The organism is Corynebacterium epidermidicanis (genome assembly GCF_001021025.1).
GTDB lineage: Bacteria > Actinomycetota > Actinomycetes > Mycobacteriales > Mycobacteriaceae > Corynebacterium > Corynebacterium epidermidicanis.
On record NZ_CP011541.1, the window covers coordinates 1034939 to 1090920 of the forward strand.

Genomic DNA, 55982 nt, shown 5'->3' on the forward strand with positions numbered 1-55982 from the left:
GCGGTCTTTTATCTGCTGGGCTTTGCAATTTTGAGTGCTATTTACATTTCGATTTACCTGCGAAAATTCGGTGTCGGTCAGGTTGTTCAAGCCTCCGGCTCTGCCGCTGGTTTCTGCGCAGTGGCGCTATGGTCTCTGCGGATTCCTTTTGCGGAAATCCTGCCCCTAGCGATCGCACTATTTTTCTGCACCATCACGGGGGAGCGGATTTCCACCGACCGGATCAGATTTCCGAATGCCAAGGCGTCAAACCAGGTGGTGGCTATGATGCTCATCTTGTTCGGTGGCGCGCTCATAGCAGCTATCCACCCAGACATAGGCGTGCCCCTATTCGGTATTTACCTCATTGTGTGCGCTATCGCCTGCGCAATTTTTGACACCTACCGTAGGGGACTCAGCGCTTCAAAGATGGTGCATTTTCGTTCGATTATGCTGCTCTGCGTCTACTTATGGACAGTAACAGTTGGACTCATCCAACTCGCCTACGGCTATTACCCAACAGGTTATGGCTTGGACGCCTCTTGGGCAGCATTCTTTTTCGGTGCAGTGATGTCGTTTACCATCGGATCCTCAGCTGAGTTCCTAGCGATGGTCTACTGGCGCTATCTGAGCTATCGCAAAGAGATGTGGGTCTTTCCGGTGGCCATCCAGGGGTCTTTGGTGCTCCGGGTAATCGGAGGCGATGCTCGGGAGGTTTTCCAATTGTGGCAGGCCGGATTGATCGCTACGGCGATCTACACATTAGGCTGGTTGTGTTTTGGGCTGTATTGGTCTACACAGTCAGTTTCCAAAGGGTTCCGGAAGGACACCAAGCCGGTGAGTGCTCAAGAATATGCGGCTTCGGAGGGCAGCAATGGCTGATGTCGATGGCCTAATATTCGGTGGCCTCATCAAGAACGAGGACCGATTCTGGAATTCGATCTTCGCTTCTCTGGTGGGGATGTGGCTGATCGTGGCTCTGGTCGCAGGCACCCGCCACACTCTTCGCATTGGCGTGTCTTATTGGGAGTTAACCCACATCGTTTTGGCCGGCGCGGTGGGAACAGCGGTATTGGCTTATTCCACCTACTTTGTACGGGTCATTACTGATGGCAGACTACTGAGCATCCGTATGGTGGCGTGGCGGGTATTTTGCTATCAGTTATCGCTCATCGGCTTTTACTTGGGCCGGGCGGATCGTGCTTGGGGAGTGCTCGCTGATTGCTGCGCCATCTTGACCTGTGGTGTGTTGATGTGGCAGGCGGTGGCGATGACCCGCGCGATTAACGTGAAGATGGCCCCGCTGTTGAAGGCCTCAGTGCCATACTTCGTGTTGGCGTTGTTGTTCTTGTTCTATTCCATGATCTTCCTTTTGATGATGGGACATGGTTTGGGGCGTCGTTCGTTCTTGGTTCAGGCCCATGCTCAAGCAGCTGTGTGGGGCTTTGGATGGTTTGCGGTGATCGGCGCGGCCTTGCCGCTGGTTCCTCGTCTTACTGGCATCGCCGTCAAGGAACGTGTGATCCGGCGCGCGGAAAGAGCGTTGGGAATCCTGGTTTTCTTGCTCCTGATCATGACGACGCTACAAGCGCTGAATCAGACCATCTTGGTTGGTGCGGTCATGGTCGCCTTCGTCGGTGTCTCAATCATTGTTCTTCATCCGCTGTTGTCTGACATGTTAGGTTCGGCGGAGCATTGGCATGGCTCTGCTCTTGGGTTGACTGCGTCGTTGGTCTGGCTAATCGCGCTGCAAGCGACACAATGCGTCATCCTGCTGCTAGGTTTTGATAGTGAATTGTTCTTCTACCTGGTAATTCCGGCGCTTGCCGGGGCCGGTTACTTGCAGTTTGTATTGTCTGCGCTGCACCATTTGCTGCCGTTTTCTTGGGGACAATCGGCTACTGCCGATCCGAGTGCCTTCACCGAGTTAGTTCTGATTAACTTGGGGGCGGTGCTCACCCTATTCGGCTTCAGTGGAAATGCGATGATGATCGGCCTGGTGCTGATTGCGATTGGCGTGGCATCAAAGTTTTCCATCCTCATTCGTTACGGAATTAGTGTCTTAGTATCGGAGAAATCGTGACTGATTCACCCAAAAACACTCCTTCATGGTTTGATCCGGTTTCGAACAAGAACGACGCCGGTTTGTGGGCAGCCTGGGTGCTGCTGGGCCTAGCGATCACGGCCGTTATCACATTGGTTGTCATCGCGCTGACCCCGATTCAAGATTCTGGCGAACGTAAAAGTCTTGCCTCGGAAGCATCGCAAGGCAGCCGCGTGGTGCGCCAAGAAATCGTCGTGAAAAGCTCTGCAATTCAGCCGAGGATCATTACGGTTTCCGCAGGGAGCAGACTGCTTCTTTCGGTGAAGAATGACACTTCCGAAACCATTGAGCTGCAACTTGCAAAGAAGACCAGCGACCCTATCGAGCCCGCCGGCACCGCGCTTTTCGACGCCGGGGTGATCAACACCAATCAGTCTGGGTGGCTAAATGTTGACGGTGCCTCGGATCAAATGCGGTCGTTTAGCGTGCGGGTAGAAGGTAGCTCCACCGAAAGCAGTAGTGAAAAAGATGATTTGCCTCTTGATCGCTCAGATCGACTTCGTGATCCGGGACCGGGTTTTCAAGCGAAAAGCGCCACTTTTGAGGGGGCGGGAGCGGAGAACACTCATCGCGAGCGTTTGGTAATCAGTAAGGAAGCTGCGGAGGTCTTCCCCGGGCTGAAGCAACAGCGAATTCTGGTTAATGGCAAGGTTTCGCCTGATCCAGTCCGAGGCAAACCGGGGGACAAGTTCGAAACTACGGTGGTGAACAAGACTGGTGCTGAGTATCGCCTCGACGTGCAGGGAGTGGACTCGGGCGCGATTGTCACTGTTCCGGCTGGAGAAGAAAAGACCTACACTTTCAGCTTCAATAAACCAGGTACCTGGATGTACCGAGGTGTCCCGGCCAGCGGGGACGCCAGCATCGTCGAATCCTTTAGCGGTGCGGTGATTATTGAGGTACCAGGGGCGCCAGCGGTGGATTCAGACCTAGTGCTCGTCGCATCTGATATTTTTATTGGCCCGGAGATCGTCTCTCCCTTGCAAAACGATATCCGCCTCGGCCAAGCTGACCTCGCAGCGTTTAACGGAATTCCAAACCAATACGACCATCGGCCCATCCAGGTCGAGCGTGGGAAGCAGATCCGAGTCTGGTTGGTCAACATCGGCCCCGTCGGTGACTTGAGTTTCGTGATCCATGGCACCACCTTTGAAGATGTCTACCAAGATGGGCGAATTTCCAATGGCGACGGCAGATCCGCAGTGTCGCTGCAGCCCGGACAAGGCGGATTCGTCGATGTCGTCTTTGAGGACCAAGGAAAATATGTCTTTGAAAACCACCGCTTGGTGAGCTCATATCGCGGGCAGCATGGAGTTTTTGAAGTCACATAGCGCTCAGTGGCGACGGGCGTCGATAGCCATAGTGCCGATTGACCAGCGAGAAGAATAAAAGCTATTTATACTACTGAGCGTGAGTGAAAATAAGACCACTAGGGGCTTTGTGGCCTTTTTGGCCTCTGGACTATTCACACGCACCAATGTTTTGGTGATGCTGGCCGCTGCTTTAGTAGGAATCTTGGGGTTGCAGCACGGTTTCGACGATGCCGAACCGTATCAATTGCAAAAGTTGCAGTTGCTAGGCGGTAGTCAACAGATTGAGGCGAAGCCGTTCTTGATCGAAATGGGTCCAGCTCGAGAAGCCGATGGCAAGCTCGAGGTGCCGATGACAATCACGATGACGGCTCCGCGTGCCCTGGTCTACGCCACTGATCTCAACCAGGTTTTCAAACTGGAGGGAAGCGATGCCTTTCCGCAGGTGGATAGGCCAGCAGGCGATTTTCCTCGCAGAATTACTACCTTGTCGCCTGGGGTAGCAACCGAAGTGGTGGTGTCCTGGCCAAGTACTCCGGGGCCTAAGACTCTAGTGATCAATTCGCTCTCCTGGCGGAAGTCGTCGCTCGATGGATCGATGATTTGGGCAGACCCGGAGCCCGTTGCTGAGGTGGTGCTGCGATGAAGCAAAAGATCGCAGTGTCGGCGTTGGTGCTGCTAGCCGTGATCATCGGCACCACAATTCGGGAGAAGATGCCTACACCGATGAGTGTGTACGAGCAGCCCTATGAGTTTAGTAAGCAAGCCCCGCGGTTCGGGACCGTGGACAATGTTGTAGCTACCACCGCCCCCACCTACGAGGGCATGACTACCCGAGAAACCTTCCTCGTGGTGAATTTTGACATCACCACCAATGCCGCCCGGAAGAATCCCGTTGCCACGCTCATGGATGGCAAGGATCGAAGTGTTCGTAGCGTCACACTGACCCGGTGCGGTCCGGTGCAGGTAGGCATCACTGCCCACTGCGAAGTGGGGTTCGAAGTGCAGCGCGAGGCCGTTGCTGGTTCCGTGTTGCGGTTAAGCCCTGGCTTCAGCGAGGCCGGCAACGCGGTGTTAGTTCACCCCTTGGATGTCAAAGGATAGAACATGACTCACGACGAAAACTCCATTGCTGATTCGCCGGAATCCTCGGGAGAGCTCACAGACGCACAGAAATGGGAAGTTGACGCCGCTGTCGAACAGGAACTCCAGCGGATCGAAAAGGCCAATACCGGCGAAGATCGCGGTTGGCTGCAACGCAATAAGTTCTGGTGTTTGGCAGCCGTACCTGCGGCTGCCTTCCTCATCGCGGCGGCGTCGTTTCGTTACGTCAATGTCTATTTGCCGAATGAATTCTCGGACGGGCAGAAAGTGGCGGCTGGGGAGACCGTCAATTTCTCGCGGCAGTTTGAGCTGGAGGATGCGACCTTTCAGCGTGCTGCCGCAGTGAAGGTCTTGGGAATTCAGAAAGTGGATCCGAAAATCACCCCGGAGTTCACCCTCCCGCCGAAGTCAGAACTGTGGGTAGTGGCAACTGAATGGAAGGCTGATCCGCAGGTTACTCTTTCGGGCTGCGAAATGTGGATCAGCGACGCTAACGGCGAAGAGTATATTTTCAATTCGCTGTTGCTTAGTGACAAAACCAGGACCGCAGACTTTGAATCCAGGTATGCGTGCGTCCCGCCGAAGACCCCGGGTCCACTACCTCCGTCCATCTTTGATTCAGGTCCACTTGCAGATCTGAACGACGAACCGCCCCGGCCAGAATCCTGGAAGAAGGTGGCACTGTTCGTCGTACCAGAAGGGACCACACCACAGACGCTACACCTCGGCTGGGAAGCACCATTCCGGCTTGACTTCACCCTGCCAGAACCGACGAACGACCTCATCAAACCAAAAACTGGTCGCTAGCCCGAGGAAGCCTTAGGCGTTGACCAGCTTGTCCTCTGCGGTTTGGGCAGCGTCATCAGCATAAGAGTGGCGCAAGTAGCGGTCGACTGCGGCTGCCAACAGTGGCAGGGCAACGAAGAAGTATGCCAGCCGTGCTACGTTGCTGACGTACGGCCATAAAGCAGCAGATTTGAGCAGCGGTTGGGGGCCGATAATGGCGCGCGCTGCATAAACTGTTCCCAATTCTGCCAGGGAACACAAGATGAAGATGAGACAGAACACGATCATCGGCACGATTCCTGCTACCGCAAGCTTCTGCACGCCCTGCCACGCCAACTTAATCGGGCCTGCGATTGGCTGTGCTGCCGTATCAAGCAGCTCGCGGGCCTGAGCGGTGGTCACGCGCATAGCTCGTCGAGAGCGCTTGGCATGTCGCGGAGAACCCTTGGTCGGTGAATCAGATGCACTACTAGTAGCCTTCGGCGCCAAGGTCGTGCCAAAGAGCACCGCACCCAGCGTTAACCAAGCGAGTGGGACCACGATGACGTCGTCAAGCTTGCCAGCAATCGTCCCGGCGGCCACATATGCCTTTCCCAGCAACCCAGCATTCTCGATCACGATGGCTTTCGCTTCGAGGAAATTGTGATAGGCAGGAGCGACTACGGCGCGGGTCATCAGCCATTCTTGGAACTTGTCGACGTTGGTGGTGAGCATTGCCGAGAGCGTGACCATCCAGAGGGTTTCGAGGTAGGCCGACAGGGACGCGAATCCGAAACCGCGCTCACCTAAGCCGAAATAGCCGATGGCTTTGCGGATCAGCAGCACCGTGATGATGAGGATGAGGGTGAGCCTGGTGTCGTCGATAATCACTCGGGAAAAGTCGGTGAAGAGAAAATTGTTGACTGATTCATCGAGGGTGGCGTCGTAGATGAAACTGCGCACATCCTCCTTGAGCAAACCGTTCGATGAGTACACAGTGAGGAACGGGATCAGTAAGCCACCGATGGTGAGCAAACGCGTCGTATTCAAGTAGCTGCCCGGCGTTTTGATGGCATTGGAAAGAAAAGGCAGGCTGGGCTGCATAATCCACAAGGCAATGATCAATCCGCACATCACGGCCAACGGAGCAAACGGTACGAGGAGCGTGGCTGCGAACGGGGAGTGGTCGGAGACGACGACGGCGAGCCACAACACAGCGCTTCTTAGGCCTAACGCCACGCACAGAACTGAAATGAGGGCGGGAGCGTGGCGGAGGGCCAATCGAAGCGCGTCCCGGGGAATGGACAAACTCTCCATTCCTGCTTTCAGGAGGTTGTTCACCGCCACAGTATAGGCATAAGTTAGCCATCGTCGCAGCGTATCACTGGGATTGGCAGGGAATACCTTATGTCGGAGCCGGCGTGCTATGAGTTAGCCACCGGTTTCGCTTCTCCCGGACCACGCAGCTTGATCACTTGGTATTCGCCATCCGCCAAGTGCATGCGAAGGTCTTTCTTATCGAACTTGCCGACGGACGTCTTATCAATAAAGGACACAAAAGCCCAGTATTCCGGCAACATCCACCGAGGTAGGCGTTCCCGGAGACTATCGCGTAAGGCTTCAGCCGTCTCACGATTGGCCGGGACATCCTTGTGCAGCACGGTCACCGCAAGCGGGCGCTCACCCCACTTCTCGTCGGGGTAGCCAATGACGGCAGCTTCCACGACGTCCTTATGCTCCATGACCATGTTTTCCAGCTGTACCGAGTAGATCCATTCGCCACCCGAGCGGATAACGTCCCGCGCCCGGTCCTCGACCGTGAGAAAGCCATCGTTGGTGACAGAACCGACGTCGCCAGTGCGGAGCCAGCCATCGGAGGTGAACTGCTCCGGCGCATCTTCGACGGCAGCATCGCGGAACACCGCTGCTGGTCCGTCGCCGTCTTCGGCCGGGGAATGCAGGTAGCTGGCGGTCACCCACGGCCCGCGCACCTGGATTTCACCCTGATTGCGATCCGAGGAGGACATGACTTTGCCGTCGTTGACCACCCGGTATTCCACCGAGGCAGGGAAGCGCCCCTGGGAAACCCGATACCGCCAACGCTGCTCACCGGAGACCCCTTTCGGCGGGCGAGCGACGGTGGCAACCGTGGAGGTTTCGGTCATGCCCCAGACGTGAACGATGTCGACACCGTAGCGCTCCTCCCACAGCTTGATCAGCACCGGCGGCACCGGCGAACCGCCTACGAAAATCTCGGTCAGCGACATCCGCGCCGGGGGATTATGCAGGTAGTGGACCATGAGTGAGATCCAGATGGTAGGCACCCCATGGGCGACGCGCGGGTGCGTCTCGGCAATGATTTCCGCCAGCTCCGAGGAAGCATTGTGGGACCCCGGGAAAATCAACGGTGCACCCGACATGAACGCCGCGATCGGTACACCCCAACTCAGCACGTGATAGATCGGGACACAGCAGAGGAAAGGGTCACCGTGATGCACACCCATCGAGTCGCTGGTGCGCAGGCTCATCGAGTGAAGATAAATCGAGCGGTGCGAATAGGCCACCCCTTTGGGTGCTCCAGTGGTGCCGGTGGAATAACAAATGGCGGCCGCGGTGTGCTCGTCCAGTTCGGGCCAGTCGTAGCGGGAGGGACGGGCGTCGAGAAGCGCCTCGAAAGAGTGGAGCGAAATGTGTGGAGGTAGCTGCGTAGCGACGTCTGGAAGCGAGCCAGTACCGATGAAGACCAGGGCCCGCACACTGGGACAATTGGGCAGGATAGGCCACAGCTTGTCGGCAATTTTGGGATCCACCACGATCACTTCGATCTGGGCATGGTTGATAATGTGCTGGATTTGGTCGCCCATCAGCTGCTTATTGAGAGGCGTGAACACCGCGCCCTTGCACATCGTGGCGAACATCGTCTCGACATGTTCCGCGCAGTTGTTCATGAGCGTTCCGACCCGCTGGTCGTCGTCAATTCCCAGTGTGTCATGCAGCGCGTGCGCGAACGCGGCCGCCCGATGGCCGATGGCGCTAAACGAGGTTTCTTCTGGACCCGATGACGTCCACGTAGTGATCTTTGTTGCGGCGTGAACAGTGGAAGCGTATTCGAGAATGCGCTTTACCAGCAGCGGATGGTCGCTCATCGTGGTCAACATGAGTTCTACTTTAGCCAGGACTCCACCCTAATTGGCACCTACCCGGGCAGCAACGAGACCACGCTTAGCGACGGCGCCTGTGCTCGATCAAGCGCCACGCTCATGACGCGACAACGGCAGCGAGTAACCAAAAGTGGATAGCATGCGTTAAACTAAGAACGAACCGATTGCACCAGCGAAGTTGTGCCGCGCGTTTCGATGCTCAATTCTCATTTCGCAGACCACGCCATTGAACCCGCTAACCTGGTTCACAGCATCCACTTTCGCGCCATCGGACGACTACTTTGAAATTTTGGCTCAATAACGCAGTCAATCTTCAAAAAACCGGTGTTTCTTGCACCACATTCCCGGAGAGTTTCGCTACAGGATTTTCGCCACCCGGCTCGTGACCTGTCGCGACTTTTCACACATATGAATTCCACAGCAGCTGCCAGCACACATATCCAATCCTTGCGACGCGCAGGACAACGGCTGGTTAAGCAACGAAAGGATCTTTCGTGACCGAACAGGACAACGCCACTCAATCGGGCGCTGGAACCGTCAACCTTCAAGCTCTCCGGATGCCGGAGCTGCGCAAGATGGCCGAAGAACGCGGAATCCGTGGCATCTCGGCCCTGCGCAAGTCCGAACTCATCGCCGCCATCCAGGGAAAAACTGGTGGACAGGCAAGCTCGGAAGGCGCCACCAAGCCACGTCGGGTTACTCGACGTACAGCAGCTTCCGAACCTGCAGCTGCTGGGGGAGCAGCTCAAACCGAGGCACCACAGACTTCTAAGCCAGCTGTCGCCGAAGCGGAACATGAGGTGACCGTGGCGGAGACCGCCGCACCACGCCGACGTCGGGCCGTCGTCAAGCGCGATGAGATCAATGCTGCCAGCGAGAGCGCGGCAGCCGAAAAACCAGCTGCAGCAGAACAGAAGGAAGAAGCTAGCACCTCCCGCGCGGAGCAGCGTGACGGCCAGGAGGGTGGCGAATCGCGTCGCGAAGAAGGCGAACAGCGCTACGAATCCCGTTCGGCTGCGCGCCGGGCGCGTCGCAACCGGGCACGCAACATGCATCGGGACCAGTCGTCTGGCGACAATGCCGGTGAACAGGATCGTAACCAGGATCGGGCAGAGGGCTCGGAGTCGGATGCCCACGAGGATTCACGGGATGATCGTCAGCACAATGGCCGTGGTGATCGCGAAGAGCGTCGGGGACGTCGCAACCGCCGAGAGCGAGTTGGCCGCAACCGTCGCGACCGGGACGGACGTGACAACCGCGACAACGGCGAGGAAGTCCACGAAGATGACGTTTTGCAGCCAGTCGGCGGTATTCTCGACATCGTCGATAGCAACGCCGCCTTCGTGCGCACCACGGGCTACCAGGCAGGCAGCGCGGACGTGTTCGTGCCACAGCAGATGATCCGTAAGTTCGGCCTGCGCCGAGGCGACGCGGTTACTGGCCAGGTCAAGATGCCACGCGAAGGGCAGAACAACCACGGTGGCGGCCGTAATCGCCACAAGTTTAACCCGCTGGTGCGCGTGGACTCTGTCAACGGCAAGCCTGTCGAGGAAGCCAAGAACCGTCCAGAGTTCGGCAAGCTCACCCCACTGTACCCCAACCAGCGCCTGCGTTTGGAAACCGATCCAAAGATCCTGACCACCCGCGTGATCGACCTCATCATGCCGATCGGTAAGGGCCAACGAGCCTTGATCGTGTCCCCACCAAAGGCTGGTAAGACCACGATTCTGCAGAACATCGCCAACGCGATCACCACCAACAACCCTGAGTGCTACCTCATGGTCGTGCTTGTCGACGAGCGCCCGGAAGAAGTCACGGACATGCAGCGCAGCGTCAAGGGCGAAGTCATTGCCTCGACATTCGACCGCCCGCCAAGCGAACACACCGCGGTGGCGGAGCTCGCTATCGAGCGCGCCAAGCGCCTGGTGGAGCAGGGCCAGGACGTGGTTGTTTTGCTCGACTCGATCACCCGTTTGGGCCGTGCATACAACAACTCTTCGCCTGCCTCCGGCCGCATCCTCTCCGGTGGTGTGGACTCCAACGCTCTCTACCCGCCGAAGCGCTTCCTTGGTGCTGCCCGCAACATCGAAAACGGCGGTTCGCTCACGATCATCGCTACCGCCATGGTAGAGACCGGCTCGGCCGGCGACACCGTGATCTTCGAAGAGTTCAAGGGCACCGGCAACGCCGAGCTCAAGCTCGACCGCAAGATCTCTGAGCGTCGCGTGTTCCCAGCTGTGGATGTTAATCCTTCCGGCACCCGCAAAGACGAACTCTTGCTTGTTCCGGAGGAAGCACGCATCATGCACAAGCTGCGTCGTATTCTCTCAGCGCTGGACAATCAGCAAGCCATCGATCTGCTGATCAAGCAGCTGAAGAAGACCAAGTCCAACGGTGAATTCCTCATGCAGGTCGCGTCGTCCGCGCCGATGGCTGCAGACACCGAGAACGAAGGTGACTACTCCTAATGGCAGCTGAAGTATCAGTCGTTGACGATATCCTTTCGGAATATCAAGGGCTCGAAGCCCAAATGCAGGACCCGGAATTTGCTAACGATGCAGCTCGCGTGCGCAAAGTTGGCAAGCGTTATTCCGAGCTCCAGCCGATCATCAACGTGCACCGGGAGCTTTCCCAGGCGCGTGAAGATCTGGCCGAGGCCAAAGAGCTGGCTTATGAAGACCACGACTTCCAAGCAGAAGTTGATCGACTCGAGCCTCGCGTACTCGAGCTGGAGGAACAACTCACGGACCTGCTGGCTCCGCGCGACCCACATGATTCCGAAGATGTGGTGATGGAGATCAAGGCCGGTGCCGGTGGCGAAGAAGCCGCTCTGTTCGCCGGGGACCTGCTGAAGATGTACCAGAAGTACGCCGAAAAGCATGGCTTCTCGACGGAGATCCTGGGCCTCAACGAGTCGGATCTCGGTGGCGTCAAGGACATCACCCTAACGATCCGTTCCAAGGTGCCATCTCGCGACGGTGCCTGGTCTGTGTTCAAGTTCGAGGGTGGGGTGCACCGCGTGCAGCGCGTGCCGGTGACTGAGTCCCAGGGACGCATCCAGACTTCCGCTGCTGGCGTACTGGTGTATCCAGAACCAGACGAACTCGAAGACGTGGAGATCGACGAAAAGGACATCCGCGTCGATGTCTACCGTTCCTCCGGCAAGGGTGGCCAGGGCGTGAACACCACCGACTCGGCCGTGCGTATCACCCACCTGCCCACGGGCCTCGTGGTGACCTGTCAAAAGGAGCGTTCCCAGATCCAAAACAAGGCGCGCGCCATGCAGGTTCTCGCAGCTCGCTTGCAGCAGATGCAAGAAGAAGCAGCAGAAGCTGAAGCAGCAGAAGGTCGCGCAGCTCAGGTGCGTACCATGGACCGCTCCGAGCGCATCCGCACCTACAACTGGCCGGAAAACCGCATCAGCGACCACCGCATCAATTACAAGGCCAATAACCTGGATGCGGTGCTGGGCGGCGACATGGACGACCTGTTCAGCGCCCTCCAGGCCGCAGACCGCGCCGCGCGACTCGAGGCGGAGTAACCTCCATGAGTTCCGTGGCCGCCGCGGTGGCCGAAGCAACTGCCACCCTGACTGATGCCGGGGTGGCATCTCCGCTTTTCGACGCCCAGACGCTTGCCGCATCAGTGCTCGGGATTGACCGGATGCAATTGATCTTTTCCCGTGACGCAGAAATGCCCGAGGCGTTTTTTGACCTGGTCGCGCAACGTGCTGCGCGTGTCCCTCTGCAACACATCGTGGGATCGGCGAGTTTTGGCCCCCTGGAATTGGCGGTGGGCCCAGGGGTGTTCATCCCACGGCCGGAAACGGAGCTGTTGGCCCTGTGGGCATTGGAGCAGGTAGAGGAGTTGCAGCGGCAGGGCGTTGAAAAGCCCCGCGTGTTGGATCTGTGCACTGGTTCGGGCGCGTTGGCGCTCTACGTTGCCAGCCGGGCACGCGGTGCTGAAGTTCATGCGGTGGAGTTGGATCCTCAGGCAGCGGCATGGACGCGAAGAAACATCGCAGCTCATGCGCCTTGGGTGGAGTTGACGATGGCTGATGTGACGGCCCCGGGCTTGTTGGCGGGGGAGGCTGCTTTTGATGTGATCGTCAGTAATCCGCCCTATGTGCCCGCCTCGACGCCGGTTTCCCCAGAAGTCCAGGCTGATCCCCAGCATGCGGTCTTCAGCGGAGAGTCTGGCATGGACTGCATTGTGGCGATGATGCCGAATGTGGTTGCGCTGTCTCGTCCTGGAACGGTTGTCGGCATTGAGCACGATGATGCTACCTCGGCGCAGGTGGTAGACGTCTTTGGCGCCAGCGGGCAGTTTGAACAGGTGCAGCCACGCCAGGATTTGGCGGGTCGCCTCAGGTTCGTCACGGCGCGACGCAGGGGCGAGTAAAGTGTTCGTTTGGTTGTTAAGTTAATTTCTTTCAAGGAGTGTGGAACGTGAGCCGGATTTACGATTGCCAAGACCCAGAGACTCGCAAGCTGGGGCTGCGAGCTGCGGTAGACGCGGTCAAGGCTGGTCGGCTCGTCGTTTTGCCCACCGACACCCTCTATGGCCTGGGGTGCGATGCTTTCGATAACCAAGCGGTAGCAAGCTTGCTGCAAACCAAGCATCGAGGCCCGGATATGCCCGTGCCAGTTTTGGTGGGCAGCTGGGACACCATCCAAGGGCTCGTACATTCCTACTCCGAACAAGCCCGCACCCTGGTGGAAGCTTTCTGGCCGGGCGGGCTCTCGATCGTCGTGCCACAAGCCCCTTCGCTGACATGGAACCTGGGTGATACCCGCGGAACCGTCATGCTGCGGATGCCACTGCATCCAGTAGCAATCGAATTGCTGCGGGAGACTGGCCCGATGGCCGTGTCTAGTGCGAACATTTCCGGTCATGCTCCAGCGACGACTGCTATCGACGCGAAGCAGCAACTGGGGAACGCGGTGAATGTCTACCTTGACGGCGGGGAATGTGCTGTGGGGGAGCCATCGTCCATCGTTGATCTGTCTGGTCCAGCTCCTAAGCTGCTGCGCGAAGGCGCGATCAGTGCGGAGCGAATCGCCGAAGTGTTGAAGGTTACGGCAGAAAGCCTGCGCTGAGATGGAAACGGGAGCGGTCGGCGTCCCGCTGCGCGAAATTGGTTTGGTGCTTGTGGTAGCGGCTGCTGTTGCTTTCTTGAGCACTGGGGTAGTGCGCCACGTGATGGTTCGCTATGGCAAGCTGGCTGAGATTCGCGACCGCGATGTGCACACCATCCCGAAGCCACGGCTCGGCGGGCTAGCGATGTTTTCTGCCTTTCTTGTCGCCGTAACCTTGGCAGACAAGCTGCCGGCCTTGACTAGGGGGTTCAAGCCCGTCACGCCGGAAATGGATGCGGTAGTGTGGGCTGGCTTTGCGATTGTCGTGGTGGGCATCCTCGACGACCTCTATGAGCTCGATGCGCTCACAAAACTCATCGGGCAAATCGCGGGTGCTATCCTGATGAGCTTGTTGGGCCTTTCCTGGACTTTGCTTTATGTCCCTTTTGGTGGTGGCACCACCGTATTGCTCGATCAGGTCCAGTCTACGGTCTTGACAACCGTATTTACGGTCACCTTGATGAACGCCATGAACTTTGTCGACGGCTTGGATGGCCTGGCTGCCGGGCTGGGCATGATTGCCGGCCTTGCGATCCTGGCTTTCTCCCTTACGGTGCTACATGACCAGGGCGGCACGGTGTCCGCCTACCCGCCGGCAATCATCTCGGCGGCGCTGGTCGGGATGTGTCTGGGATTCCTCCCGCACAACTTTGAACCCTCCCGGATATTCATGGGGGATTCTGGCTCCATGCTGATCGGGTTGTTGCTGGCAGCCGCTGCGACGTCGGCCTCCGGCAAGATCAACATGAGTCTGTATGGTGCCGCCGATATCGTTGCCGTCATTTCGCCTATCATCGTGGTTTTCGCGGCCGTTTTCGTACCACTACTCGATCTCGTGTTGGCCGTCATTCGTCGCGTTTCCAAGGGGCGCTCGCCGTTTTCGGCAGACAAGATGCATTTGCATCACCGCCTGTTGGGCATGGGGCATACCCATCGCAAAGTTGTCCTTGTGCTCTACATGTGGGTGTGTGTGGTGGCGTTTGGTGCCGTGGGGTTTACCGTATTTCCTCCGGTCTTCGCCATGGTTTTGCTTGTGTTGGGTTTATGTATCGCCGCGGTGCTCACCGCTGCGCCTCAGATCGCTCGGCTTAGGCGGGCACAGAGCTTGTCGACGCCCCGTTGATTCCCGACCGCTTAGGTTCTGGCAATCGACCTCGGTAGGATAACCAAACGTGACTATTACTAACTCAGAAGTGGACTTCGACGACCATCGCCGGCCACTTATGCGAGCAATCAGGTTTGGCTCGATAGCGCTGCTTGTTGTGACTTTAGTTTCCCTGGTTGGGTGGGGTTATCTGCGCGAGCTGCCTGGAATCTGGGGTGTGCTGATTGGCGCTGCAATTGGTGGCGGCTTTGTGTTGCTCACGGCGATGAGCGTGCTTATGACGGCCAGTACCACTCCAGCTACCACCGGGGCGGTTGTCTTGGGTGGTTGGTTGCTCAAGATCGTGGTCCTGTTGATCGCGATGTACGTTTTAGCTGGTCAAACCTTTTATGACCGGATGGCCTTCTTTGTGACGGTCGTGTTGGCGTTGATTGTGGTACTAGGAACTGAGGTGTGGGGTGTCATAACCTCTCGAGTCACCTATGTGGGGGCCTAGTCGGGCGCTGCAAACCAGGGTTTCGGGAAATTAGCCCCTCGAATGATGGGGGTACTCAGAGCGTGGCGGTAGTTGTGGAACTACCGCCACGCTTTTGGTCTATCTGCAGGTGGTAACGCATGTTGGCCGAGGGGTGGGGAAGTTGGCGCTTAGCCAAGTTGTTACCCCCGAATGAGAGCCTTTCCGCTCCTTGTGACCTAGCTTACAGTAGACCATTGCGCCCGCTCACACTATCTTTTGTGGTTTTTTAGGCGACGGGGTGAAACTACCCCCATTCTCACTTGGGTAAAAGTATGGCCAGCCTGCTAATCTGCTTAGCGGGCAATCTCCATCAGCTTCCGCATGCCTTGCAGCGATTTGCATGCCGCGGGGAAATACTGGTGGAAGTTTCCCCAAGGTTTACTTCGATGATGTGCGACGGAGTCCGAGGTAAACCGGCAAGATTTTTTGGACCTCCATCGCACCGCATTCAGGCAATCCCGCCTGAGGCGGCCCGAACACGGGAGAGAACGCTGAGCGTTACAACACTGTCCATGAAGGGCGAATTCCACGCACCTAATCTGGACCATGAACTTTTCCCGGGGCACGTGACCGACGCTGGCGACGTGGTGAACCTCCTGTTCGCCGACGTGGCTAACGGCTGGTTCGCACTTGATCGTCTGATGCTGATTCGCCTGGTAATGGCGCTTCTCGTCGCGGTCTTTTTCCTTGTCGCAATGCGCAGCCCAAAGTTGATTCCTTCGGGCGTGCAGAACTTCGCAGAAATCTGTCTTGACTTCGTGCGGATCCACATTGCTGAAGACATTCTGGGTAAGAAGGAAGGTCGCCGATTCCTACCGGTTATCGCGACCATCTTCTTCCTCGTTTTCGCGACGAATCTGCCGACAGTTATCCCAGGTATGAACATCTCGCCTAACGTGCGCATTGGTATGCCACTCGTTTTGGCGTTGTTCGGATACGTGGTCTTCATTTACGCCGGTGTAAAGCGTTACGGCTTTGGCAAGTACATGAAGTCCTCGCTGGTTATTCCAAACTTGCCACCAGCTCTCCACATCCTGGTGGTTCCGATCGAGTTCTTCTCGACGTTCATCATGCGACCTGCCACGCTGACTCTGCGTCTCTTGGCAAACCTCTTGGCTGGCCACATCATCTTGGTTCTACTCTTCTCCGCCACGAACTTCTTCTTCTGGCAGATGAATGGCTGGACCGCCATGGCTGGTGTGACTATCCTCGCCGCGATTGCGTTCACACTTTTCGAGCTGTTGGTGGTGTTCCTGCAGGCGTACATCTTCGCCCTGCTGATCGCCGTCTACATCGAGCTGTCCCTGCACGCAGACGAACACTGACCCCACTAGGGCGCCAGAAGGTGCTCTTGACCGGTTGACGGTCATAGAAAAAATCAAAAACCACTCGCTGGATCGCAACACTTGCGGCCCGGCAACCAGAAAGGGAACGACCACAATGAACGAAGTCATCCTCGCAGCTGATGCAGCAGGCACCACCGGCAACATCGCCACCATCGGCTACGGCTTGGCAACCATCGGCCCAGGCCTCGGCATTGGCATCCTCGTCGGTAAGGCGCTCGAGGGCATGGCACGTCAGCCAGAGATGGCCGGCCAGCTCCGTACCACCATGTTCCTGGGCATCGCTTTCGTGGAAGCCCTGGCTCTGATCGGCCTCGTCGCCGGCTTCCTGTTCTAATTAACGATCAAGACCCGATAGCTACAGAAAGCACAGGATTATGACGAGCGTCATCACATATTTGGCTGCTGAAGGAGGGAAGGAGACCCTGCCACTCGAATCTGGCAACAACCTTCTCCTCCCGGCGCCGTACGACATCGTCTGGTCCATCGTTCCGCTCATCGTCGTCCTGATCATCTTCTGGAAGGCTGTCCTTCCGAAGTTCCAGGAGGTCCTGACTGAGCGTGAGGACCGGATTAAGGGTGGCATCCAACGCGCCGAGGCTGCACAAGCCGAAGCAAAGGCGGCCCTTGAGAAGTACAACGCACAGCTCGCAGAAGCTCGTGCTGAAGCTGCACAGATCCGCGAAGAAGCTCGCGAAAAGGGCAAGCAGATCGTTGCAGAGATGAAAGCACAGGCTACCGAAGAGAGCAACCGCATCATCGCAGCCGGCGAAAAGCAGCTTGAGGCCCAGCGCCAGCAGGTTGTCGCCGAACTGCGTCAAGAGATGGGGCAGAACTCCATCAACCTTGCTGAGCGCCTGATCGGGGAGCAACTCTCCGACAACGTCAAGCGTTCCGGCACGATTGACAAGTTCCTGTCCGAGCTCGACTCTGTGGCCCCGGCCGGAAAGTAGGCGACATGCACGCAGCTAGCCGCGAAGCACTGACGACGACCGCTCAGACGCTGGATTCATGGATCCAGAACTCTGATCAGCCTGTCGCAGCTGCCTCCCAAACCGGTGCTGAACTGTTCAGCATCGTCGAGGTTCTTGACGGCGACCGTGGCCTGCGTGTCGCTGTGGCTGATTCCTCAGTCACCGCTGAGCAGCGCAGTGGCCTGTTTTCCAGCGTCTTTGCTGGCAAGGTTTCCCAGATGACTCTGGACCTGGCCAAAGAAGCAGCTGCGAAAGTATGGTCCACTCCGCGCGAATTCCGCGCTGGACTGGTCGAACTTGGCCGCCGCGCACTCCTGCGTTCTGCAGAGCAGCAGGGACAGTTGACCAAAGTTGAAGAGGAAATCTTCGCTTTGGGGCGCCTTCTCACTCGCGAGCCTGAGCTCGCGCAGCTGTTGGGCGACCGCAACACCTCAGCTGAGCGCCGTCGCCAATTGCTGGCAAGTGTCCTCTACGGCAAAGTAACCGCCGTGACCGAGGCGCTGGCGAAGCAGGTCATTGGCCGTCCCGTGGCCAACCCGATAGATGACTTGACTGCCCTCGTTAGCGAAGTCGCCGCACTTCGTGGCAAGGAAGTAGCAACGGTCAAGTCGGCGGAACCAATGGGCGCACTACAGACTGAGCAATTGGCAGCCAAACTGAGCCGTATTTATGGTCGTGAGATGAGCATCCACACTGAGGTTGATCCCAGCCTCCTCGGTGGACTGATCATCCGAGTTGGCGATGAAGTTATCGATGGCAGCACCTCGGGCAAGCTCGAGCGACTGCGCGCGAGCTTTGTTTAAAACACGACTTTTTAGAAGAGACAAATTGCTGGAAGAAACAACCGAGAGCAGGAAGAACATGGCGGAGCTGACGATCTCCTCCGATGAGATCCGTAGCGCGATTGCGAACTACACCTCGAGCTACTCCCCGGAGGCCTCCCGTGAGGAGGTCGGCGTGGTCATTTCGGCAGCTGACGGTATTGCCCAGGTTTCTGGTCTGCCGTCTGTTATGGCGAATGAGCTGCTCGAGTTCCCTAACGGCGTCATTGGCGTCGCACAGAACCTCGACACCGACCGTATTGGTGTTGTGGTCTTGGGTAACTACGAGACTCTCACCGAGGGCGACGAAGTAAAGCGGACCGGCGAGGTCCTTTCCATTCCGGTCGGAGATGCATTCCTCGGCCGCGTGATGAACCCACTGGGTCAGCCAATCGACGGCCTTGGCGCCATCGAGAAGGAAGAAGACCGTGTGCTGGAACTGCAGGCACCATCCGTGCTGCAGCGTCAGCCGGTCGAAGAGCCTTTGGCAACCGGTATCAAGGCTATCGACGCAATGACCCCAATTGGTCGCGGTCAGCGTCAGCTGATCATTGGTGACCGTAAGACCGGCAAGACCGCGGTCTGCATCGATACCATCCTCAACCAGAAGGCAAACTGGGAGTCCGGCGATGTCAACAAGCAGGTGCGCTGCATCTACGTTGCCATTGGCCAGAAGGGCTCGACCATTGCCGCTGTCCGCAAGACCCTCGAAGAGCACGGCGCTCTGGAGTACACCACCATCGTGGCAGCTCCAGCCTCCGACTCCGCCGGCTTCAAGTGGCTCGCACCTTTCGCAGGCGCAGCACTGGGCCAGCACTGGATGTACCAGGGCAAGCACGTCCTGGTCATTTACGATGATCTGACCAAGCAGGCTGAGGCCTACCGCGCGATTTCCCTGCTGCTGCGCCGCCCTCCAGGCCGCGAAGCATACCCAGGCGACGTCTTCTACCTGCACTCCCGCCTGTTGGAGCGTGCTGCAAAGCTTTCCGACGACATGGGCAAGGGCTCGATGACGGCACTTCCGATCATCGAAACCAAGGCAAACGACGTTTCTGCCTTCATCCCAACCAACGTCATCTCCATCACCGACGGCCAGGTCTTCCTCGAGTCCGACCTGTTCAACCAGGGTGTCCGCCCAGCAATTAACGTTGGTGTGTCGGTGTCCCGTGTTGGTGGTGCCGCGCAGACCAAGGGCATGAAGAAGGTCGCAGGTTCCCTGCGTCTGGACCTCGCTGCCTACCGTGACCTCGAAGCGTTCGCTGCGTTCGCTTCTGACCTGGATGCTGCCTCCAAGGCTCAGCTCCAGCGCGGTCAGCGCCTCGTGGAGCTGCTCAAGCAGTCCGAGAACTCTCCTCAGCCAGTGGAATACCAGATCGTTTCCATCTTCCTGGCTGGCGAAGGCCACTTCGATACCGTTCCCGTCGAAGATGTCCGTCGCTTCGAGGTCGAGCTTCAGGAATACCTGCAGCAGCACGCCGCATCTGCTTACGAGCAGATCGCCGGTGGCGCAGCGCTTTCCGACGAGTCCAAGCAGGCACTCATTGCCGGCACCGAAGAATTCAAGCGCATCTTCGTCACCACCGAGGGCACTCCTGTCGTCGGTGAGCCTGAAGGTGAGACCTTGAACGAAGGTGAGCTCGGCAAGGAAAAGATCGCCGTCTCCCGCAAGGTGACTAAGTAGTTTCAGTCAATGATTCTCAAGTCGAACCGAGCATTAGAAGGGAGGCGTTTGATCCATGGCTAATCTTCGCGAGCTACGCGACCGCATCAAGTCGGTCAAGTCTACGAAGAAAATCACCAAGGCCCAGGAGCTGATTGCAACTTCGCGCATCACCAAAGCTCAGGCACGAGTGGAAGCTGCTAAGCCATATGCGACGGAGATCCGTAAGGTCACCGAGCGTTTGATGGCTGCTAGTAGCCTCGACCACCCGATGCTTCGTGAGCGCGAAAACGGCAAGCGAGCTGCTGTGTTGGTGGTTACCAGTGACCGCGGCATGGCCGGTGGTTACAACTACAACGTCTTCAAGAAGGCAAAGGAACTCCGAAACCTCCTTGAAGCAAAGGGCTACGAGCCTGTTATCTACGTTTCCGGCAACAAGGGTGTCGGTTACTACAAGTTCCGTGGTGCAGAAGTAGCAGGTTCTTGGACCGGCTACTCCCAGGACCCTGGATACAAAGAGACGCACGACTTGCGTCGCCACCTGATCGACGGCTTCCTCGCAGGTTCTACCGGAACGGCTAAATACCGTCCAGGTTTGAACGTGCCAGAAGGCCAGGAGATCCAGGGCTTCGACCAGGTGCACGTTGTGTACACCAAGTTCGAATCGATGCTGACCCAGACCGCAGTTGCTCACCAGTTGCTGCCGATCGAGCCAGTAATCGAGCACGAAGAATACGACTTCGACGAGGGCATCCTGGTGAATCCAGGTGAGGTGCACTCTGACGTCGAATTCGAGCCAGATGCAGACACCCTGCTGGCAGCACTGCTGCCAAAGTATGTCTCCCGTAGCTTGTTTGCGATGCTTTTGGAGTCTTCGGCTTCCGAATCCGCATCGCGTCGAAACGCCATGAAGTCCGCGACCGACAATGCAACCGCGTTGGTCAACGACCTCTCCCGCGTAGCGAACCAGGCCCGTCAGGCTCAAATTACCCAGGAAATCACAGAGATCGTCGGTGGCGCCGGAGCGCTCGCCGAAAGCGGAGAAAGTGACTAGATTATGACTACAGCTCTTGCAGAGCAGAACGCACAGCAGGCAGGTCACGCTGCCGGCCGTGTCGTGCGTGTCATTGGTCCGGTCGTCGACGTGGAGTTCCCGCGCGGCGAGCTGCCGGCCCTGTTCAACGCACTGACTGTTGAGGTCACCCTCGAAGCAGTCGCAAAGACCATCACCCTCGAGGTTGCTCAGCACCTCGGCGACAACCTGGTTCGTGCCGTTTCCATGGCACCTACCGACGGCCTTGTTCGTGGCGCCGTGGTGGAAAACACCGGTCGTCCAATTTCCGTCCCAGTCGGCGACGTCGTTAAGGGCCACGTGTTCAACGCACTGGGCGACTGCCTTGACGACCCAGCCGCTGTCGACGGTGCAGAACGCTGGGGTATCCACCGCGACCCACCACCATTCGACCAGCTCGAAGGTAAGACCGAGATCCTCGAAACCGGCATTAAGGTCATCGACCTGCTGACCCCTTACGTCAAGGGCGGCAAGATCGGCCTGTTCGGTGGCGCAGGTGTGGGTAAGACCGTCCTGATCCAGGAAATGATTACCCGTATCGCCCGCGAGTTCTCCGGTACCTCCGTGTTCGCAGGTGTTGGTGAGCGCACCCGTGAAGGCACCGACCTCTTCCTCGAAATGGAAGAAATGGGCGTTCTTCAGGACACCGCTCTCGTGTTCGGCCAGATGGACGAGCCACCGGGAGTCCGTATGCGCGTGGCGCTGTCCGGCCTGACCATGGCGGAGTACTTCCGCGATGTTCAGCACCAGGACGTGCTGCTGTTCATCGACAACATCTTCCGCTTCACCCAGGCTGGTTCTGAGGTTTCCACGCTGCTCGGCCGTATGCCTTCCGCAGTGGGTTACCAGCCAACCCTGGCTGACGAGATGGGTGTTCTCCAGGAGCGCATTACCTCCACCAAGGGTAAGTCGATTACGTCTCTGCAGGCCGTTTACGTCCCTGCCGACGACTACACCGACCCAGCTCCTGCGACGACCTTCGCGCACCTGGATGCCACCACGGAACTTGACCGTGCGATCGCTTCCAAGGGTATTTATCCAGCAGTGAACCCACTGACCTCTACCTCTCGTATCCTCGAGCCAGGTATCGTCGGCGAGCGTCACTACGAAGTTGCACAGCGCGTCATCCGCATCCTGCAGAAGAACAAGGAACTCCAGGACATCATCGCCATCCTCGGTATGGACGAACTGTCTGAAGAGGACAAGATCACCGTGGCTCGTGCTCGTCGTATCGAGCGCTTCCTCGGCCAGAACTTCTTCGTCGCAGAGAAGTTCACCGGTATCCCAGGTTCCTACGTGCCACTCGAGCACACCATCGACGCTTTCGAGCGCATCTGCAACGGCGAATTCGACTCCTACCCAGAGCAGGCCTTCAACGGCCTGGGGGGTCTCGACGACGTCGAAGCTGCGTACAAGAAGCTCACCGAGAAGTAAGGGACGGCAACAATGGCTGATATCACCGTTGAACTGGTCTCCGTTGAACGAAAGCTGTGGTCGGGTCAGGCCAAGATCGTCACGGCACAGACCACCGAAGGTGAAATCGGCGTGCTGCCCGGACACGAGCCAATGCTCGGCCAGTTGGTCGAGAACGGCGTAGTGACCATCCGTCCCGTGGACGGCGGCAAGCTTACCGCTGCCGTCCAGGGTGGTTTCCTCTCCGTCTCCACGGAGAAGGTCACCGTCTTGGCTGACTTCGCATGCTGGGCCGACGAGGTCAACACCTCCGAAGCTGAGGCTGCATTGTCTGCTGCCGAGACCGAGTCTTCGAAGGCGCGCGCCGAAGCAGAACTACGCGCGGTTCGCCGCGCACAGGAATCCTAAAACCGGATCCCGCCACTTAAACTAGATCCGCCTCTTTGCACACGCTGTGTTGGGAGGCGGATCTTTTTGTATGGCGATAGTAGGGGACGGGCGTCGAAAAGCCTGCATGCGGGGGAGATCAGACGAGTTTGATTTCCCAATTCGGCAAGGGATATGATTCGGATTTAGTACAATCAAAGTTCATGGCCCGGTGGTCGATGCGGCGATTTTGCCCGTCACACGAAAGCGTCGAGAGGAGTATTGTCCGATGGTCGAATACATCGTTTGGGGATTGCTTCTGCTTGGGGTGCTTGTCGTCGGGCTAGCACTCTGGCGCTTTCTGACCCAACGGGCGCGTGGCACCCAAGTGATCGTGCGACGCTTGCCAGCCAACGACGGGCGTGCTTGGCGTCATGGCATTATTCGATATCGAGGGGACGTGGTGGAGTGTTTCAAGCTGCGTAGTTTGTCGCCCTCACCGGACATCGTTTTGCGGCGCGATGAGATTGTGCTGAGTAGTCGTCGGAAGATGACAACTATTGAGCAGAAGTTCATGGAGCCGGATACCAAAATCGTCGTGATTAAGACTCATCGCGGTACCTGCGAATGGGCGATGGATCCGCACGCTGAAATGGCTCTGCTGGCGTGGCTCGAATCGGCCCCCACGCAACCCATCGTGCGGATGAGCCCGCAGGAAGCAATGAAAATCGCACGCGAGCGCCGACGTTCCTCCTAAGCTGCAGGCAAGCTGTGCGCGATGCCTAGCCGAGAAGCCGAGTTAGGTATCCTAGGGCAATGCGCTTAGTCATTGCTCGTTGTGTTGTTGATTATGTTGGTCGCTTGGAGTCGCATTTGCCGGAGGCTACTCGTTTGCTCTTGGTTAAGGCGGACGGCTCGGTGTCCGTGCATGCCGACGATCGCGCCTACAAACCACTCAATTGGATGACACCCCCGTGCACCCTCGACGAGCAACCCGTGCTGGATGAAGACGGCGTTGACACCGGCGAACAGCTGTGGATCGTGGAAAACAAAAAGGGTGAGCAGCTGCGCATTTCGATCCGGGAAGTGCTTTCCGATAGTGCCTTTGAGCTCGGGGTAGATCCCGGTCTGGAAAAGGACGGTGTTGAGGCGCACCTGCAGGAATTGCTCGCGGAACATATCGATACTTTGGGTGCAGGCTATGCGCTTATCCGACGCGAGTACCCGACGGCGATTGGCCCGGTGGATATTTTGTGCCGCAATGAGACAGGCGAGACGGTAGCTGTTGAGATCAAGCGGCGTGGTGGGATCGACGGCGTAGAGCAGCTGTCGCGTTACCTAGAGCTACTCAACCGCGACGAACTGCTCAAGCCGGTCCACGGAGTGTTCGCCGCTCAGGAGATCAAACCGCAGGCGCGCACGTTGGCGGAAGATCGGGGTATTCGTTGTGTGGTCTTGGATTACCAGGAACTTCGTGGCATTGAAACCAATGAGCTGCGCCTGTTCTGATGCCTCGACGTAATCGCAACTTGCCCCGCGATACCCGCCCGTTGCCTCGCGACGGGGCGGTGTACTTTGGCACCCGGGAATTCGAAAACGAATGGGGCGAGGTGTTTCTGGTACGCCAAATGGGCGCCTCTGCCGCCCGCAAATTCTACATTTGCCCCGGATGCAACCAGAACATCCCTCCCGGAATAGCGCATATGGTGGTGTGGCCGAAGGGGAGAGAAGACGATCGAAGGCACTGGCATAAGCCGTGCTGGGAGCGCGAATCAAGGCGATAACAAGGCGAACGCCCCGGCTTTACACGAGGGGAAGGCCGAGGCGTTGGGCGTCGAGAAGCGGGCTAGTGCGCTGGCTCGGTGAGCTCGAGAAGTACGCCGCCGGCGTCCTTTGGGTGCACGAAGTTGATGCGTGCGCCACCGGTGCCGATCTTGGCCTCCGGGTAGAGCAGGCGCACGCCCTGGGCACGCAGGTGCTCAACAAGGGCATCCATGTTGTTGGTGCGCAGGCACATTTGCTGCAGGCCGGGGCCCTTCTTGTCCAGGAACTTGGCGATGGTGGACTCCTCGTTGAGCGGAGCCAGCAGCTGGATCATGCCGTCGCGCTCGGTGGCATCCTTCGGGCCGATCATGGCCTCGCGGACACCCTGCTCCTCGTTGACCTCCTCGTGGTGGTTGACCCAACCGAAGGCGGAACGGTAGAACTCGACAGCCGCGTCAAAGTCCGGTACGGCGATGCCGACGTGATCGAGACAGGTGACGTACTCGTGTGGAATATTGATGGCAGAGATATCGTTGCTCATAACACTCAAGTTTAGGGGAAAAGAGGGCCCATGATTATAGCTTTTTCCGTCGCACCTGCAGTTGCAGACAACCCGCAGGCCGACATGGCAGATATCGTGGCAGAAGCAGTGCGAATCGTGCGAGAATCCGGTCTGCCAAACGAAACGAACGCGATGTTTACCCTGATTGAGGGGGAGTGGGACGAGGTGATGGACGTCGTGAAGCGGGCAACCGATGCCGTGCTGGAGCGCGCGCCTCGAGCTTCCTTGGTGATTAAGGCCGACATCCGTCCGGGCTACACTGGACAATTGACCCAGAAAGTGGCATCGGTAAACAAACGACTGGAGAGCTAAGCAATGGCAAATTTCGTACCTGGAGCAATTGATCTGGCTGAGGTGAAAGCCCGCGCCGAGGCAAAGGCCGCAGCGACTGCTTCTGGAGGTGCCGACATTCCCACTGCTATCACGGTCACCCAGGAAAACATCGAAACTGAGGTCGTCGGTCGCTCGATGCAAGTGCCGGTGATCGTACTCATCGGCACGGCCCGCAGCGAAGATTCCGAGGCGCTGCGCCTCAACCTCACCAACCTGGCCGCGCAGGCAAATCGCGCCTGGATCTTTGCCTACCTCGACGCCGATGCGACCCCACACCTCGCCCAAGCCCTCGGCGTGACCGGGCTGCCTACCGTGCTCGCGCTTGCCGACGGCCGACCGCTAGCAGACTTCCAGGGCGGCCAGCCCCTTGAGGCACTGCAACAGTGGACCGTTGCGGTGGTGAATGCGGTGGCCGGAAAGTTAGCTGGTTTGCCCGCGAACGATGCGGAGGCGACGCCGGAAGACCCGCGCTTTGCGCCTGCGAACGAGGCACTGAACCGGGGCGATTTCGACGCTGCGATCGCGGTTTATGACGCCATTTTGGCGCAGGAGCCTGCAAACAAGGAAGCCAAGCAGGCCCGAGATAACGCACGTCTGCTGGGACGCCTGGCCGGGGCGGATCGTTCTGTAGACGCCGTGGCTGCATCCGACGCGGCACCCGGTAACGTTTCCTTGGCGTTCGCTGCGGCCGATGCGTTGATCGCGCGCGCCGAAGTGGACGCTGCCTTCGATCGGCTGATTGCGTTGCTACCAAATAACGAGGTGCGGGACCGCCTGCTGGAATTGTTCTCTGTGTTCGAACCAGGCGATCCGCGGGTAAAGCTCGCTCGCACCAAGATGGCGAGCAAGCTGTTTTAGGTCCGTCCTAGAAGCGTGGCAGCGGTGCCTTGGAGATGAGGTCCGCTGCACCGTGGGCTGCCAGCGCGAGAATTGCAACGACACCGGCGATGCCGAAACCGGCGATGATCTGGATCGTCTGGCCAACCGGGTAGCCATTGGCGGTGTCGTTCTTCAGTGAGCTGCCGATGACCTTGATTGGATCGACCTTGCCGGTCTTGTCGATTGAATCGGAGGAACCTGAGGACGAGACCACGTTCCCCTTAACGATTTCTTTGGTCACGTACCAGCCGGCTTCGGCGTCAGTGACATCGGAAGAGGTCTCGGCAGTCGCGACACCGGTAGAAAGCGAGATTGCCGTGGCAAAGGCAAGCGCAACAGAAGCAAAACGACGGTTCATTGAAATCCTTAAGCAAAGTACGGGGTTCTCCCTGTGAGAATCCTGGTACTGATTGTAGCTAGCTGGGGTCTGAGCGGGTGTAGATAGCTCACATGCCTTTGAGATTGTACGTTTCGGTGGACGGATTCGTCGCGTGAATATGACGCCAGCAGGATTTGACTGATGGTGCTGTCGGAGGGGACGGGAGAGCAGCGAGTATAGTTCGCCACAGGGTTGTTGATAGTGCTTCCAGTGACAAAAACCCGTTCATGGTTTAAGGTTCTTGACAGGTGCCTGTGACGCTACTCGCAGCGCCGAGCAATGTGCAGCATTCTTCCTTTACTCCACTATGTAAGGAACCATGTCAATGAAATCGAACCTAAAAAACTCGGGGCAGTATTGACCGTGATCGCCACTAGCGTATTCACCCCCATTATTGCCACCGCCCAAGACATCGACCTCACACCACCGGCTAGCAACCAGCAGGTAGCCACAGAATCGTTCATCCCGCCGTACGAACCAGATCATTACCGTCAGGTTGATACCAGTGACTGGGACTTCAATGAACCCGGCATGAACAAAAACAACATCGACAACCATGAGTTGGAACGCACCCTTCCTGCTGATCTCGGTGACCCGCAACCTGTGATCACCCCTGGCAAGATGCGGTCTGACCGCATCCCACTGCCCACAGGGGTCACCAAAGAAGAAGCCGACCAAGCCGAGATCCAAGAAGCCCGCGAACAAGGCATCACCGCACCAGGCGACCAACCCATGATCCGTACCTTCGCAGCCGATAACTGCCGTACCTACTGGCCCTCCAGCTTCCAGGTCTGCGGTGCGATCCGCGCGAAGTACGAATCCATGGCCGTCACCTGGGCTGGACAAACACCCGTCTCCTTCCTGGGCCTACCAAAATCCAACGAACTGACCAACCCTGACGGGGTGGGCAAACGCACCGAATTCGATAACGGGTTTATCTACTGGCACCCCGACACCGGAGCCTGGTCAGTCACCACCCACAATTCCATAGTGTGGGCGCGTAACGGGTGGGAGCTAGGACGCCTCGGCTACCCCACATCCGATGAAATCGGCACCGGCGACGGAGTAGGACGCAAACAATACTTCCAACGCGGCCGCATCTACGGCTCCCTATCCGGCGTGGTGTCTATCGAAGGCAAAATCCTGGAAAAATGGGTAGAAACCGGTGAAGAAAAAGGCCCACTCGGCTACCCAGCCACCGACGAAGAAGGCACCCCAGACGGAGTAGGCCGCTACAACCGCTTCGCCCTCGGCATGATCTACTGGCACCCCAGTTATGGTGCGCACTATCTGCTTGGTGAGATTCTCGCCACTTGGAGCATAGGGGGCTTCGAACGAGGCCAGTATGGATATCCTTTACAAGACCCGAGATGCCCAGAAGACGGGGTTAGCCGATGTTCGCAACTTTTTCAAAATGGGATATTACATGGCGCACTTCATTGGGGTGTAGCCGCCATTGAATATGTAACTCCATATATTCATTTTCCCGATGATGAAAGTGCTAGATCATATTTTGAAGAATTCAGGAAATCTTTGACTAGTAGTTCAAGTCGGGAGTCGAATGGAATCTTAATTCAGCCGTTCGCTGCCAAAGAATATGGTCCGTGTACCCTAACCCCGAACAATCTTCATGTACGCACAAAAAGTGGGAGCGAGAAGTCAATCGGTTTTAAGCCAAAAACAACTTGCTCCTTCCCAGTGACTCAGATTGAACACGTAAGTGATATTGCAGGGTTAAGCTGGAGAAACACGATGGTAACTCATATTTCCGGAATTCGTAACTCGAATAGCAATGAGGCTAGTCTGGAATCTAGGAATATTCAGCTTTTTTGTGTGGATCATTTTGGTCCGAGATACAACACCTATCAGGGACGAACAGTGGGGAAAATTAGGGTGGGTGAAAAAACCTATTATGCCGAAGCATTCACAAAGCTCGCCTCATTCGACTGTGCCATTAGCTAATATGGCAAGAGAAAACCTTTATGTTTTGATGAAGGTTAATGGCGAAGTTGGGAAAAGAAACTCCTGCGATCTCCTCTTGACGACGAAAAACCTCGAAAAGCTCACCTTATTGGAAGATAATCGAGAGTTGGTGGCAAGTTTTCGGCTCGCTTCAGAAACCGTAGGATTGTTTCGGCGAAGGGGTGCTGGACTAGAGGATACAGGTGCCGTTTATATGTTGGTTCCGAATCTGAGATCGGAAACGTATACGTTCACGCCTACAGATGAATGCTACGTCTCTCTGGCCTTTTGTGACAGAAAGGATGCCGAGCTCTATAGCGCACAACGCGGGGAACGACCAAATTGCGACCTTCGCGTACTTAATTTGTGGGACGGTTGGATCAATCCGAACTATCCTCAACTCCGAGACCTAATGGGCTAACTCCCCTGATACCTCAACAAGATCAGGTCCTTGGGCACTGTGCCCAAGGACCTAGGAACAATGGATCTCTCAAAGTCTATTGAGATCCTATTCTTCGAATTACTCTTCCTCCAACCGGTACCACTGCGCAGACATCGCAGGGATGTGCAGGTTTACGCGGTGGGAGTAGCCGTCCCAGCCTGCATCTTCTGCGAATACGGTGCCAGGCAGATCGTTTCCAGCACCTTCGTACACGGCATCGTCGGTATTCAGTACCCGCACCCACTTGCCGCCACCTGGCACGCCCAAGGTGTAGTGCGGCTGGGAGGTGCCGCCGAAGTTGAATACGCACAGGTAGCGTGAGCCATCTTCGCCGTAGCGATGGAACGCCAGGATGTTGTTGTTCGCATCGTCGGCCTTGGCCCAGGAGAAGCCCTCTGGTTGATTGTCCTGCGAGTATAGGGCGGGGGAGTCCTGGTACACCAGGTTCAAGTCGCGCACGAGGCGGTGGACACCGCGGTGGTACTCGGACTCCCAACCGTCGAATTCGTGCCAGTCGAGGGAGTGTTCTTCGGTCCACTCGCGGGATTGGGCGAAATCCTGGCCTTGGAACAGTAGATTCTTGCCAGGGTGGGCCCACATGTAGGCGAACAAGGTGCGCACGCCGGCGGCTTTGTTCCAGGTGTCGCCTGGCATGCGGGTCCACAGCGTGCCCTTGCCGTGGACAACTTCGTCGTGGGAGATCGGCAGAATGAACTTCTCGGAGTACTGGTAGACCATCGAGAAGGTGATGTCGTTGTGGTGGTAGCTGCGGTGGATGGGATCGAGGGAGAAGTACTCCAGGGTGTCGTTCATCCAGCCCATGTTCCACTTCAAAGTAAAGCCCAGGCCGCCCGTGGAGGTCGGTGCCGTAACGCCTGGCCACGAGGTAGATTCCTCGGCGACGGTTACCACGCCAGGGTGGAGTTTGTGCACGGTGGCGTTCATCTCCTGGAGGAATTGAACCGCTTCGAGGTTTTCGCGGCCACCGTACTGGTTCGGGGCCCACTCGCCTTCGTTACGGGAGTAGTCGAGGTAGAGCATGGACGCGACGGCGTCGACACGCAGGCCATCGATGTGGAATTCTTCCAACCAGTAGAGGGCGTTGGCTACGAGGAAGTTGCGTACTTCAGCGCGACCGAAATCAAAGACGTAGGTGCCCCAGTCTTTCTGTTCGCCGCGTCGCCAGTCCGGATGTTCGTAGAGGGGACGGCCGTCGAAACGCGCTAGTGCCCAGTCGTCTTTCGGGAAGTGCGCGGGTACCCAGTCAATCAGCACACCGATGCCACGCTCGTGGCAGGCGTTGACGAGCGCGCGCAGTTGGTCTGGGGTGCCCCAGCGCGACGACGCCGCGTAGTAGCCCGACACCTGGTAGCCCCAGGACCCACCGAAGGGGTGCTCGGACACTGGCATGAACTCAACGTGGGTAAAGCCTTGGTCGGCAACATAGGTGACCAGGTCGGTGGCTAGTTGCTCGTAGTCCATGCCCTCTTTCCAGGAGCCGAGGTGCACTTCGTAGATGCTCATCGGGGCGTTGGTGGCATCGATTTCGGCGCGGCGGGCAAGCCAAGTGTCGTCGGTCCAGGTGAAGTCGGACTCGCCCACCACGATGGAGCCGGTAGCAGGAGGTAGCTCCGCGCGACGAGCCAGCGGGTCGGCCTTGTCGCGACGCTGTCCTTCTGGCGTCTGGACTGCGTATTTGTACACGGTGCCCGCATCCACACCCGGGATGAAGACTTCCCACACACCGGTGGAACCCAAGGCGCGCATGGGGTGCTGGCTAGCGTTCCATCCGTTGAAATCGCCCACCACCGCGCAGCCAATTGCGTTCGGTGCCCAGACAGCGAACGAGGTTCCGGAGACTTCGCCTAGCTCAGTGGTGTAGCTGCGCACGTGGGAGCCCAACACTTTCCACAGCTGCTCGTGGCGGCCCTCCGAGATGAGATGCAGGTCCGTCTCGCCCAAGGTTGGCAAGAAAGCGTAGCCATCGGCTAGTTCGGTTTGGTGGCCTCCGGGCCAGGTGATGCGCAGCCGGTAGTCGGTAGGCTCGGCGGATGTTAGGTGTGCTGCCCAGATATCCGAGCCGAGGGGCTGCATGGGGTGGGCGGTGCCGTCGATAAGCAGCTCAACCTGTTCGGCCCCGATCTGGCGGGTGCGCACCACCGCGCCATCTTCGGTGGCATGCCAGCCGTAGTGGCCGTGTGGGTCGTGATGCTGGCAGTGCAGCAATCGGGTGAGGTCGGCTTCGTTGATGTGCATGAAGAATCCTTGTGGTTGATTATGCGCGGTAGGTATCGACAGCTCGCCAAGCAAGTGCTTCGCGACGATCCTCGGCGACATCAGGCAGCACGAAGACGTGGGCGACATCGCGCCACGGCTGCAGGCGGACAAAGTTGTCGTCGGTCCAGGTGTAGCTTTCACCGGTGATCTGGTCACGCACTTCAAAGACCTGGCCTGGGGTCAAGCCGACCTGGGCCATGTCAAGATGAAGTGTGGCGGCTTGTTCATTTGTAGGATCCAGGTTAATCACGACCAACACGGTGTTGCCAGTGAGCGGATCGACCTTGGAGTAGGCGAGCATGTGATCGTTGTCAATGCGGTGGAAGTGGATCGAGCGCAACTGCTGCAACGCTGGTTGCTCGCGACGGATCTTATTGAGCGTGGTCAAGAACGGTTCTAGGGAGTCACCGCGACGCAGTGCTGCCTCGAAATCCCGTGGGCGTAGCTCGTACTTTTCGGAGTCGAGGTATTCCTCGGATCCTTCCTTAACTGCCTGGGATTCGTAAAGTTCGTATCCCGAGTAGACGCCCCACAGCGGAGACATGGTGGCGGCCAGGACCGCACGGATGGCGAACATGGCTCGACCGCCGTGCTGCAAGGATGCGTGCAAGATGTCCGGGGTGTTGACGAACAAGTTCGGGCGGGACACGTCAGCCATGTCGGCAATTTCGGTGGCAAACTCCGTCAGCTCTTGCTTGGAGGTCTGCCAGGTGAAATACGTGTAGGACTGGGAGAAACCAGCCTTGGCCAGGCCATATAGGCGTGGGCGTCGGGTAAACGCCTCGGCTAAGAAAATCACTTCAGGATGCACCTGGTGCACTTCGTCGATGAGCCACGCCCAGAAGTTGGTGGGCTTGGTGTGCGGGTTGTCCACACGGAAGGTGGTTACCCCGCGCGAAATCCAGAACATGACCACGCGCTTGATCTCGGCGTAGATCCCGGTTGCGTCGTTATCGAAGTTCAGTGGGTAGATGTCCTGGTACTTCTTCGGTGGGTTTTCGGCGTAGGCGATGGTGCCGTCGGGAAGGACAGTGAACCACTCGGGGTGCTTGGCTGCCCATGGGTGGTCCGGGGCGCACTGCAAAGCGAGATCCAAGGCGACTTCCAGGCCCAACTCAGTTGCCCGCGCGATCAGTCGGTCAAAGTCGTGCAGCGTGCCGAGCGCTGGGTGAACAGCGTCGTGCCCACCGTCTTTGGAGCCAATCGCCCACGGCGAGCCGACGTCGGTGGCCTCTGGGGTGAGAGTGTTGTTGCGGCCTTTGCGGTTGATTTCGCCAATTGGGTGGATTGGCGGGAAGTACACCGTGTCAAAGCCCATGCGCGCGACGCGGTCCAAGGCCGCCATCGTAGTAGCAAACGTGCCGTGGATGGGCTCGCCGGCGGAGTTCCAGCCGCCCGTAGAACGCGGAAATAGCTCATACCAGGAGCTGACCAGCGCCTTACGGCGCTCCACCTTCACTACATGTTCTTCGCCTTCGGTTAGCAGTTCCTGGAGCGGATGCACGGCGAGCAGGGCGCTTACCTCCCGGCTGAATGCCGGCGCCACCATAGCTCGTGGATCGAAGCCGGTGCGCAAGCCGGAGGCGACCGAACGGAGCAGTTCGGCATTGGAGGCGTCGACAAGCCCGGCGGCACGCGTGAACAACTGGGCACCGATCTCGAGGTCATTGGCTAATTCCGCGATGGACTGCCCGGCTTCGATCTTCGCGGTGACGTTGTGCTTCCAGGTGGCAATCGGATCGCTCCAGACATCGACTCGGAAGGTCCAATCGCCGACTTCGTCTGGCACGAAGGTGGCGTTGACCTGGTCGGGGTCCAGCGGGGAGCGAGTCATGATGGTCGCCGTCGCCCCGGACGGGCCGGTGACGTTGAGGGTAGCGGAGATAGCATCATGGCCTTCTCGCCACGCCAGCGCGAACACTGGCACGACTTCCCCAACCACAGCTTTCGTAGCTACATTTCCGGAAATTGCGGGGCGAACATCATCCAAACCAAGGCGGGAAGTCACAATTACGCTCACTTTCAATGCGGTTATTGATACATTCGTCTTTTCCCACAGTAGGTGAGCCATGTCGATTCCACACGGCAACCGGATTGTGATCCATGATGGGGTAGTGAACGATTTCAACGCCGACGCAGTCATTGATTTTTCCGACGTCACCTTCATTCGCCAAGGTCGCACGCTCCTTGGTCCGGTGACCTGGCAAGTAGAGCTCGATGAACGCTGGGTGATTATCGGCCCGAACGGAGCAGGCAAAACCACCCTTATGCGGCTAGCCGCCGCCGAAGAATACCCAAGTGGGGGTGTGGCTCACCTCATGAGCGAGCGGGTGGGCAAGACCGACATGCGCGATCTACGGACCATGATCGGCGTGAGTTCCTCCGCAGTGGCAGCACGAATTCCGCAAGACGAAAAGGTGGAGGACCTTGTTGTCTCCGCAGCCTACGCCATCCTGGGGCGCTGGCGGGAAGAATACGATCAGCGGGACTTCGATCAAGCCATGGAGATCCTCGAACGCGTCGGCGCCCTGCACCTGACGGACCGCACCTGGGGCACTCTCTCTGAAGGCGAACGCAAGCGCGTCCTCATCGCCCGCGCGCTCATGACCAACCCGGAGCTATTGCTGCTCGACGAGCCCGGCGCGGGCCTTGACCTCGGTGGCCGCGAAGACTTGGTGGGCTACCTGGGCGAACTTGCTCTCGACCCTGACGCCCCGGCCATCGTGATGATTACCCACCATGTTGAAGAAATCCCTTATGGCTTCACCCACGCGCTGTTGCTGGACGAGGGCAGCATCGTCGCCCAGGGCCTTATCGACGACGTGCTGACCAGTGAAAACCTGAGCAAGACTTTCCACCAGCCCATCGAACTGAGCCGCATTGATGGCCGATTCTTTGCGCGTCGAATCGTGCGGACGCATTCCCGTCGGGCCTAGCTCTGGCAGATTTCACCTAGAGTTGAACTCATGATTACTGGAGTTAATGGCGCGCGGCTGGCCGCCACCGTTCTCCTCGTGCGAGATACCCCGCTGGGGCTGGAAGTGTACGTGCAGGAGCGGGTGTCGGAAATGCCCACGTTCCCCAATACGACGGTGTTTCCCGGCGGAGGTGTCGACGAAAGAGACCTCGGGGACTCCGCAGGTATTGACACTGCTCGGTGGTCCAAACAACTCGGCATGCCACCCGAGATCGCGCACGGCATCGTGATGGCCGCAGTTCGAGAGGTCTTTGAAGAAACAGGCGTGCTCCTGGCCCGAGACCGCGAGGGGCTAATGGTTGAGTGCACCCGTGCGTTCGACCAGGAACGTCAGGCCCTGGAATCAAAGGCCCTGTCCTTTTCGGAATTCCTCAAGCGCCACGAATTCACGCTGGCCCCGGAACTATTGCGTCCCTTTGCGCGCTGGGTTGGTCCTGAAGGCGCCGAGGTACAGTTCGATGCTTTTTCATTCGTGGCCCAACTACCACCTGGTCAGTCGTGCCAGGGAGACACTCGGGAGGCAAGCTCCACGGGGTGGTTTGCACCCTCGGTGTTGCTCGGCGGTTGGCGCACCGGGTTGTTGCGCTTGGTAGTGCCCACCTGGGCGCAGCTGAAGGTCTTGTCGATGTACTCCAGCGTGGCTGAGCTAAATAACCTGCTACAAGATCCAGACATGACCCCGATTATCGGTGACCCGCGGGACAACCCGTGGTTTAACGAGTACTTTTCCCACATTGACCACCCGGAGCGGTTTTGAGTTTCAGCGTTGCAGAGGTCCACTTCCTCCACAATCACCGTCAGGACATTGCCGAGGTGGGGGCGAACCTAAGCTTCCGGAAAGCCGACGCGATCAAAGACGCAGGTATAGTCCGCGCGGCGTTCGGCTCGATGGGGCGCGCGGTGATCGAATTGCTACAGGCCAGGCAGTCCGGCAAACTGCCGACCGACTGGTTGATGGACCACGACTCAGCGCAACAGGCCACCCCGCTGCCGGTGGTGGCCCGACGGGCGCAGCGGATTGAGCAATTTCGTCCCGGCGCGCTGGTCCACGATGTCACGTGCTCTATCGGAACGGAAGCCACCGGCTTTTCTCGGTATATAGGTTCGGATTTGGACAAGTCCCGGGTCCTCATGGCGCACTATAACGTCGGCGTGCCGGTTTGTGTTGCTGATGCATTGCAGTCGCCGGTGTCAGCGGATGTCGTCATTGCCGATCCGGCGCGCCGGGCAGGTGGGCGCCGGATCGTATCACCGGATCAGTTGTTGCCACCCTTGCCGAAGCTACTCGAGCTGCCAGGTGAACTGGCGGTGAAGTGTGCCCCCGGCTTGGACTTTAGCCAGTGGCACGGCCTGGTGAGTGTGGTGAGCGTGGCGGGTGGCGTGAAAGAGGCATGCTTATATACGCCGGGGTTGGCGGGGGCGGAGCGTCGAGAAGCAGTGGTGATCACTGACCGTGGGGTCGACGTGGTCACCGACCTGGAGCCGGGCGCGGAGCAGCTTGCCGACGTTGCCGGTCGCTATGTGATCGATCCGGATGGGGCGATCGTTCGGGCCGGTTTGGTTCGGCAATTCGCGGTCCGGGAAGGGCTGTGGATGCTGGATGAGCGGATCGCGTATCTGACTGGTGATCGGATCCCGGCGGGGTATTCTGGGTTCGAGATTGAAGAGATCGTGCCATTGAAGAAGCTGAAGGCTGCGTTGCAGGCTCGGGATTGTGGTTCGGTGGAGATATTGGTTCGTGGTGTGGATGCGGATCCGGATGAAGTGCGCAGAAAATTGAAGCTGCGTGGCCGACGGCCGATGGCTGCGGTGTTGACGCGGATCGGGAGTCAAGGCGTGGCTTTGGTGTGTCAGGCCAGGCAACATGCCAATGAAAGTTAGTGTGTCCTTAGTTGTCTATTCTTTTTAGTTGAGTCGGTTCACAAAATGTATGATGACTGCAACGAGTCGAACGGAAGGTAATTCAATGCCCGCAATTGTGGTCCTAGTAAAGCAGGTGCCGGACACCTGGTCTGAACGTACGCTGAATCCAGATTTCACACTGCATCGGGAAGGGGTAGACGAGGTCATTGATGAAATCAATGAGTTCGCCGTCGAACAAGCGTTGCGGATCCGGGAATCTGACCCGAACTACCAGGTGGTAGCACTCGCTGCCGGCCCAGAGCGCGCGCAGGAAGCCTTGCGCAAGGCGCTGGCAATGGGCGCAGATCAGGGAATTTTGTTGTCAGATCCGGCGCTGGCTGGATCTGATGTGCTGGGGACAGCGTGGGCGTTGCACAACGCGATTAACCTCGTCGAGGATGTTGCGCTGATCATCACCGGCGCGGCATCTTCGGATGGCTCGATGGGTGCCATTCCGGCAGTTCTTTCGGAATACCGACAAATCCCAGCGCTGACTCACCTCAGCCAGCTCGCAATCAACGGCAACCAAGTCACCGGCGTGCGCGTGGTAGCCGAAGGTAGCTACGAGCTGCAGGCCACACTCCCAGCGATTGCTTCGGTCGGGGAGAAGGCGGATAAACCGCGCTTCCCTAACTTCAAGGGCATCATGGCGGCGAAGAAGGCCGAGATCCGCCAGCTCAGCCTCGCTGACATCGGAGTAGCTGCCGAACAGGTGGGACTCAATCATGCCGCCACAGCGGTTACTGCTGCGCAGCCCCGACCAGAACGCGAGGGCGGCGAACTAGTTTACGCCGACGGTGCCCAAGCGATCGTCGATTTCCTGGTCACCGAGAAGTTCATTTAACCACCGCGCGGAAGAGAAGAAGGACAAATTATGACGTACATTCTCGTAGAACATGCCGGTGGCGTGCTGGAACCCGTCACCGCTGAAGTGATCACTGCGGCTCGTGTACTCGGTGAGGTTACCGCCGTGGTGGTAGCGCCAACCGAGCAGTCCGGGGTCTTCGACGCCGAGCTGGCGGCGCTGGGTGCAGCGACGATCATTCACGCCACCTATGAGCAGTCCCGGATCATCATCCCGGCTGCGGATGCGTTATCGATGTTGGCTGCGGGCGCTCCTGCTCCTATCGTGTTGGCCGCGAGTGCTACCAACAATGAGATTGCCGCCCGCCTCGCTGCGCGTTTGGCATCGGGCGTGCTCTGCAACGTGGTGGGGATCAACGAAGATCGCACCGCCACGATGAGCATTTTTGGCGACTCTATTGAGGTCAGCGCTGCTGTGGGTGGCGCTTCGCCGATCTACACGCTGCGCCCGGGATCGGTCGTCGCTACGCCGGCGCCGGCGGCCGGAGCCGTTAGTGAGTTGGCGTTGCCTGCAGCGGGTGCCATGGATGCGACCGTGGTTGGTTTTACCCCGGCGGTCAAGGGGGATCGTCCGGAATTGGCGCAGGCCAAGGTTGTCGTCTCTGGTGGTCGTGGAGTGGGTTCTGCCGAGGGCTTTACTACTCTAGTCGAGCCACTCGCGGATGCTTTGGGCGGCGCCGTCGGTGCGACGCGCGATGTGGTTGATGATGGCTTCTACGACGGTGCCTACCAAGTGGGCCAAACCGGTGTGACTGTGAGCCCCGATCTGTACATTGCGCTGGGTATTTCCGGCGCCATTCAACACACCTCCGGTATGCAGACCTCCCGGAAGATCATCGCGGTAAACAACGATGAAGACGCGGCGATCTTCAAGATTGCCGACCTCGGCGTCGTCGGTGATGTCAACGAGATCGTCCCGGCGGTCCTGGCGGAAATCGCCAAGCGCAAGTAAATGCTGTACCTCGATCACGCCGCCACCACGCCACTGCGCCCCGCCGCCCGCGAGGCGTGGCTGGAAGCCTCGGAACTACTGAACGCGGGCGGACAGTATGCGCTGGGCCGTCGTGCCCGCTCTGCATTGGACCAGGCGCGTGAAGACATCGCTGATTGCTTGGGCTGCGAACCCATCGAGGTAATCTTCACCGCTTCGGGCACCGAGGCAGATAACCTTGCGGTGCAAGGCTTATTTTTTGCCAGCTCGCACAACCGGATCCTAAGCTCGCCAATCGAACATCCGGCAGTAAAAGAAACCGTGTCTGCACTGGTAAAACACGGCGCCGAGGTAGAGTTCTTGCCGGTCTCCCACACCGGGCACGTCAGCGTGACAGCAGCTGTCGGGCAGCCGGCAGCTCTGGTGACCTGCATGTGGGCCAACAACGAAACCGGGGCGATTCAACCGATCGCCGAGCTTATCGACGCCGCCGGTGCGAACCCAGTGCATGTCGACGCAGTCCAAGCCGTCGGCCACATCCCAGTCGATTTTCACCAGGTCGGGGCCACGACCTTGGCCGCTAGCGCACACAAGTTTGGTGGGCCTCGTGGCGTGGGCTTGCTGCTGGCCCGACGGAGCCCGGCACTGACTCCGGTCCTGCATGGCGGGGGACAAGAACGCGGGATTCGCCCTGGCACGGTGGATGTGGCGGGCGCGGTTGCCACAGCGGTTGCGTTGAAGGAGGCGACGGCGGAGATGGCGGCCGAACGGCGTCGACTAGCAGCGCTGCGCGATCAGCTGTGGGACGTGGTGCGACAGCTCCCGGATGTCACCTTGCATACCCATGAACCAGCGCTGCCTGGGCACCTGAACTTCACCGTTTCGGGGGCAGAGGGAGACAGCCTGATCATGCTGCTGGATTCGTTGCAGATTGCGGCATCGACTGGCTCGGCGTGCTCGAACGGGGTGAACCGTGCGTCGGAAGTTTTGCTGGCCATGGGGGTAAAAGAGCAGCAAGCACGTGGCGCGCTGCGGTTTAGCCTGGGCCGCACTACTGAGTCGGTGGCACAGCTAACTTCAGTGTTGGCTGATGTCGTGGCGCGGGCTCGAATCGCCGGAATGGCATAAAGGCCACAGCGCGGGTGCTACTTTAAAAAGTGTTGCAATGTTTTAAGGGAATGCCCAAACGGCAGCGGCCCTCGCCACTGTATGTGCCTGGTCGGTAGGTTGTGTAGGCAAATGTGTTGCCTACTGGGATCAAGGTCCGACCGCCCGAGCCAGTAGTTCACTGTGATGATTATCTGTCATGGGAAGGACTGCAGGCGTTGGTGCGACATGTGTAAGTTACGCGTGTGCGCAGCACGGGTTATGGCATGAGCCAGGAGACCTATTGCAACGTATCCACTACTGTTTTCGCGGCCTGTGAGATGGCGGGCTGCTAGTTGGAAAGGTCAAGGTCACCTCGTGCATATCGCCGAAGGATTCCTGCCGGCCAGTCACGCGATTGGGTGGGGCATTGCTGCTGCTCCCTTCGTTGTGCACGGCGCTTGGGCAGTGAACAAACACATCAAAGAAAACCCCGAGACTAAATTGCTGCTTGGGGCAGCGGGAGCGTTTACTTTTGTGCTTTCCGCGCTCAAAATTCCGTCGGTTACCGGGTCGTGTTCGCACCCGACTGGTACTGGGCTGGGGGCGGTGCTGTTTCGGCCACCGGTGATGGCGTTCGTCGGCACGGTGGTGCTGCTCTTCCAGGCGCTGTTGCTCGCTCATGGCGGGCTGACCACCTTGGGGGCAAACGTTTTCTCCATGGGGATTGTTGGCCCGTGGATTGCCTATGCGTTGTGGCGGTTGCTGCGGGGGATGAACGCGAGCGAAAGCGTAGCGATCTTCTGCGCAGCCTTCTTCGGTGACCTCGCCACCTATGTCACCACCGCTATCCAGTTGGCAGTGGCGCACCATGCCACAGGATTTACTTCCTCCGCTGTGACGTTCTTGGCGCTCTATGCCCCGACCCAGATTCCGCTGGCCATCGTCGAAGGCATCGTGACGGTGCTGATCTTCGGTAGCCTCCGCAAGATAGCGACGTCGGAACTACGCATCCTTGGTTTTCACAAGCAGGTGGCAGCATGAAACGCACCCTCGCATTAATCGCGCTTGCCGTGGGGATAGCCATATTTCCGGTGTTCTTCCATTTCGGATCGCCGGACGAGGAGCTCTTTCAAGGCACCGACTCGGGTGCGGAAGCGGTCGTTGCCCAGCAGGCACCCGATTACGAACCGTGGGCGCAGCCACTGATTGGTGAGCTCGCGCCAGAGGTAGAATCCGGGATTTTCGCAGCGCAGGCAGCCCTGGGAGCTGGGGTATTGGGCTACGCGCTCGGAGTTTTCCGCGGTAGGAAGCAAGCAAGCGAACGCAGCGCGGCAGCGCACGGCGCTTCCACTTAGGATGAACCCTCTGGAAATTGCGGCGGCGGCCAGCCCGTGGGCTCGGGTAAACGTAGGCCAAAAGGCTTTCCTCATCCTGGGGCTATTGGTCTTGGCGGTAGCGCTTCCGCCGCTGCCCACCTTGCCGATCGTGGCCAGTGTGGTTGCGCTGCTGGCCGTCTTCGCTCGGGTGCCGTGGCGGTTATTTGGTGTGCTGGTCACCGCCCCGGCAGCCTTTGTTGCTTTGGGGTTGGGGCCGCTGATTTTCACGCTGTCCCCGACGGGGCTGCAGCTTATCGACGGCGGGCCGAGCCACGCCCTCAACGTGCTCGCGCGCTGCGCGGTGGCTAGTGCCGCCACGATTCTGTTCGCTCTGACGACCCCGATCGCGGAGATTCTCGGCTTCGCTTCGCGTCGCCACGTGCCGGAAACTCTGGTGCAATTGGTTGCGCTGATGTATCGATTGACGAGCACCTTGATTGTGACGGCTAGAAACCTGTGGCACACGCAGGCGGCCCGGCTCGGCCACTCCAATTGGCGACGCTGGCTGCGCTCTACCGCAGATCAGGCAGCCACTTTGTTCGTGTTATCCTTCTCCCGCGCGCGGGCCTTGGAGCAGGGGTTGGAGCTGCGCGCCGATCCAAACTCCATGCGAACACTGACCGCGGTCCGCCCGGTGGAGTGGAAAGTTGTTTTGGCTACCGGGGCGCTACACGCTCTCATCATCGCACTAGTTTGGTGGTATTCATGATCTCACTTCGTTCGGTGACCTTTCATCACGACTACCTCGACGACATCCTTACCGACGTCAACCTCGACATCAGCCCCGGCGAGCGCCTCGCGATCCTCGGACCCAACGGCTCAGGAAAATCCACCTTACTGCGCCTACTGGCCGGACAATGGCGGCCCACCAGCGGCACCGTGCTTATCGACGACCAGCCGATCAGCTACAACCGCCGGGGCAGAGACCACGTCCGTCGCCGGGTACAGCTTGTGCTGCAAGAACCAGACGATCAACTTTTCGCCACATCCGTACGCGCTGACGTGAGCTATGGGCCGGTCAACCTCGGGCTGGAGGCGCTGGAAGTGCAGCGGCGCGTCGATAAGGCCCTGGCTTCCTGCGGAATCACGGAGCTTGCTGAGCGCGTCCCGCACCAATTGTCCTATGGGCAGCGCAAACAGGTCGCACTAGCCGGGGCGCTGGCCATGCAGCCGGAGTTTTTGCTTCTCGACGAACCCACCGCAGGACTCGACCCGCAAGCAACCCGCACATTGCTGACATTGCTGGAGACCGTGCGCGGGGAGGGCACCACCGTGGTCTTGACCTCGCACGATGTCGATTTTGCTTATGCCTTCGCCGATCGGGTGGCGATAGTGTCTGATAAGAAGCTGACCACAGGCAGGAAATCGGAGATCCTCACTGATCGAGCGCTCGTGGAATCCAGCGGCCTAGTACTGCCCTGGGCACCCGCTGCGTCGCAGCTCGCAGGGGAGGAAGTTGGTTCGTCAGAGCGGTTGTGGGAATTTGTCGTCGAAAAGCAACATGAGGCATAGATTTTCCCGGTAGGCTAGGCGCTGCACAATTGTCACACGGGAGCATGGCCGAAACCATGCTGAGAGGACGCCACCTAGAAGGCGGGGCGTCGACCGTTTAACCTGTCCGGATAATGCCGGCGTAGGGAGGAATCATGAAACGTCAATCTGCCTTGCCTGAACCAGGTCACGTCACCACGGGACCGATCTACCGCAGCCACAAAATCTATCGCGAAGTGGAATTTGAAGGGCACACGTTAAAGATTCCTGCACGTCGCATCGACCTCACCAACGGTGAACACTTCGATGTTTACGACACTTCAGGAATCTACACGGAAGAAAACCCAGAAATCGACCTGCAGGGCGGCTTGAAACCAGTCCGCACGTGGGAGCCAGCACCGGCAGTTCCCGCATCCGAGGAACACCCGGAGCTGCGCGTGCAAACTCAGCTGGCCTGGGCCCGCGCCGGGATCATCACCCCAGAGATGGTGTTCTGTGCCGAGCGCGAGGGGTTCTCGCCGGAATTTGTCCGTGATGAAGTTGCCGCTGGGCGTGCCGTTATTTGCGCGAATCGCAACCACCCAGAAATTGAGCCGATGATTATCGGTAAAGCGTTCGCGGTCAAAATCAACGCAAACATGGGTAACTCCGCAGTGACCTCATCAATCGCGGAAGAAGTAGAAAAGATGGTGTGGGCAACTCGCTGGGGCGCGGACACCATCATGGATCTCTCCACAGGTAACGACATCCACGAGACCCGCGAGTGGATCCTGCGCAACTCCCCAGTCCCCGTGGGGACCGTGCCGATCTACCAGGCATTGGAAAAGGTCAAGGGCGACCCGACGCGCCTGACTTGGGAAATTTACCGCGATACCATCATCGAACAGTGCGAACAAGGCGTGGACTACATGACCGTCCACGCCGGCGTGCTGCTGCGCTACATCCCATTGGCAGCCAACCGCGTCACCGGCATCGTCTCCCGAGGTGGCTCCATCATGGCCGCCTGGTGCCTAAAGGAACACCGCGAGTCCTTCCTGTATGAAAACTTCGCTGAGCTCTGCGATATCCTGGCTTCTTACGACGTCACGTTCTCCCTGGGAGACGGCCTTCGTCCAGGCTCAATTGCCGACGCCAACGACGAAGCACAGCTGGCGGAGTTGCGGACGCTCGGCGAACTGACGCTCATCGCACGCTCCCGTGGCGCGCAAGTCATGATCGAAGGCCCTGGCCACGTGCCGATGCATAAGATCGCTGTCAATGTGGAATGGGAAGAAGATTGGTGCCACGGCGCCCCGTTCTACACGCTGGGACCACTGGCCACGGACATCGCGCCGGGCTACGACCACATCACCTCGGCTATCGGCGCGGCCATCATCGGCCAGGCTGGCACCGCGATGCTGTGCTACGTCACTCCGAAAGAACACCTGGGATTGCCGAACCGCGACGATGTGAAGACCGGCGTGATTACCTACAAGATTGCAGCTCATGCTGCAGATCTGGGTAAGGGGCACCCTCGCGCCCAGGAACGCGACGACGCACTGTCCAAGGCCCGCTTCGAGTTCCGGTGGCATGACCAGTTCGCCTTGGCCCTGGACCCAGACACCGCCCTGGAGTTCCACGACGAAACCCTGCCAGCCGAGCCTGCGAAGACCGCGCACTTCTGCTCGATGTGCGGGCCAAAGTTCTGCTCCATGCGCATTTCGCAAGACGTGCGCGACTACGCCGCCGAACACGGGCTTACCTCCGTGGAAGCTATCGAAGCTGGCATGAAAGAGAAGTCAGCCGAGTTCGCCGCCGGTGGCGGGCGCGTCTACTTGCCGATTGCGGAGCAGAAGTAGCTTAGCTGCTGCTTGGTTGTGGTTTATTGGGCTGGGCGGTGTTGGGCTGGGGCCAGAGGGCGAGCGTGGCCAGCACCCCAGCACTAGCGGCGATAGCCCACCACAGCGGCACCGGCACAGTGGTTAGCCAATCGATGTTTCCCGAGCACAGGAACCAGGCCACCGCGATGGTCACCGCAGCGTAGGCGGCTTTTGAGCTTGCACTCCGCCTGCTGCTTGCACTCCGCCTGCGCTGGCGGACAATCTCAAGGGTTACGCAGGTGGCGGCGAGTAGGGGCAGTATCCAGGAAATTAGGGTTGCCATGTCAATAGGTCCTTTCCGAGTTGATTGACTGACGCGGTTGTGTCGGTGACTACGAAGGCTGCTTTCTGCTGGTCAGGGGTAAATACCAGCATTGTGCTGTATCCACCTGTCCCGCCGTTGTGCCAGATTGAGTCGTCGTCATGCCGCCAGGCGAATTCGGGGACGCCGTGGTCGTGAACATGAGCGACGAACTTGGCCATATCCGCCGGGGTCGATCGGATTGCCCCAGCTGGAGCGTAGCCATCCATCTCCCACTTGGCTGCTGCCCGCCCCCGGCTGTTTAATCCGTGCGATGCCGTCGGGTGCTGCGCGGTAGTGCCCGGCTTAGCGACGTACGTGTCGCGCATGTTCAGTGGCGTCAAGATATCCTCCTGCACCATATCCTCCCAACTGCGGCCTGACTTTTTCGCAAGGAGTTGCCCCAAGAAAGCCACCCCTAAGTTTGAGTAGGTCCTGGTGCCCTGGTTCTTGAGCTTCGCTTCGAGTGCCAGGTTGATGACGTCGTCTCGGCTGACTTTGGCGTAAGGGTTGCGCTCGACTACGAGGGCGAGTGGGTCCAGGCCAGGATTGCGGGGGAGACCGGCGGTATGATTGGCCAGCTCGGCGAGCGTCGCCTCACCAATGGCCGCTCCGTGGGGATCGATAATGTCCTTCACTTTGGTATCTAAAGTGACCTCACCTCGCTCAACTGCTTGGCGCAGCAACTCGGCGGTGAAGGTTTTGGTCACCGAGCCAATCTCAACTTCTGTGTTCTCGTCGGCGCCAAGGCCAGCGAAAGAGGTCTGCTCTGGGGTGTAGACAAACCCTGCCACTTCGTGTGCGCCTTTAGGAGCGTTGGACTTTATCGCGGTGGCTAGCTCCGCGTTTCCGGTGGGGCGGGACGAAAGACGGACAAGCTGGGGGCCAGCAAATAATAGGGTTGAAAAAACAACTAAACCGATGAGTATTGCACTAGCTTTCTTCATAGTTAGTCCTTTGTTCGCGTTGAATTAGTGCGGTTCGCCTGCTGCGATGATGGTGAGGAGAGGAACAACCCGGGCCGGCGGAATGCTGAAAGCGCCGCCACTCTTCTCGACCCACCCGGCCGATTGCAGTGCGCTCAGATGGTGATAGGTCGTGCCGGTGGAGGACAACCCGGCGTCGACAAGCTCGGAAACGGTGGCCGGATGCTGGAGAAGGGCGCGCAAAATCTGATGTCGGAGCGGGTGGGCGAGCGCCGCGACCCTCGTGAGAGAGTCTTCGAACGAGTCACTGAGGAGATGTTCGGCGGGGCGCACCCATTCGTAGCGGTAGGTGCGGTCTTGCAGTTTGATTGCGCCGGAAAACTGGATGGTTCCGGGGGTGGTGGGGTTGGTTTCGGTTGCTTCGGTTGCTTCGGTTGCTGCGGTTGCTTCGAGTTTGCGGACCCGATCCTCGAGTTCCGCAAGCCACTGTGCGATGTCTTTCTCCATATTTCTAAAACTACAGAATTTTGGAGATGTTGTGGTGCGTGTGCGGTGTTATCTCTCGCACAAATGTTCATTTGTAACAGTTTTCTCATTGGTTTCAACTTTTCTGTTAGCACTTGCGTTCTAATTTTGTTTCGCTAAGATTGAGGTAGGAAGCCAAGGAGGTGGAGTCATGATCAGGCAAGCAAAACAGGCGCTCCGTCAGGCGCTTATCGACGGCCCCTGCTTCGATGACTTCGCTGACCTTGTTGAAATCAAAGAGTTAATTGGCCGTCTCGAGACTGAGATGGCACGTGATCGTGAGCGGTTTGAACTGGAAGAATCGGGCGCTTCAGCCGGTACTGCGCGCAAGATCATTCGTCGGACGAATAATCGTTGGGATGAAGGCGTACTGGTCGAACAGCAGGATGCGATCCTGGCTGCGCTAGAGAAGTTGTCGTCTAGTTCGCCACGGCGGGAGGAGATCTACGCCGAAGCGGCCACTGCTGCGCTGGAATCGTCGGTGAAGCAAACGCACGAGTTTGCCAAGAAGCTAGTGCGGGAAGAAAACGAACGTCTGGCAAAAGACCCTTTTGAAGCCGAGCGACAGCGTCGATTCCAACTTCGTTCCCAGGACGAGCACGGTGGCTGCGCATTTTCTGGCTATGCGCCGGCAGCTACCGCTGCATTGCTGAAGTCACTCATGGATCGTGCCTTCCGCTCCGACAATGAAGAAGTCGGGGAGAACAGGACCATCGCGCAACGAAATTTTGATGCGTTTGCACTCATGTTGGAATGGGCATCGAGCCAGCGCATTTCCCGCACGGGACATGCCAGCTTGGTTATTTCCGTGACAGAACATGACAAGTTCAACTGGCGGGGGAAGTTCTCCACCAATGTGGGAATCGATCTTAATCTCTACGATCTCGCTAAGCTTAGCGGTGACTCCATCATTGACTACATCGTCGTCCACGACCACAATGGAGCCGTCAAAGAACTCTCCACCGCAGAGCGGTCCGCCAATTTTCTCCAGCGCATCGCGCTGATGGCCCGAGACCTGGTCTGCCAACATCCGGGCTGTTCCGAGCCGGCAAGCAGGTGCGATGCCCACCATGTAGTTCCCTGGTCGAGGGGAGGCCCGACCTCTATAGGAAACCTGAGTTTGCTGTGCCCCAAGCATCATCGAAGAAACGATGATAGTTTTGTGGAACAACACGTCGAATTGTTCAACGGGATTCCTTATTGGCTGAACAAGCATCTCCTGCCGAAACGAAATAACTCTCCGGCAGCCAAGCGTGCAGGCGGACGTCGTGTCAACGGCGAAACGTAAGCACGCCCAGCGTCGATGCCAAAAAAGTTTTCCACCACCTAAGAACGTAAACCAGCTGGTCAGCGGGCCAGTTTGGGGTGTGCGCGTACGTAATCTTTAGAAAATTTGTAGATGTGACGAGCGCAACTATATCAATCAAGTTAATATTTCCTTGGGGGACGTGCTGGGGCTCAAACTTCAACGGTCCGGGGGGACCGCCGAAGTTTGTGGCCCGGTACGAGATGGCCCCGTTCGGCAAACCAGGGGGTGGTAACCGAACGGGGCCACGACGAAGGGAATTTTCTCCACCGCCCCAGACTTGTACAATCCGAAAGGCACCTACAAGAATCAGGGGAGAATCCATGCGAGTACTCGCAGCCATGAGCGGTGGCGTCGATAGCGCCGTTGCCGCAGCCCGCGCAGTCGAAGCTGGCCACGAAGTAGTCGGCGTTCACCTAGCCCTATCCCGGGATCCCCAAACCGTCCGCGAATCCTCCCGTGGCTGCTGCTCCCTCGAAGACTCCGCCGACGCCCGCCGCGTCTGCGACAAACTCGGCATCCCCTTCTACGTATGGGATTTCTCCGACCGCTTCAAAGAAGACGTCATCGACGACTTCATCCACTCCTACGAAGCCGGTGAAACCCCCAACCCCTGCCTACGCTGCAACGAAAAAATCAAATTCCGGGCCCTGCTCGAACGAGCCCGCGCACTCGGCTTCGACGCCGTCGCCACCGGCCACTACGCCAAAATCATCGACGGCCATCTCCGTCGCGGCGACGACCCGCAAAAAGACCAGTCCTACGTCCTCGGCGTCCTCACCCGGGACGAACTAGACCACTGCATCTTCCCAGTCGGCGACACCCCAAAGCCACAAATCCGCGAAGAAGCCGCCCGCCACGGCTTCTCCGTCGCCAAAAAACCAGACTCCTACGACATCTGCTTCATCCCCGACGGCAATACCCAAGCCTTCCTCGGCAAACACATCGGCCTACGCCCAGGCCTGGTGAAAGACCAAGACGGCAACGTACTCAAAGAACACCAAGGCGTCCACGAGTACACCATCGGCCAGCGCAAGGGCCTAGATCTACGTAACCCGGCTGCCGACGGCCGACCCCGCTACGTCACCGACATCAACGCCGCCTCCGGCGAAGTTACCGTCGGCCCACGCGAAGCGCTCTCCGTGAATGTCATCGAAGCTGATCGGTTGAAGGTGCTGCACCCCTCGATGCACGGACAGCTAGAATGCCAGGTCCAAGTCCGCGCCCACGGCGAGGTCGTGCCATGCACCGCGCTTATCGACGCCGACCGCATGACCCTCCAGCTGAAAGAACCACTCCAAGGCGTCGCCCGCGGCCAAGCTGCAGTGCTTTACCTACCCGACGCGGACGGTGACATCGTCCTCGGCTCCGGAACCATCTGCGGGACCGAGTAATGCACTACGCGCTAGGCCCGATGCCCGGCACCTCGATGCACGAGGCCGCCGAAGTCATCGACGGCGAATGCTCGATTCACACTGTTCCGCTCCTGCCTGAGCGTGGGCTCGGATCGGACCTGATCGGCCGGACCGCCGGGCTGCTGCCGTTTCATGTGGAGGCCGGACCCCGGGCCTGGCAGCTCGTCCAGCGCCCGCAACTGCTCACCCGTCGCGTGTGGGACCGCCTCGAAGAAGATCTAGACATCTGCGAAGAGATGTGGGGCAGCTGCGAGACCGTAAAAGTACAGGTCGCAGGCCCGTGGACGCTTGCCGCTGCCATCGAACTGAATGGTCACCGCGCCATTACGGACCGAGGCGCAGTACGGGACATCTTTGCAGGCCTCCAACACGGCGTCGAGGAACACATCGCGGACCTAAAGCGTCGCTTCGGCGGGGAAGTACTTGTACAGGTGGACGAACCCCTCCTCGGCGCCGTCATGCGTGGCGAACTCCCCGGCACGCACAAATGGGAAGAAATTCCCGCCATCCCCGAACCCGAGCTGTACACCGGCGACATCTTGCACGTCGCCGAGCCGATCTTTGCAGCGCCCCACATATTCCTCAACCGCGACCTGATCCGCGGCAACGCAATACTCGACCAATTTGGCTCCTTCGTCGGCAACGGCGGCCGCGTCGGCCTCGGCATCAAGCCCGCGCTTATCGACGAACTAGGCGAGAATCCCCGCGCCTGCGCCATCGACCTGGCGAAATTGTGGGATGAGCTGGGCTTGGCGCGGGAATCGTTGGCGCAGGTGGATGTGTACCCGGTGGGCGTCGAGAAGCCTGCGGAAGCTTTGCGCTTCGCGCGTGTGGTGGGCGAGATGCTGGAACGCGACGCGGGGGATCTATAGGCGATTTGCCAGATCAGCAAAAATGCTGTGGTAAATACGACTGAGAAAATAACATCTTCTTTGAAAGTGTTTTCAAAAGAGGAGGTTTGTTGTGAATAAGCTGATTCACATCGCCGCAGTCGGCATTGGGGCGACCGCGGTGATGGATCTCGCTGGGGAAATCATTAAGCGCAATACGGGAATACCTCCCTTAAACCTTGCGATGGTCGGACGCTGGGTAGGACGCATGGGGCACGGAAAGTTCGCGCATGAGCACATCGGGAAGGCGGAGCCAATCCCAAATGAGGATCGTATTGGACTGGTGACACACTATGCCATCGGTATTGGACTCGTTCCATTCGTGCTGGGTATTCAACGCGACTGGCTCGAGCGGCCGACCATCCTGCCAGCACTTGCGGTGGGATTGGGATCTTTGCGTTGCTCCGTGGTTTTGGATGCAGCCAGCGTTCGGGTTCGGCGTAATGGGCTCAAATCTTCCGGAACCTGACTCTGCACGTTTCCGTACCGTCCGGGCTCACTTCTTTTATGGCTTAGGAATTGTCCTCACTGGCAAGGCGATGCATATGAATCCGTTCGCCCGCAGGGCTCAATAGGCTGATGATTTCGACCGGCGCGGAACCTGTGCTGCCGAACCAATGGAGTCTGGAAGTATCGAACTCCGCTGCTTCGCCTGGGCGAGGAGGTAAGTCTCGCAGTCCAGAAGCAGTCGGAGAGTGCCGGATAGGACGTACAGCCATTCTCGGCCTTCGTGCGTAACTAATTTCGGCTCGTTTCGGGAGGCAGGAAGCACCATCTTGAAAGCTTGTTGCGGAGCGGGATATCTAGTGAGTGGAATGACCGTGGAATCGCTTCGCCGTTGCGGTTGTGCATGAATGCGTGGGTCTCCAGTTTCGGGGAGCCCGAGGTCGTGCAGTGAGACTTTGTAGAGGCGGGCCAAAGGAACCAAATAGTCAAGGTGGGGTGAGCGCTGCCCGGTCTCGAGCCTCGATAATGTTGACACTGAAATTCCGGTGACAGCACTCACTTCAGCCAAACTGAGACTGCGTGCCGTTCGGAGACTGCGCAGGGCTACGCCTATGTTCTTCATGGTGGCCAATATAAACAAAAAACTCACCGCCCAAAGCTGGGAGGTGAGTTTTCACGAAATAGCTACTTAGCAGCCTCGATCTGGACTGCCTGCGCGACACCCATGATGGTGCCAGCGATCTTGACAGCTTCCCAGACCTGCTCCTTGGTGAGCCCCTCCGCGCGCACGGTCTTGTCGTGCGCGATGGTGCAGTGCTCACAGCCGTTGATGGCAGAAACAGCGATGGAGTACAGCTCGAAGTCGGCCTTCTCGATGCCAGGGTTGGAGATGATGTTCATGCGCAGGCCGAACTTGACCTGGGCGTAGTCGTCGCCAAGCCAGCCCTTCGCACGGTAGGCAACGTTGTTCATCGCCATGACGGTGGCAGCGCCCAGAGCAGCGTTGATAGCTTCCTCGGAAAGATGAGACTTTGCCTCGTCCATGATTTCGGAGAAGACGGTCTCGTTGCGGGTGGCCGCAGCGGAAGCGACCAAGGTGCCCCAGAGCTGCTGCTCGGAAAGCTCGGTGGAGCGAGCCAAGGAGCTCAAGTTGAGCTTCATGTCCTTGGCGTACTCAGGCAGGGAGGACTTCAGGTTATCGATAGACATATATTTTCTCCTTCGGGTATAAAAGTGCCCCGCCGACAAGCAGCGGGGCGGGATAAGCGACTTACTTCAGTGCTTCCTGAACCTCAGCGAACTTGTCGATGTTCTTGGTTGGGTCGTTCTTCTGCCAGTTGCAAGCGCAGACCTCTTCAGACTGCAGTGCGTCGAGCACACGCAGGACCTCGTCGACGTTGCGGCCGACAGCGTCAGGGGTGACGGAAACGAATTGGATGATGCCGTCTGGGTCAACGATGTACGTAGCGCGATCTGCAACCCCGTCAGCATTCTCGACGCCGAGTTCCTTGATGAGCTCGTGCTTGATGTCGGAGAACAGTGGGAAAGGAACAGTCTTGAGCTCAGGGTGGGTTGCACGCCAGTTGAAGTGAGCGAACTCGTTGTCAATGGAGCCACCGAGCACCTGGGTGTCGCGGTCCTGGAACTCTTCATCCAGCTTGCCAAAGGCGGCGATTTCGGTTGGGCAGACGAAGGTGAAGTCCTTCGGGTAGAAGAAGACGACCTTCCACTTGCCCTGGTACTTATCCAGGGACACCTCTTCGAAGTAGTCCTCTGGCTGGGAAGCGTTAACCTCGTGCAGGTCGCCACCCTTGAGTGCGGTGAGGTTGAACTCTGGGAACTTGTCGCCGATGGTAAGCAGTGCCATGAAAGGCCTCCTTGGAATTGAGTTTGGATAACTTCGCGTCCTATTATGCATCCGTTCCCAAAACCCGGCAAGAAGTTTTACTTTTGGGTGTATTGCACTCTGATAAGCAAAGTTAATTATAGGTTATGAGCTGCGGGTTTGATGCGCTATCGGGAATGCAGCCTACCCCTGCATAGGCCAGGAAAAATTCACTGAACTGGTGTCGCTGCCTTTGCCCTCCAAATACTTCTTGAAGCTCAGCTGCGCTTTGTAGTACCCAACCGTCTGGTATTCCATCAGATCCGAGCCGGACATGGTGGTGAGATCAGGGAAGTTCTTGGTTTGACGCCACGCAATGCGGGCCGCCGCCAGCGCATCGGACGTTGCTTCGTGGGCGTTATCGATGCGCACCTGGTACTCCTGGCAAAGGTCGGTTAGCGTGCGCTTGCCCTTGCGGTAAGGATCTTTCAACCGGTCGATCACATATGGGTCATATACCGCGCCAGTCACCACAAACTCAGGTGCAAGCTGGCGCAACACCGTCAAGTCATAGGCAGCATTAAACACAATGAGCGTGCGGCCATTATCCCAGGCGTCGTAAATAGCGCTGATGGTTTCATTGAGCACTTCATCGTGCGGGCGGCCTTCAGCCCGGGCTTTTTCGGTGGAGATGCCGTGGACAGCGGTAGCCCCTTCGGGGATTTCCACTCCGGGGTCGGCGAGGGTTTCCGCGGCTCGGACATCCCGGCCATTAATGGTAACCAGCGCGCTGGTAACAATACGGGCTTGTTTGGGGTCAGGGGAGGTGGTCTCTAAGTCGAAAGACAACACGTTGAGTGGGTTAAAAGGCTCCATGGTTTAAGACCTTAGAACACCTGGGGACCCGTGGCACTAGACTGGGCCAACGTGACCGACAATGTTGAACTGCGCCGAACTTGGGACCGCCTCGCCGAAGAGATTCGCTACCACCGCGATCGCTATTACAACGAAACCCCTGAGATTTCCGATGCCGAATTCGATGCCCTGTTCCAGAAGTTAGTAAAGCTCGAAGAAGATCACCCCGAGCTCGCCGTGCCAGATTCGCCCACAATGCAAGTCGGGGCTCCCGTAGCTGCCGAGTCGAGCTTCGCCAACGTCGAACATCTCGAACGCATGATGAGCCTCGACAACGTCTTTGACCTCGACGAATTGCGCAGCTGGCTCAACCGAACCCCCGCCGAACGCTACCTCACCGAGCTCAAAATCGATGGGCTATCCATCGACCTGATCTATCGAAACGGCCAGCTTGAGCGCGCCGCCACGCGCGGTGACGGTCGCGTTGGCGAGGATGTGACCGAAAACGCCAAGGTGATCGAAGACATCCCGCACCAGATCACCGGCACCGATGAATACCCCGTCCCGGAGCTCCTCGAAGTGCGCGGCGAAGTGTTCATCGCAGTTGAAGACTTTTCCGCAGTAAACGAACAACGCCAACTCGACGGCGGAAAACCGTTCGCCAACCCACGTAACGCCGCCGCCGGCTCATTACGGCAAAAGAACACTGCCGACGTGAGGAAACGAAAACTGCGCATGATCTGCCACGGCCTGGGCGCACTGGAAGGATTCACACCGGCCTCGCAGTACGATGCCTACCGTGCGCTCAAAGCGTGGGGCCTGCCCACCTCGGCATACACCGAAGCCGTCACCACGGCCGAAGAAGTGGTGGCTAAGGTGGAGTACTGGGCAGATCATCGCCACGACGCCCTCCATGAGATGGACGGGCTCGTCATCAAGGTGGACGATCGCGCCTCCCAGCGCGCCCTCGGAGCCACGGCCCGGGCCCCGCGCTGGGCCATCGCCTACAAGTACCCGCCCGAGGAAGTCACCACCAAACTGCTCGACATCCAAGTTGGTGTCGGCCGCACCGGCCGCGTAACCCCCTTCGCGGTGATGGAGCCCGTATTCGTCGCAGGTTCCACGGTGTCGATGGCCACCCTGCACAACCCCAGCGAAGTCAAACGCAAGGGCGTGCTCATCGGAGATACAGTGGTTATCCGAAAAGCAGGGGAGATCATCCCAGAGGTGTTGGGGCCGGTCGTCGAAAAGCGCGATGGCACCGAGCGGGAATATCACTTCCCGGAGCACTGCCCGGAATGTGGCGCGACGTTGGCGCCCAGCAAGGAAGGCGACGCTGACTGGCGATGCCCGAACACGCGGTCCTGCCCGGGCCAGCTTGGGGCGCGACTGACCTATTTGGCAGGTCGTGGCGCGTTTGATATCGAAGCGCTCGGCGAAAAGGGCGCACACGACCTCATTCGCAGCGGGGTCCTCGCCGACGAGGCCGGGCTCTTCGACCTCACCGAGGACGACCTCACACGCACCAGCGTCTACACCACCAAAGCCGGGGCCGTCAATGCCTCGGGGAAGAAGCTGCTGAGCAACCTGGCACAGGCCAAAAACACAGCACTGTGGCGGGTGCTGGTCGCGCTTTCGATCCGGCATGTCGGACCCACCGCTGCGCGAGCCTTAGCGACGCGCTATCGCTCCATTGACGCGGCGCGCGCGGCTAGCGTGGCGGAGATCGCAGAAACCGAAGGCGTTGGTGAAATCATCGCCGCGAGCTTCAAAGAATGGTTTGAGGTGGATTGGCATCGAGAGATCGTCGATCGCTGGGCCGCCGCAGGCGTGACGATGGCCGAAGACACCACTGATCTTCCGGAACAGTCCTTAGCTGGGCTGACCATCGTGGTCACGGGCACGCTGGAAAACTACTCCCGGGACTCCGCGAAGGAAGCCATCGTGACGCGCGGTGGCAAAGCAGCCGGGTCGGTGTCCACGAAGACCGACTATGTGGTCGTTGGCGAAAACGCCGGATCTAAGGAAACCAAGGCCCGCGAGCTGGGGGTTCCGATTCTCAACGAGGCCGAGTTCACACAACTACTGGAGCATGGACCCAACGATCGTACAGAGTGACCCGATGTGCTCGACTTCGCTAGCTAAGAAGTCGGGCCCACCCGGCCGGCCGATCACCAGCAACAATCCGGTCTTGCCAATTGGGGCGATGCACAGCGAAGCATCCAGCAAAGTCCACCGCTCGGGAATCCAGGACTCTGTATCTGGTTGCAAGATACGCGCAGCGTCGATGTCCACATGAGCAGGGGCGCTGCCGTCGTCCTCGGGAGCGGCACTGGAAGCCGCGACTCGGCGCATTACGTCGTCGTTACGCAGCACAATCGCCCAGCCGGAGGTCATCGACTGGGGCAGAGTATCGACGAGCCTTTGCATCGCCTTCGCGTGGCTGGTGCGCTCCTCGGCCACTGCCGCCAACAAGATGATCTGACCCCGGCGGTCCACCCGGCCTGAGAAGGGGCGAATCGAGTCGATATCGACACCCGGCAGTTGCAGGGCCGCCGAAAAGATCGTGTCTGGTAGCACTCCTGGCGGCAGGGTTACCACGATGTCATCGGTTACCGTGCCGTCAAGCGACTGCTCGACGGCATCTACAGACTCAATGTTGACCCCCACCGAACCGAAGGCAGCGGCCAACTTACCGAGGCTACCTGGGGTATCAGGGAGAACTACACGGACCAAAAATGACATGATCGTGGCTCACCTACTCTTTCGTCGCTGTGCAGTTTCGCTCAAGCACTTAACATCTTTAACGTCTGTCACAGCCCTAAAGTTCCCGGGTGCGGATCTCGATTGGACCAGTCACCGTGAAAGTGAAGGTCTTTTCGTTCCGGGCAAACGTGGGGAAGTGCGCTCCTGCGATGTCAACGCGGATGCGGTGACCAGGCAGAAAAGTATGCGCGGTGGGTAGTAGGGCGACGGTGATCTCACCAGCCAGTTGGGCGTCGGAAAGCCGGATGATTCCTTCGGTGATATTCAAAAATGTCCCATCGGGGGCTACATCGCGCAGGACCACTGCGCAGTCGATGCTCTCGTCCTCCGTGGAGACCGGGAAGACCACGTCCACGGAGCCCACAAGTGAGGCCGGAGCGGTCAACGGCTCACCGGTGGCGACAACCACCTCCGGCAGGGCCTCGACCTCACGTTGATCCATCGGCCCCATGGGAGATACCGGCTGGAATCAGCAACTATGCCCACCGGCAGCCGGCACTGGATGGGTGGGGAAGTGCAGCGCCTGCGAGGATTCGTCCACGGTCACCGCAAGTGTTGCCGGGGTAGCATCAGCTGGTGGCCACTGCGAAGCCTCGTGCCAGCGACAATCGCCCATAGTGAAGTAGCGCAGGCGCGGGCCAGGCTCGTTTCTGGACAGGAAATCGATCACCTCTTGTTGAAAAGAAAACTCCGCCGAGGGGCCACAGTCGACACCGTTGAGCTGGCGCTGCCACAGATTGTGACTCCACGGCCCGAGTAGCAACTCGGCGTCGAGACCAGCTTGCCGGGCCAGTTGGAAGCCCTCCG

Annotated in this window: 59 protein-coding genes and 2 riboswitches (2 of these 61 running past the window's edge); of the genes, 43 read left to right on the plus strand and 16 right to left on the minus strand. The window is 58.6% G+C overall.

The features are described from left to right. The 6 genes from CEPID_RS04820 to CEPID_RS04845 all read left to right on the plus strand — a co-directional run. Positions 1-861, plus strand: partial view of a hypothetical protein gene (locus CEPID_RS04820; RefSeq protein WP_144413452.1) — the 3' portion only. The gene continues 210 nt to the left of window position 1, outside the view; 861 of the gene's 1071 nt are visible here — the last part of the coding sequence; its start codon lies off the left edge, out of view; it ends in the stop codon at positions 859-861. Continuing rightward, positions 854-2062 carry a hypothetical protein gene (locus CEPID_RS04825; RefSeq protein ID WP_047239990.1) on the plus strand — a complete coding sequence of 403 codons (1209 nt, stop codon included), beginning with the start codon at positions 854-856 and terminating at the stop codon, positions 2060-2062. Before CEPID_RS04820 ends, CEPID_RS04825 begins: the two co-directional genes overlap by 8 nt. Continuing rightward, complete coding sequence (locus CEPID_RS04830) at positions 2059-3414, plus strand: cupredoxin domain-containing protein (RefSeq protein WP_047239991.1); 1356 nt, start codon at positions 2059-2061, stop codon at positions 3412-3414. The genes CEPID_RS04825 and CEPID_RS04830 overlap by 4 nt, the downstream gene beginning before the upstream one ends. Before the next feature lie 79 nt (positions 3415-3493). Next, positions 3494-4039 carry a hypothetical protein gene (locus CEPID_RS04835; RefSeq protein WP_144413453.1) on the plus strand — a complete coding sequence of 182 codons (546 nt, stop codon included), beginning with the start codon at positions 3494-3496 and terminating at the stop codon, positions 4037-4039. Then, positions 4036-4497, plus strand: a complete 462-nt coding sequence (locus tag CEPID_RS04840) for a hypothetical protein (protein ID WP_047239993.1) — start codon at positions 4036-4038, stop codon at positions 4495-4497. The genes CEPID_RS04835 and CEPID_RS04840 overlap by 4 nt, the downstream gene beginning before the upstream one ends. A 3-nt stretch (positions 4498-4500) precedes the next feature. Further along, positions 4501-5304, plus strand: coding sequence for a hypothetical protein (locus tag CEPID_RS04845; protein ID WP_047239994.1), 804 nt, complete (start codon positions 4501-4503; stop codon positions 5302-5304). 12 nt (positions 5305-5316) lie between these two features. Here CEPID_RS04845 and CEPID_RS04850 read toward each other — a convergent pair whose 3' ends face one another. Both CEPID_RS04850 and CEPID_RS04855 read right to left on the minus strand, forming a co-directional pair. Next, positions 5317-6603, minus strand: coding sequence for a hypothetical protein (locus CEPID_RS04850; RefSeq protein ID WP_144413454.1), 1287 nt, complete (start codon positions 6601-6603; stop codon positions 5317-5319). 83 nt (positions 6604-6686) lie between these two features. Then, a complete protein-coding gene (locus CEPID_RS04855) occupies positions 6687-8420 on the minus strand; it encodes a long-chain fatty-acid--CoA ligase (protein ID WP_047239996.1) in 1734 nt (577 codons plus the stop codon). 578 nt (positions 8421-8998) lie between these two features. Here CEPID_RS04855 and rho point away from each other — a divergent pair. From rho to CEPID_RS13555, 17 genes are all read left to right on the plus strand, one after another. Continuing rightward, positions 8999-10891 carry a transcription termination factor Rho gene (gene rho, locus CEPID_RS04860; protein WP_407921616.1) on the plus strand — a complete coding sequence of 631 codons (1893 nt, stop codon included), beginning with the start codon at positions 8999-9001 and terminating at the stop codon, positions 10889-10891. After that, positions 10891-11964 (plus strand): peptide chain release factor 1, encoded by a 1074-nt coding sequence (prfA, locus tag CEPID_RS04865; protein WP_047239998.1) that lies wholly within the window; start codon positions 10891-10893, stop codon positions 11962-11964. Before rho ends, prfA begins: the two co-directional genes overlap by 1 nt. Before the next feature lie 5 nt (positions 11965-11969). Next, entirely contained in the window at positions 11970-12824 is an 855-nt protein-coding gene (gene prmC / locus CEPID_RS04870; protein WP_047239999.1) for a peptide chain release factor N(5)-glutamine methyltransferase, read from the plus strand. A 47-nt stretch (positions 12825-12871) separates the two neighbouring features. Further along, entirely contained in the window at positions 12872-13522 is a 651-nt protein-coding gene (locus CEPID_RS04875) for an L-threonylcarbamoyladenylate synthase (RefSeq protein WP_047240000.1), read from the plus strand. A gap of 1 nt (position 13523) precedes the next feature. Next, complete coding sequence (locus CEPID_RS04880; RefSeq protein ID WP_047240001.1) at positions 13524-14684, plus strand: MraY family glycosyltransferase; 1161 nt, start codon at positions 13524-13526, stop codon at positions 14682-14684. A 100-nt stretch (positions 14685-14784) separates the two neighbouring features. Then, a complete protein-coding gene (locus CEPID_RS04885; protein ID WP_047241364.1) occupies positions 14785-15162 on the plus strand; it encodes a hypothetical protein in 378 nt (125 codons plus the stop codon). A 533-nt stretch (positions 15163-15695) separates the two neighbouring features. Then, positions 15696-16508, plus strand: coding sequence for a F0F1 ATP synthase subunit A (gene atpB / locus CEPID_RS04890; protein WP_047240002.1), 813 nt, complete (start codon positions 15696-15698; stop codon positions 16506-16508). A gap of 115 nt (positions 16509-16623) precedes the next feature. Further along, positions 16624-16863, plus strand: coding sequence for an ATP synthase F0 subunit C (locus CEPID_RS04895; RefSeq protein ID WP_047240003.1), 240 nt, complete (start codon positions 16624-16626; stop codon positions 16861-16863). Positions 16864-16903: 40 nt separating this feature from the next. Beyond that, positions 16904-17479, plus strand: a complete 576-nt coding sequence (locus CEPID_RS04900; protein WP_047240004.1) for a F0F1 ATP synthase subunit B — start codon at positions 16904-16906, stop codon at positions 17477-17479. Positions 17480-17484: 5 nt separating this feature from the next. Continuing rightward, positions 17485-18303 carry a F0F1 ATP synthase subunit delta gene (locus tag CEPID_RS04905; RefSeq protein ID WP_047240005.1) on the plus strand — a complete coding sequence of 273 codons (819 nt, stop codon included), beginning with the start codon at positions 17485-17487 and terminating at the stop codon, positions 18301-18303. Positions 18304-18361: 58 nt separating this feature from the next. Then, entirely contained in the window at positions 18362-20002 is a 1641-nt protein-coding gene (gene atpA / locus CEPID_RS04910) for a F0F1 ATP synthase subunit alpha (RefSeq protein ID WP_047240006.1), read from the plus strand. 55 nt (positions 20003-20057) lie between these two features. Next, the gene (locus tag CEPID_RS04915) at positions 20058-21035 is read left to right on the plus strand and encodes a F0F1 ATP synthase subunit gamma (RefSeq protein WP_047240007.1); all 978 of its coding nucleotides are present in this window, start codon (positions 20058-20060) and stop codon (positions 21033-21035) included. A gap of 3 nt (positions 21036-21038) precedes the next feature. Further along, positions 21039-22487: a F0F1 ATP synthase subunit beta gene (gene atpD, locus CEPID_RS04920; protein ID WP_047240008.1), complete on the plus strand. Its 1449-nt coding sequence runs from the start codon at positions 21039-21041 to the stop codon at positions 22485-22487. Between the two features lie 12 nt (positions 22488-22499). Then, positions 22500-22874, plus strand: a complete 375-nt coding sequence (locus tag CEPID_RS04925; RefSeq protein WP_047240009.1) for a F0F1 ATP synthase subunit epsilon — start codon at positions 22500-22502, stop codon at positions 22872-22874. A 247-nt stretch (positions 22875-23121) separates the two neighbouring features. After that, complete coding sequence (locus CEPID_RS04930) at positions 23122-23589, plus strand: DUF2550 domain-containing protein (protein ID WP_047240010.1); 468 nt, start codon at positions 23122-23124, stop codon at positions 23587-23589. A 59-nt stretch (positions 23590-23648) separates the two neighbouring features. After that, entirely contained in the window at positions 23649-24341 is a 693-nt protein-coding gene (gene nucS, locus CEPID_RS04935) for an endonuclease NucS (protein WP_047240011.1), read from the plus strand. Continuing rightward, a complete protein-coding gene (locus CEPID_RS13555; RefSeq protein WP_083984386.1) occupies positions 24341-24616 on the plus strand; it encodes a hypothetical protein in 276 nt (91 codons plus the stop codon). Before nucS ends, CEPID_RS13555 begins: the two co-directional genes overlap by 1 nt. 62 nt (positions 24617-24678) lie before the next feature. Here the strand turns inward: CEPID_RS13555 and mce are convergent, their stop codons facing one another. Then, positions 24679-25137, minus strand: a complete 459-nt coding sequence (gene mce, locus CEPID_RS04940) for a methylmalonyl-CoA epimerase (protein ID WP_047240012.1) — start codon at positions 25135-25137, stop codon at positions 24679-24681. Between the two features lie 30 nt (positions 25138-25167). Between mce and CEPID_RS04945 the strand changes: the two genes are divergently transcribed. Continuing rightward, complete coding sequence (locus tag CEPID_RS04945; RefSeq protein WP_047240013.1) at positions 25168-25470, plus strand: thiamine-binding protein; 303 nt, start codon at positions 25168-25170, stop codon at positions 25468-25470. A gap of 3 nt (positions 25471-25473) precedes the next feature. Further along, the gene (locus CEPID_RS04950) at positions 25474-26349 is read left to right on the plus strand and encodes a tetratricopeptide repeat protein (RefSeq protein WP_047240014.1); all 876 of its coding nucleotides are present in this window, start codon (positions 25474-25476) and stop codon (positions 26347-26349) included. A gap of 7 nt (positions 26350-26356) precedes the next feature. On the opposite strand, the gene CEPID_RS04955 is transcribed toward CEPID_RS04950, so the two are convergent. Next, complete coding sequence (locus CEPID_RS04955; protein ID WP_047240015.1) at positions 26357-26728, minus strand: hypothetical protein; 372 nt, start codon at positions 26726-26728, stop codon at positions 26357-26359. Positions 26729-27112: 384 nt separating this feature from the next. On the opposite strand from CEPID_RS04955, the gene CEPID_RS12445 reads away from it, so the two are divergent. Further along, on the plus strand, positions 27113-28711 hold the full coding sequence (locus CEPID_RS12445; protein ID WP_236684315.1) for an LGFP repeat-containing protein: 1599 nt from the start codon (positions 27113-27115) through the stop codon (positions 28709-28711). A gap of 520 nt (positions 28712-29231) precedes the next feature. On the opposite strand, the gene glgB is transcribed toward CEPID_RS12445, so the two are convergent. Together glgB and CEPID_RS04975 are read right to left on the minus strand one after the other, a co-directional pair. After that, a complete protein-coding gene (glgB, locus tag CEPID_RS04970) occupies positions 29232-31409 on the minus strand; it encodes a 1,4-alpha-glucan branching protein GlgB (protein WP_047240017.1) in 2178 nt (725 codons plus the stop codon). A gap of 19 nt (positions 31410-31428) precedes the next feature. Continuing rightward, complete coding sequence (locus CEPID_RS04975) at positions 31429-33438, minus strand: alpha-1,4-glucan--maltose-1-phosphate maltosyltransferase (protein WP_047241366.1); 2010 nt, start codon at positions 33436-33438, stop codon at positions 31429-31431. A 61-nt stretch (positions 33439-33499) separates the two neighbouring features. Between CEPID_RS04975 and CEPID_RS04980 the strand changes: the two genes are divergently transcribed. From CEPID_RS04980 to thiC, 11 genes are all read left to right on the plus strand, one after another. After that, on the plus strand, positions 33500-34366 hold the full coding sequence (locus CEPID_RS04980; RefSeq protein WP_047240018.1) for an ABC transporter ATP-binding protein: 867 nt from the start codon (positions 33500-33502) through the stop codon (positions 34364-34366). A 30-nt stretch (positions 34367-34396) separates the two neighbouring features. Continuing rightward, positions 34397-35164 carry an NUDIX hydrolase gene (locus CEPID_RS04985; RefSeq protein WP_047240019.1) on the plus strand — a complete coding sequence of 256 codons (768 nt, stop codon included), beginning with the start codon at positions 34397-34399 and terminating at the stop codon, positions 35162-35164. Further along, the gene (locus CEPID_RS04990) at positions 35161-36288 is read left to right on the plus strand and encodes a THUMP-like domain-containing protein (protein ID WP_047240020.1); all 1128 of its coding nucleotides are present in this window, start codon (positions 35161-35163) and stop codon (positions 36286-36288) included. Before CEPID_RS04985 ends, CEPID_RS04990 begins: the two co-directional genes overlap by 4 nt. A gap of 85 nt (positions 36289-36373) precedes the next feature. Continuing rightward, the gene (locus CEPID_RS04995; protein ID WP_047240021.1) at positions 36374-37153 is read left to right on the plus strand and encodes an electron transfer flavoprotein subunit beta/FixA family protein; all 780 of its coding nucleotides are present in this window, start codon (positions 36374-36376) and stop codon (positions 37151-37153) included. A 30-nt stretch (positions 37154-37183) separates the two neighbouring features. After that, positions 37184-38125, plus strand: coding sequence for an electron transfer flavoprotein subunit alpha/FixB family protein (locus CEPID_RS05000; protein ID WP_047240022.1), 942 nt, complete (start codon positions 37184-37186; stop codon positions 38123-38125). Beyond that, positions 38126-39232, plus strand: a complete 1107-nt coding sequence (locus CEPID_RS05005) for a cysteine desulfurase family protein (protein ID WP_047240023.1) — start codon at positions 38126-38128, stop codon at positions 39230-39232. It abuts the gene before it with no gap. Between the two features lie 18 nt (positions 39233-39250). Then, positions 39251-39513, plus strand: a riboswitch (cobalamin riboswitch). 55 nt (positions 39514-39568) lie between these two features. Then, positions 39569-40234, plus strand: a complete 666-nt coding sequence (locus tag CEPID_RS05010; protein ID WP_047240024.1) for an energy-coupling factor ABC transporter permease — start codon at positions 39569-39571, stop codon at positions 40232-40234. Beyond that, a complete protein-coding gene (locus CEPID_RS05015; RefSeq protein WP_047240025.1) occupies positions 40231-40548 on the plus strand; it encodes an energy-coupling factor ABC transporter substrate-binding protein in 318 nt (105 codons plus the stop codon). The genes CEPID_RS05010 and CEPID_RS05015 overlap by 4 nt, the downstream gene beginning before the upstream one ends. Before the next feature lies 1 nt (position 40549). Then, the gene (gene cbiQ, locus CEPID_RS05020; RefSeq protein WP_047240026.1) at positions 40550-41278 is read left to right on the plus strand and encodes a cobalt ECF transporter T component CbiQ; all 729 of its coding nucleotides are present in this window, start codon (positions 40550-40552) and stop codon (positions 41276-41278) included. Next, positions 41275-42081, plus strand: coding sequence for an energy-coupling factor ABC transporter ATP-binding protein (locus CEPID_RS05025; protein WP_047240027.1), 807 nt, complete (start codon positions 41275-41277; stop codon positions 42079-42081). Before cbiQ ends, CEPID_RS05025 begins: the two co-directional genes overlap by 4 nt. Positions 42082-42107: 26 nt before the next feature. Then, positions 42108-42226, plus strand: a riboswitch (TPP riboswitch). Continuing rightward, the gene (thiC, locus tag CEPID_RS05030) at positions 42216-43898 is read left to right on the plus strand and encodes a phosphomethylpyrimidine synthase ThiC (RefSeq protein ID WP_047240028.1); all 1683 of its coding nucleotides are present in this window, start codon (positions 42216-42218) and stop codon (positions 43896-43898) included. It overlaps the preceding riboswitch by 11 nt. A gap of 1 nt (position 43899) precedes the next feature. Here thiC and CEPID_RS05035 read toward each other — a convergent pair whose 3' ends face one another. The 3 genes from CEPID_RS05035 to CEPID_RS05045 are packed head-to-tail and all read right to left on the minus strand — an operon-like array spanning position 43900 to position 45653. Continuing rightward, on the minus strand, positions 43900-44202 hold the full coding sequence (locus CEPID_RS05035) for a hypothetical protein (RefSeq protein WP_047240029.1): 303 nt from the start codon (positions 44200-44202) through the stop codon (positions 43900-43902). Beyond that, positions 44190-45167: a serine hydrolase domain-containing protein gene (locus CEPID_RS05040; RefSeq protein ID WP_047240030.1), complete on the minus strand. Its 978-nt coding sequence runs from the start codon at positions 45165-45167 to the stop codon at positions 44190-44192. Before CEPID_RS05040 ends, CEPID_RS05035 begins: the two co-directional genes overlap by 13 nt. 24 nt (positions 45168-45191) lie before the next feature. Next, positions 45192-45653 (minus strand): ArsR/SmtB family transcription factor, encoded by a 462-nt coding sequence (locus CEPID_RS05045; protein ID WP_047240031.1) that lies wholly within the window; start codon positions 45651-45653, stop codon positions 45192-45194. A gap of 169 nt (positions 45654-45822) precedes the next feature. On the opposite strand from CEPID_RS05045, the gene CEPID_RS05050 reads away from it, so the two are divergent. From CEPID_RS05050 to CEPID_RS13730, 5 genes are all read left to right on the plus strand, one after another. After that, a complete protein-coding gene (locus tag CEPID_RS05050; protein ID WP_047240032.1) occupies positions 45823-46959 on the plus strand; it encodes an HNH endonuclease signature motif containing protein in 1137 nt (378 codons plus the stop codon). A gap of 341 nt (positions 46960-47300) precedes the next feature. After that, positions 47301-48371 carry a tRNA 2-thiouridine(34) synthase MnmA gene (gene mnmA, locus CEPID_RS05055; protein WP_047240033.1) on the plus strand — a complete coding sequence of 357 codons (1071 nt, stop codon included), beginning with the start codon at positions 47301-47303 and terminating at the stop codon, positions 48369-48371. Then, on the plus strand, positions 48371-49264 hold the full coding sequence (locus tag CEPID_RS05060) for a uroporphyrinogen decarboxylase/cobalamine-independent methonine synthase family protein (RefSeq protein WP_047240034.1): 894 nt from the start codon (positions 48371-48373) through the stop codon (positions 49262-49264). The genes mnmA and CEPID_RS05060 overlap by 1 nt, the downstream gene beginning before the upstream one ends. Positions 49265-49355: 91 nt before the next feature. Beyond that, positions 49356-49751 (plus strand): DUF2938 family protein, encoded by a 396-nt coding sequence (locus CEPID_RS05065; RefSeq protein WP_052843387.1) that lies wholly within the window; start codon positions 49356-49358, stop codon positions 49749-49751. Continuing rightward, on the plus strand, positions 49726-49857 hold the full coding sequence (locus tag CEPID_RS13730) for a hypothetical protein (RefSeq protein ID WP_407921608.1): 132 nt from the start codon (positions 49726-49728) through the stop codon (positions 49855-49857). Before CEPID_RS05065 ends, CEPID_RS13730 begins: the two co-directional genes overlap by 26 nt. Here CEPID_RS13730 and CEPID_RS12890 read toward each other — a convergent pair. The 4 genes from CEPID_RS12890 to CEPID_RS05080 form a co-directional block, all read right to left on the minus strand. Next, positions 49851-50351, minus strand: coding sequence for a helix-turn-helix domain-containing protein (locus CEPID_RS12890; protein WP_330217768.1), 501 nt, complete (start codon positions 50349-50351; stop codon positions 49851-49853). The two genes, CEPID_RS13730 and CEPID_RS12890, sit on opposite strands and share 7 nt — an antisense overlap. A gap of 62 nt (positions 50352-50413) precedes the next feature. Continuing rightward, positions 50414-50938 carry a carboxymuconolactone decarboxylase family protein gene (locus CEPID_RS05070; protein ID WP_047240035.1) on the minus strand — a complete coding sequence of 175 codons (525 nt, stop codon included), beginning with the start codon at positions 50936-50938 and terminating at the stop codon, positions 50414-50416. A gap of 61 nt (positions 50939-50999) precedes the next feature. Then, complete coding sequence (locus CEPID_RS05075) at positions 51000-51596, minus strand: peroxiredoxin (protein ID WP_047240036.1); 597 nt, start codon at positions 51594-51596, stop codon at positions 51000-51002. 162 nt (positions 51597-51758) lie between these two features. Then, on the minus strand, positions 51759-52430 hold the full coding sequence (locus CEPID_RS05080) for a 3'-5' exonuclease (protein WP_047240037.1): 672 nt from the start codon (positions 52428-52430) through the stop codon (positions 51759-51761). A gap of 51 nt (positions 52431-52481) precedes the next feature. On the opposite strand from CEPID_RS05080, the gene ligA reads away from it, so the two are divergent. Further along, positions 52482-54527, plus strand: a complete 2046-nt coding sequence (ligA, locus tag CEPID_RS05085) for an NAD-dependent DNA ligase LigA (protein WP_047241367.1) — start codon at positions 52482-52484, stop codon at positions 54525-54527. On the opposite strand, the gene CEPID_RS05090 is transcribed toward ligA, so the two are convergent. The 3 genes from CEPID_RS05090 to CEPID_RS05100 form a co-directional block, all read right to left on the minus strand. Next, on the minus strand, positions 54492-55154 hold the full coding sequence (locus CEPID_RS05090) for an ACT domain-containing protein (RefSeq protein ID WP_047240038.1): 663 nt from the start codon (positions 55152-55154) through the stop codon (positions 54492-54494). The two genes, ligA and CEPID_RS05090, sit on opposite strands and share 36 nt — an antisense overlap. 76 nt (positions 55155-55230) lie before the next feature. Continuing rightward, positions 55231-55617 (minus strand): CocE/NonD family hydrolase, encoded by a 387-nt coding sequence (locus tag CEPID_RS05095; RefSeq protein ID WP_047240039.1) that lies wholly within the window; start codon positions 55615-55617, stop codon positions 55231-55233. Positions 55618-55644: 27 nt separating this feature from the next. Beyond that, positions 55645-55982: the 3' portion of a hydrolase CocE/NonD family protein gene (locus CEPID_RS05100; RefSeq protein ID WP_047240040.1), read on the minus strand. It continues 52 nt past the right edge of the window; the window shows 338 of its 390 coding nt (coding positions 53-390); the start codon falls outside the window, past its right edge; the stop codon is at positions 55645-55647.

What these genes read in the sequence shown, in the direction of transcription:
- CEPID_RS05060 (WP_047240034.1), top strand. Translation starts at nt 48,371, where the DNA reads ATGCACTACGCGCTAGGCCCGATGCCCGGCACCTCGATGCACGAGGCC.
- CEPID_RS04855 (WP_047239996.1), bottom strand. Translation starts at nt 8,420, where the DNA reads ATGTTGACCACGATGAGCGACCATCCGCTGCTGGTAAAGCGCATTCTC.
- CEPID_RS04955 (WP_047240015.1), bottom strand. Translation starts at nt 26,728, where the DNA reads ATGAACCGTCGTTTTGCTTCTGTTGCGCTTGCCTTTGCCACGGCAATC.
- atpD (WP_047240008.1), top strand. Translation starts at nt 21,039, where the DNA reads ATGACTACAGCTCTTGCAGAGCAGAACGCACAGCAGGCAGGTCACGCT.
- CEPID_RS05070 (WP_047240035.1), bottom strand. Translation starts at nt 50,938, where the DNA reads ATGTCTATCGATAACCTGAAGTCCTCCCTGCCTGAGTACGCCAAGGAC.
- CEPID_RS05000 (WP_047240022.1), top strand. Translation starts at nt 37,184, where the DNA reads ATGACGTACATTCTCGTAGAACATGCCGGTGGCGTGCTGGAACCCGTC.
- CEPID_RS04845 (WP_047239994.1), top strand. Translation starts at nt 4,501, where the DNA reads ATGACTCACGACGAAAACTCCATTGCTGATTCGCCGGAATCCTCGGGA.
- CEPID_RS04880 (WP_047240001.1), top strand. Translation starts at nt 13,524, where the DNA reads ATGGAAACGGGAGCGGTCGGCGTCCCGCTGCGCGAAATTGGTTTGGTG.
- CEPID_RS05040 (WP_047240030.1), bottom strand. Translation starts at nt 45,167, where the DNA reads ATGAAGAAAGCTAGTGCAATACTCATCGGTTTAGTTGTTTTTTCAACC.
- CEPID_RS05050 (WP_047240032.1), top strand. Translation starts at nt 45,823, where the DNA reads ATGATCAGGCAAGCAAAACAGGCGCTCCGTCAGGCGCTTATCGACGGC.
- CEPID_RS04950 (WP_047240014.1), top strand. Translation starts at nt 25,474, where the DNA reads ATGGCAAATTTCGTACCTGGAGCAATTGATCTGGCTGAGGTGAAAGCC.
- atpA (WP_047240006.1), top strand. Translation starts at nt 18,362, where the DNA reads ATGGCGGAGCTGACGATCTCCTCCGATGAGATCCGTAGCGCGATTGCG.
- glgB (WP_047240017.1), bottom strand. Translation starts at nt 31,409, where the DNA reads ATGCACATCAACGAAGCCGACCTCACCCGATTGCTGCACTGCCAGCAT.
- thiC (WP_047240028.1), top strand. Translation starts at nt 42,216, where the DNA reads ATGAAACGTCAATCTGCCTTGCCTGAACCAGGTCACGTCACCACGGGA.
- CEPID_RS05035 (WP_047240029.1), bottom strand. Translation starts at nt 44,202, where the DNA reads ATGGCAACCCTAATTTCCTGGATACTGCCCCTACTCGCCGCCACCTGC.
- prmC (WP_047239999.1), top strand. Translation starts at nt 11,970, where the DNA reads ATGAGTTCCGTGGCCGCCGCGGTGGCCGAAGCAACTGCCACCCTGACT.
- CEPID_RS04980 (WP_047240018.1), top strand. Translation starts at nt 33,500, where the DNA reads ATGTCGATTCCACACGGCAACCGGATTGTGATCCATGATGGGGTAGTG.
- rho (WP_407921616.1), top strand. Translation starts at nt 8,999, where the DNA reads ATGGCCGAAGAACGCGGAATCCGTGGCATCTCGGCCCTGCGCAAGTCC.
- CEPID_RS04925 (WP_047240009.1), top strand. Translation starts at nt 22,500, where the DNA reads ATGGCTGATATCACCGTTGAACTGGTCTCCGTTGAACGAAAGCTGTGG.
- CEPID_RS12890 (WP_330217768.1), bottom strand. Translation starts at nt 50,351, where the DNA reads ATGAAGAACATAGGCGTAGCCCTGCGCAGTCTCCGAACGGCACGCAGT.
- CEPID_RS04985 (WP_047240019.1), top strand. Translation starts at nt 34,397, where the DNA reads ATGATTACTGGAGTTAATGGCGCGCGGCTGGCCGCCACCGTTCTCCTC.
- CEPID_RS05080 (WP_047240037.1), bottom strand. Translation starts at nt 52,430, where the DNA reads ATGGAGCCTTTTAACCCACTCAACGTGTTGTCTTTCGACTTAGAGACC.
- atpB (WP_047240002.1), top strand. Translation starts at nt 15,696, where the DNA reads ATGAAGGGCGAATTCCACGCACCTAATCTGGACCATGAACTTTTCCCG.
- CEPID_RS05075 (WP_047240036.1), bottom strand. Translation starts at nt 51,596, where the DNA reads ATGGCACTGCTTACCATCGGCGACAAGTTCCCAGAGTTCAACCTCACC.
- CEPID_RS04915 (WP_047240007.1), top strand. Translation starts at nt 20,058, where the DNA reads ATGGCTAATCTTCGCGAGCTACGCGACCGCATCAAGTCGGTCAAGTCT.
- CEPID_RS04895 (WP_047240003.1), top strand. Translation starts at nt 16,624, where the DNA reads ATGAACGAAGTCATCCTCGCAGCTGATGCAGCAGGCACCACCGGCAAC.
- CEPID_RS05045 (WP_047240031.1), bottom strand. Translation starts at nt 45,653, where the DNA reads ATGGAGAAAGACATCGCACAGTGGCTTGCGGAACTCGAGGATCGGGTC.
- CEPID_RS05025 (WP_047240027.1), top strand. Translation starts at nt 41,275, where the DNA reads ATGATCTCACTTCGTTCGGTGACCTTTCATCACGACTACCTCGACGAC.
- CEPID_RS04900 (WP_047240004.1), top strand. Translation starts at nt 16,904, where the DNA reads ATGACGAGCGTCATCACATATTTGGCTGCTGAAGGAGGGAAGGAGACC.
- CEPID_RS04930 (WP_047240010.1), top strand. Translation starts at nt 23,122, where the DNA reads ATGGTCGAATACATCGTTTGGGGATTGCTTCTGCTTGGGGTGCTTGTC.
- mnmA (WP_047240033.1), top strand. Translation starts at nt 47,301, where the DNA reads ATGCGAGTACTCGCAGCCATGAGCGGTGGCGTCGATAGCGCCGTTGCC.
- CEPID_RS05090 (WP_047240038.1), bottom strand. Translation starts at nt 55,154, where the DNA reads ATGTCATTTTTGGTCCGTGTAGTTCTCCCTGATACCCCAGGTAGCCTC.
- mce (WP_047240012.1), bottom strand. Translation starts at nt 25,137, where the DNA reads ATGAGCAACGATATCTCTGCCATCAATATTCCACACGAGTACGTCACC.
- CEPID_RS04840 (WP_047239993.1), top strand. Translation starts at nt 4,036, where the DNA reads ATGAAGCAAAAGATCGCAGTGTCGGCGTTGGTGCTGCTAGCCGTGATC.
- CEPID_RS05005 (WP_047240023.1), top strand. Translation starts at nt 38,126, where the DNA reads ATGCTGTACCTCGATCACGCCGCCACCACGCCACTGCGCCCCGCCGCC.
- CEPID_RS05095 (WP_047240039.1), bottom strand. Translation starts at nt 55,617, where the DNA reads ATGGATCAACGTGAGGTCGAGGCCCTGCCGGAGGTGGTTGTCGCCACC.
- CEPID_RS04945 (WP_047240013.1), top strand. Translation starts at nt 25,168, where the DNA reads ATGATTATAGCTTTTTCCGTCGCACCTGCAGTTGCAGACAACCCGCAG.
- CEPID_RS04885 (WP_047241364.1), top strand. Translation starts at nt 14,785, where the DNA reads ATGCGAGCAATCAGGTTTGGCTCGATAGCGCTGCTTGTTGTGACTTTA.
- CEPID_RS13555 (WP_083984386.1), top strand. Translation starts at nt 24,341, where the DNA reads ATGCCTCGACGTAATCGCAACTTGCCCCGCGATACCCGCCCGTTGCCT.
- CEPID_RS04825 (WP_047239990.1), top strand. Translation starts at nt 854, where the DNA reads ATGGCTGATGTCGATGGCCTAATATTCGGTGGCCTCATCAAGAACGAG.
- CEPID_RS04905 (WP_047240005.1), top strand. Translation starts at nt 17,485, where the DNA reads ATGCACGCAGCTAGCCGCGAAGCACTGACGACGACCGCTCAGACGCTG.
- CEPID_RS05015 (WP_047240025.1), top strand. Translation starts at nt 40,231, where the DNA reads ATGAAACGCACCCTCGCATTAATCGCGCTTGCCGTGGGGATAGCCATA.
- CEPID_RS13730 (WP_407921608.1), top strand. Translation starts at nt 49,726, where the DNA reads ATGGGCTCAAATCTTCCGGAACCTGACTCTGCACGTTTCCGTACCGTC.
- prfA (WP_047239998.1), top strand. Translation starts at nt 10,891, where the DNA reads ATGGCAGCTGAAGTATCAGTCGTTGACGATATCCTTTCGGAATATCAA.
- cbiQ (WP_047240026.1), top strand. Translation starts at nt 40,550, where the DNA reads ATGAACCCTCTGGAAATTGCGGCGGCGGCCAGCCCGTGGGCTCGGGTA.
- CEPID_RS04995 (WP_047240021.1), top strand. Translation starts at nt 36,374, where the DNA reads ATGCCCGCAATTGTGGTCCTAGTAAAGCAGGTGCCGGACACCTGGTCT.
- nucS (WP_047240011.1), top strand. Translation starts at nt 23,649, where the DNA reads ATGCGCTTAGTCATTGCTCGTTGTGTTGTTGATTATGTTGGTCGCTTG.